This window comes from Sphingobium sp. B11D3A (genome assembly GCF_025961695.1).
Taxonomy (GTDB): domain Bacteria; phylum Pseudomonadota; class Alphaproteobacteria; order Sphingomonadales; family Sphingomonadaceae; genus Sphingobium.
In genome coordinates, this window is the sequence record NZ_JAOQOE010000001.1 from 3,384,878 (window position 1) to 3,441,464 (window position 56,587).

General features: G+C 64.7%; 52 protein-coding genes and 3 tRNA genes (2 of these 55 cut by a window edge). 32 read left to right on the top strand and 23 right to left on the bottom strand.

Going from position 1 to position 56,587, the window contains the following annotated elements:
* On the top strand, positions 1–198 hold the 3' portion of the coding sequence (locus M2332_RS15785; RefSeq protein WP_264574792.1) for a cysteine hydrolase family protein. 462 nt of this gene lie to the left of the window's left edge; the window shows 198 of its 660 coding nt (coding positions 463–660); its start codon lies beyond the left edge, outside the window; it ends in the stop codon at positions 196–198.
* Between the two features lie 20 nt (positions 199–218).
* Positions 219–818, top strand: a complete 600-nt coding sequence (locus M2332_RS15790; protein ID WP_264574793.1) for a nitroreductase family protein — start codon at positions 219–221, stop codon at positions 816–818.
* Between the two features lie 82 nt (positions 819–900).
* Here M2332_RS15790 and M2332_RS15795 read toward each other — a convergent pair whose 3' ends face one another.
* Positions 901–1,986 carry a TauD/TfdA family dioxygenase gene (locus M2332_RS15795; protein ID WP_264574794.1) on the bottom strand — a complete coding sequence of 362 codons (1,086 nt, stop codon included), beginning with the start codon at positions 1,984–1,986 and terminating at the stop codon, positions 901–903.
* Positions 1,987–2,372: 386 nt separating this feature from the next.
* On the opposite strand from M2332_RS15795, the gene M2332_RS15800 reads away from it, so the two are divergent.
* Complete coding sequence (locus M2332_RS15800; RefSeq protein ID WP_264574795.1) at positions 2,373–4,763, top strand: TonB-dependent receptor; 2,391 nt, start codon at positions 2,373–2,375, stop codon at positions 4,761–4,763.
* A gap of 249 nt (positions 4,764–5,012) precedes the next feature.
* Here the strand turns inward: M2332_RS15800 and M2332_RS15805 are convergent, their stop codons facing one another.
* Both M2332_RS15805 and M2332_RS15810 read right to left on the bottom strand, forming a co-directional pair.
* Positions 5,013–5,744 carry an HD domain-containing protein gene (locus tag M2332_RS15805; protein ID WP_264574796.1) on the bottom strand — a complete coding sequence of 244 codons (732 nt, stop codon included), beginning with the start codon at positions 5,742–5,744 and terminating at the stop codon, positions 5,013–5,015.
* A gap of 138 nt (positions 5,745–5,882) precedes the next feature.
* Positions 5,883–6,380 carry an Lrp/AsnC family transcriptional regulator gene (locus M2332_RS15810; protein ID WP_264574797.1) on the bottom strand — a complete coding sequence of 166 codons (498 nt, stop codon included), beginning with the start codon at positions 6,378–6,380 and terminating at the stop codon, positions 5,883–5,885.
* 338 nt (positions 6,381–6,718) lie between these two features.
* On the opposite strand from M2332_RS15810, the gene M2332_RS15815 reads away from it, so the two are divergent.
* Both M2332_RS15815 and M2332_RS15820 read left to right on the top strand, forming a co-directional pair.
* Complete coding sequence (locus tag M2332_RS15815; protein ID WP_181559162.1) at positions 6,719–6,925, top strand: cold-shock protein; 207 nt, start codon at positions 6,719–6,721, stop codon at positions 6,923–6,925.
* 167 nt (positions 6,926–7,092) lie between these two features.
* On the top strand, positions 7,093–7,266 hold the full coding sequence (locus tag M2332_RS15820; protein ID WP_181559163.1) for a hypothetical protein: 174 nt from the start codon (positions 7,093–7,095) through the stop codon (positions 7,264–7,266).
* Between the two features lie 121 nt (positions 7,267–7,387).
* Here M2332_RS15820 and M2332_RS15825 read toward each other — a convergent pair.
* Positions 7,388–7,464, bottom strand: a tRNA-Pro gene (locus M2332_RS15825).
* Positions 7,465–7,658: 194 nt separating this feature from the next.
* Here M2332_RS15825 and thyA point away from each other — a divergent pair.
* From thyA to M2332_RS15840, 3 genes are all read left to right on the top strand, one after another.
* Entirely contained in the window at positions 7,659–8,639 is a 981-nt protein-coding gene (thyA, locus tag M2332_RS15830) for a thymidylate synthase (RefSeq protein WP_264574798.1), read from the top strand.
* Positions 8,640–8,746: 107 nt separating this feature from the next.
* Positions 8,747–9,838 carry an AI-2E family transporter gene (locus M2332_RS15835; RefSeq protein ID WP_264574986.1) on the top strand — a complete coding sequence of 364 codons (1,092 nt, stop codon included), beginning with the start codon at positions 8,747–8,749 and terminating at the stop codon, positions 9,836–9,838.
* Positions 9,839–9,899: 61 nt separating this feature from the next.
* Positions 9,900–9,976 (top strand) — tRNA-Asp (locus M2332_RS15840).
* A gap of 91 nt (positions 9,977–10,067) precedes the next feature.
* Here the strand turns inward: M2332_RS15840 and M2332_RS15845 are convergent.
* The 4 genes from M2332_RS15845 to M2332_RS15860 form a co-directional block, all read right to left on the bottom strand.
* Entirely contained in the window at positions 10,068–10,289 is a 222-nt protein-coding gene (locus M2332_RS15845; RefSeq protein WP_264569843.1) for a DUF2842 domain-containing protein, read from the bottom strand.
* Entirely contained in the window at positions 10,286–10,864 is a 579-nt protein-coding gene (locus M2332_RS15850; RefSeq protein ID WP_264569844.1) for a 5-formyltetrahydrofolate cyclo-ligase, read from the bottom strand. The genes M2332_RS15845 and M2332_RS15850 overlap by 4 nt, the downstream gene beginning before the upstream one ends.
* Before the next feature lie 200 nt (positions 10,865–11,064).
* Positions 11,065–11,400, bottom strand: coding sequence for a cell division protein ZapA (locus tag M2332_RS15855; protein WP_264574799.1), 336 nt, complete (start codon positions 11,398–11,400; stop codon positions 11,065–11,067).
* A gap of 3 nt (positions 11,401–11,403) precedes the next feature.
* Entirely contained in the window at positions 11,404–11,652 is a 249-nt protein-coding gene (locus M2332_RS15860) for a hypothetical protein (RefSeq protein WP_181559167.1), read from the bottom strand.
* Between the two features lie 269 nt (positions 11,653–11,921).
* Here M2332_RS15860 and tkt point away from each other — a divergent pair, with 269 nt between their 5' ends.
* From tkt to M2332_RS15875, 3 genes are all read left to right on the top strand, one after another.
* Positions 11,922–13,889, top strand: a complete 1,968-nt coding sequence (gene tkt, locus M2332_RS15865; RefSeq protein WP_264574800.1) for a transketolase — start codon at positions 11,922–11,924, stop codon at positions 13,887–13,889.
* 23 nt (positions 13,890–13,912) lie between these two features.
* Positions 13,913–14,923 carry a type I glyceraldehyde-3-phosphate dehydrogenase gene (gene gap, locus M2332_RS15870; RefSeq protein ID WP_181559169.1) on the top strand — a complete coding sequence of 337 codons (1,011 nt, stop codon included), beginning with the start codon at positions 13,913–13,915 and terminating at the stop codon, positions 14,921–14,923.
* An 84-nt stretch (positions 14,924–15,007) separates the two neighbouring features.
* Positions 15,008–16,213, top strand: a complete 1,206-nt coding sequence (locus M2332_RS15875) for a phosphoglycerate kinase (RefSeq protein WP_264574801.1) — start codon at positions 15,008–15,010, stop codon at positions 16,211–16,213.
* On the opposite strand, the gene M2332_RS15880 is transcribed toward M2332_RS15875, so the two are convergent.
* Positions 16,214–16,738 carry a TlpA family protein disulfide reductase gene (locus tag M2332_RS15880; protein ID WP_264569848.1) on the bottom strand — a complete coding sequence of 175 codons (525 nt, stop codon included), beginning with the start codon at positions 16,736–16,738 and terminating at the stop codon, positions 16,214–16,216.
* A 149-nt stretch (positions 16,739–16,887) separates the two neighbouring features.
* Between M2332_RS15880 and M2332_RS15885 the strand changes: the two genes are divergently transcribed.
* The 4 genes from M2332_RS15885 (at position 16,888) to M2332_RS15900 (ending at position 19,668) form a co-directional block, all read left to right on the top strand.
* On the top strand, positions 16,888–17,787 hold the full coding sequence (locus M2332_RS15885; RefSeq protein ID WP_181561363.1) for a fructose bisphosphate aldolase: 900 nt from the start codon (positions 16,888–16,890) through the stop codon (positions 17,785–17,787).
* 112 nt (positions 17,788–17,899) lie between these two features.
* A complete protein-coding gene (locus tag M2332_RS15890) occupies positions 17,900–18,469 on the top strand; it encodes a glutathione peroxidase (RefSeq protein WP_181559172.1) in 570 nt (189 codons plus the stop codon).
* A 30-nt stretch (positions 18,470–18,499) separates the two neighbouring features.
* Complete coding sequence (gene thiE / locus M2332_RS15895) at positions 18,500–19,144, top strand: thiamine phosphate synthase (RefSeq protein ID WP_264574802.1); 645 nt, start codon at positions 18,500–18,502, stop codon at positions 19,142–19,144.
* Positions 19,141–19,668: a TPM domain-containing protein gene (locus tag M2332_RS15900; protein WP_264574803.1), complete on the top strand. Its 528-nt coding sequence runs from the start codon at positions 19,141–19,143 to the stop codon at positions 19,666–19,668. Before thiE ends, M2332_RS15900 begins: the two co-directional genes overlap by 4 nt.
* 10 nt (positions 19,669–19,678) lie before the next feature.
* On the opposite strand, the gene epsI is transcribed toward M2332_RS15900, so the two are convergent.
* Entirely contained in the window at positions 19,679–20,410 is a 732-nt protein-coding gene (gene epsI / locus M2332_RS15905; protein WP_264574804.1) for an exosortase-associated protein EpsI, V-type, read from the bottom strand.
* A gap of 338 nt (positions 20,411–20,748) precedes the next feature.
* Between epsI and ffh the strand changes: the two genes are divergently transcribed.
* The 9 genes from ffh (at position 20,749) to M2332_RS15950 (ending at position 28,186) form a co-directional block, all read left to right on the top strand.
* The gene (ffh, locus tag M2332_RS15910) at positions 20,749–22,236 is read left to right on the top strand and encodes a signal recognition particle protein (protein ID WP_264574805.1); all 1,488 of its coding nucleotides are present in this window, start codon (positions 20,749–20,751) and stop codon (positions 22,234–22,236) included.
* Between the two features lie 51 nt (positions 22,237–22,287).
* Entirely contained in the window at positions 22,288–22,752 is a 465-nt protein-coding gene (gene rpsP / locus M2332_RS15915; protein ID WP_264574806.1) for a 30S ribosomal protein S16, read from the top strand.
* A gap of 2 nt (positions 22,753–22,754) precedes the next feature.
* Positions 22,755–23,249, top strand: coding sequence for a ribosome maturation factor RimM (rimM, locus tag M2332_RS15920; RefSeq protein WP_264574807.1), 495 nt, complete (start codon positions 22,755–22,757; stop codon positions 23,247–23,249).
* A gap of 91 nt (positions 23,250–23,340) precedes the next feature.
* A complete protein-coding gene (locus tag M2332_RS15925) occupies positions 23,341–24,345 on the top strand; it encodes a class I SAM-dependent methyltransferase (protein WP_264574808.1) in 1,005 nt (334 codons plus the stop codon).
* Positions 24,346–24,358: 13 nt separating this feature from the next.
* Complete coding sequence (gene trmD / locus M2332_RS15930; RefSeq protein WP_264574809.1) at positions 24,359–25,060, top strand: tRNA (guanosine(37)-N1)-methyltransferase TrmD; 702 nt, start codon at positions 24,359–24,361, stop codon at positions 25,058–25,060.
* A 42-nt stretch (positions 25,061–25,102) separates the two neighbouring features.
* Positions 25,103–25,471 carry a 50S ribosomal protein L19 gene (rplS, locus tag M2332_RS15935; RefSeq protein WP_181559181.1) on the top strand — a complete coding sequence of 123 codons (369 nt, stop codon included), beginning with the start codon at positions 25,103–25,105 and terminating at the stop codon, positions 25,469–25,471.
* A 186-nt stretch (positions 25,472–25,657) separates the two neighbouring features.
* Positions 25,658–26,452 (top strand): ATP-binding cassette domain-containing protein, encoded by a 795-nt coding sequence (locus M2332_RS15940; protein ID WP_264574810.1) that lies wholly within the window; start codon positions 25,658–25,660, stop codon positions 26,450–26,452.
* A 3-nt stretch (positions 26,453–26,455) separates the two neighbouring features.
* Entirely contained in the window at positions 26,456–28,018 is a 1,563-nt protein-coding gene (locus M2332_RS15945) for an ABC transporter permease/substrate-binding protein (RefSeq protein WP_264574811.1), read from the top strand.
* A gap of 91 nt (positions 28,019–28,109) precedes the next feature.
* Positions 28,110–28,186, top strand: a tRNA-Arg gene (locus M2332_RS15950).
* Between the two features lie 5 nt (positions 28,187–28,191).
* Here the strand turns inward: M2332_RS15950 and M2332_RS15955 are convergent.
* Positions 28,192–28,905 (bottom strand): DNA alkylation repair protein, encoded by a 714-nt coding sequence (locus tag M2332_RS15955; protein WP_264574812.1) that lies wholly within the window; start codon positions 28,903–28,905, stop codon positions 28,192–28,194.
* Between the two features lie 208 nt (positions 28,906–29,113).
* Between M2332_RS15955 and M2332_RS15960 the strand changes: the two genes are divergently transcribed.
* Positions 29,114–30,112: an SdiA-regulated domain-containing protein gene (locus M2332_RS15960; protein WP_264574813.1), complete on the top strand. Its 999-nt coding sequence runs from the start codon at positions 29,114–29,116 to the stop codon at positions 30,110–30,112.
* Positions 30,113–30,159: 47 nt separating this feature from the next.
* Here M2332_RS15960 and M2332_RS15965 read toward each other — a convergent pair whose 3' ends face one another.
* The 4 genes from M2332_RS15965 to M2332_RS15980 form a co-directional block, all read right to left on the bottom strand.
* Positions 30,160–30,594 carry a pyridoxamine 5'-phosphate oxidase family protein gene (locus M2332_RS15965; protein WP_264574814.1) on the bottom strand — a complete coding sequence of 145 codons (435 nt, stop codon included), beginning with the start codon at positions 30,592–30,594 and terminating at the stop codon, positions 30,160–30,162.
* Positions 30,595–30,688: 94 nt separating this feature from the next.
* Positions 30,689–32,131, bottom strand: coding sequence for a family 43 glycosylhydrolase (locus M2332_RS15970; protein ID WP_264574815.1), 1,443 nt, complete (start codon positions 32,129–32,131; stop codon positions 30,689–30,691).
* 54 nt (positions 32,132–32,185) lie between these two features.
* Complete coding sequence (locus M2332_RS15975) at positions 32,186–32,890, bottom strand: acetylxylan esterase (protein ID WP_264574816.1); 705 nt, start codon at positions 32,888–32,890, stop codon at positions 32,186–32,188.
* 61 nt (positions 32,891–32,951) lie between these two features.
* Positions 32,952–33,902 (bottom strand): alpha/beta hydrolase, encoded by a 951-nt coding sequence (locus tag M2332_RS15980; protein WP_264574817.1) that lies wholly within the window; start codon positions 33,900–33,902, stop codon positions 32,952–32,954.
* A gap of 325 nt (positions 33,903–34,227) precedes the next feature.
* Here M2332_RS15980 and M2332_RS15985 point away from each other — a divergent pair, with 325 nt between their 5' ends.
* On the top strand, positions 34,228–36,690 hold the full coding sequence (locus M2332_RS15985; RefSeq protein WP_264574818.1) for a glycoside hydrolase family 9 protein: 2,463 nt from the start codon (positions 34,228–34,230) through the stop codon (positions 36,688–36,690).
* A 102-nt stretch (positions 36,691–36,792) separates the two neighbouring features.
* Here the strand turns inward: M2332_RS15985 and M2332_RS15990 are convergent, their stop codons facing one another.
* Together M2332_RS15990 and M2332_RS15995 are read right to left on the bottom strand one after the other, a co-directional pair.
* Complete coding sequence (locus M2332_RS15990) at positions 36,793–37,389, bottom strand: 2-dehydro-3-deoxy-6-phosphogalactonate aldolase (RefSeq protein ID WP_264574987.1); 597 nt, start codon at positions 37,387–37,389, stop codon at positions 36,793–36,795.
* 46 nt (positions 37,390–37,435) lie between these two features.
* On the bottom strand, positions 37,436–38,446 hold the full coding sequence (locus tag M2332_RS15995; RefSeq protein ID WP_264574819.1) for a sugar kinase: 1,011 nt from the start codon (positions 38,444–38,446) through the stop codon (positions 37,436–37,438).
* A gap of 169 nt (positions 38,447–38,615) precedes the next feature.
* On the opposite strand from M2332_RS15995, the gene M2332_RS16000 reads away from it, so the two are divergent.
* From M2332_RS16000 to M2332_RS16015, 4 genes are all read left to right on the top strand, one after another.
* A complete protein-coding gene (locus M2332_RS16000) occupies positions 38,616–39,689 on the top strand; it encodes a fumarylacetoacetate hydrolase family protein (RefSeq protein WP_413715989.1) in 1,074 nt (357 codons plus the stop codon).
* Positions 39,686–40,450 (top strand): SDR family NAD(P)-dependent oxidoreductase, encoded by a 765-nt coding sequence (locus M2332_RS16005; protein WP_264574820.1) that lies wholly within the window; start codon positions 39,686–39,688, stop codon positions 40,448–40,450. Before M2332_RS16000 ends, M2332_RS16005 begins: the two co-directional genes overlap by 4 nt.
* Before the next feature lies 1 nt (position 40,451).
* Positions 40,452–41,312 (top strand): SMP-30/gluconolactonase/LRE family protein, encoded by an 861-nt coding sequence (locus M2332_RS16010; RefSeq protein ID WP_264574821.1) that lies wholly within the window; start codon positions 40,452–40,454, stop codon positions 41,310–41,312.
* 67 nt (positions 41,313–41,379) lie between these two features.
* The gene (locus tag M2332_RS16015; RefSeq protein WP_264574822.1) at positions 41,380–42,798 is read left to right on the top strand and encodes a sugar porter family MFS transporter; all 1,419 of its coding nucleotides are present in this window, start codon (positions 41,380–41,382) and stop codon (positions 42,796–42,798) included.
* 61 nt (positions 42,799–42,859) lie between these two features.
* On the opposite strand, the gene M2332_RS16020 is transcribed toward M2332_RS16015, so the two are convergent.
* The 4 genes from M2332_RS16020 to M2332_RS16035 form a co-directional block, all read right to left on the bottom strand.
* Positions 42,860–43,927 (bottom strand): LacI family DNA-binding transcriptional regulator, encoded by a 1,068-nt coding sequence (locus tag M2332_RS16020; protein WP_264574823.1) that lies wholly within the window; start codon positions 43,925–43,927, stop codon positions 42,860–42,862.
* 263 nt (positions 43,928–44,190) lie between these two features.
* On the bottom strand, positions 44,191–45,501 hold the full coding sequence (gene xylA, locus M2332_RS16025; protein WP_264574824.1) for a xylose isomerase: 1,311 nt from the start codon (positions 45,499–45,501) through the stop codon (positions 44,191–44,193).
* A 28-nt stretch (positions 45,502–45,529) separates the two neighbouring features.
* A complete protein-coding gene (gene xylB / locus M2332_RS16030) occupies positions 45,530–46,978 on the bottom strand; it encodes a xylulokinase (protein WP_264574825.1) in 1,449 nt (482 codons plus the stop codon).
* Positions 46,979–46,983: 5 nt separating this feature from the next.
* Positions 46,984–48,096: a glycoside hydrolase family 43 protein gene (locus M2332_RS16035; RefSeq protein ID WP_264574989.1), complete on the bottom strand. Its 1,113-nt coding sequence runs from the start codon at positions 48,094–48,096 to the stop codon at positions 46,984–46,986.
* 261 nt (positions 48,097–48,357) lie between these two features.
* On the opposite strand from M2332_RS16035, the gene M2332_RS16040 reads away from it, so the two are divergent.
* The gene (locus tag M2332_RS16040; RefSeq protein ID WP_413715968.1) at positions 48,358–50,019 is read left to right on the top strand and encodes a glycoside hydrolase family 43 protein; all 1,662 of its coding nucleotides are present in this window, start codon (positions 48,358–48,360) and stop codon (positions 50,017–50,019) included.
* Positions 50,020–50,038: 19 nt separating this feature from the next.
* The gene (locus M2332_RS16045) at positions 50,039–52,405 is read left to right on the top strand and encodes a glycoside hydrolase family 95 protein (protein ID WP_264574826.1); all 2,367 of its coding nucleotides are present in this window, start codon (positions 50,039–50,041) and stop codon (positions 52,403–52,405) included.
* Here the strand turns inward: M2332_RS16045 and M2332_RS16050 are convergent.
* Positions 52,389–55,058: a glycoside hydrolase family 3 C-terminal domain-containing protein gene (locus M2332_RS16050; RefSeq protein ID WP_264574827.1), complete on the bottom strand. Its 2,670-nt coding sequence runs from the start codon at positions 55,056–55,058 to the stop codon at positions 52,389–52,391. The genes M2332_RS16045 and M2332_RS16050 overlap by 17 nt on opposite strands.
* Positions 55,059–55,104: 46 nt before the next feature.
* A protein-coding gene (locus M2332_RS16055) for a right-handed parallel beta-helix repeat-containing protein (protein WP_264574828.1) crosses the window boundary here: on the bottom strand, positions 55,105–56,587 show its 3' portion. It continues 521 nt past the right edge of the window; only the last 1,483 of its 2,004 coding nucleotides appear in the window; its start codon lies beyond the right edge, outside the window; the stop codon is at positions 55,105–55,107.

The window sequence follows — 56,587 nt, forward strand, 5'->3', positions numbered from 1 at the left end:
CTGGTCATCGCCGGAACGCTGACCAATGTTTGCTGTGAAAGTACCGCGCGCGATGCCTATATGCGCGGCTACAAGGTCATTGCCGCGCTGGACGCGATGGCCGCGGTGACGGATGAGGAGCACAACGCAGCGCTGCTCAACCTGCGCCTCAATTTCGCGGACGTGCGCGAGAGCACGTCCATCATCAACATGCTGTAAAGCAAGGAAGACGCTGACATATGGCTGAAGCAGGCGCGAGGACGACCCACCACGAGATCGATGACATCTTCACCCGCCGCTGGTCTCCGCGCGCCTTTGATGGCAGCGCGGTGGCGGAAAGCGAGTTGCTGCGGTTGTTCGAAGCCGCGCGCTGGGCGCCGTCGGCGTTCAACGCGCAGCCCTGGCGGTTCCTGTACGCCGTGCGCGACGGGGCGGACTGGACGCGGTTCCTCGATCTGCTGATTCCGTTAAACCGAAGCTGGGCGGAAAGCGCCGGCGCGCTGATCATCATCCTCTCCGACACGCAGATGCGAAATCCGGACGGCACGCCGAAATCCACCTCGCACAGCCATTCCTTCGATGCCGGCGCGGCATGGGGCATGCTCGCTGTGCAGGCTACGCTCAGCGGGCTTTACACGCACGGCATGACCGGGGTCGACTTCGACAAGGTTCGCACTGAACTGAGCGTGCCGGAAGACTTCCGCATCGAGGCGGCCATCGCGGTGGGGCGCATTGGCGATGCGTCGACTTTGCCCGAAGGCCTGCGCGAGCGCGAGCAGCCCTCTGACCGCAAGCCCGTGACCGACTTCGCCTTTGCAGGGGGCTTCCCCGCGGCTTGATCGGCTCCGTCTATCGGCAATGAAAAACCCCGGAAAGCAGCGCTTTCCGGGGTTTTTCATGTTTGCGGTAGAAGCAGGCAGGTCAGGACAGCAGCCGGGGAACGGAAATCGCGCCTACCGTGAATCGTGCGTCCGGATGCTCCTCACCGCCGTAGCGCGGCTTCTCGCGATGCTGCACGACGCCGTTCTTGCCGAAATTCTCGACCACAGGCCGTCCGGAATCCCGGTGCAGCCACAGGCGAAGCAGGTGCCGGCGGCGCTGCGGTTCAGGGAAATCGTTGAACGATGTGCGCGCGTGCAGCGCGGCATAGTTGGAGAGCCACTGGATGTCGCCGGGGCGGAAATCCATCTCGATGGCCATGCCCGGCTCATAGGTGATGTCGTCGAACAGCTTGAGCACTTCGATCTGCTCGGGCGTCAGGCGCGGCGCTTCGGGATAGTCCTGCGCGGTGAGGATATAGAGCGACCCGGCGTACATGCTGAACACGCCCTCTTCCATGCTGATAATGGGCGAGGTGTAGGTGTTCGCCGGGGCATTATGGTCCTGCCGCCGCCAGTCCCAATGGAACGGCTCGAGCAGCAGGGGCGCCAAGTCGGGCCGGCGGGCGAGGATCTCATTGTAGATCTGCGCGCCCGAGACGAGACAGGATGCGCCGCCTTCCTTGGCCGGACGCAGGCACATCAGCGCCACAATATCCGAGCTGTCCGAGTGGTAGACGAGCTTGTCCCGCACCTTGGAGGAGAGGGCGGTGGGATCGTCCATGGTCTTATCGGAGGTCGCATAGACATGGTCGATCAGGTCGCCCATTTCGTTCTGGCGGATGGGATCGCCCATGTGCAGGCCCAGAATATAGTAGATCGCCGCCGAGAGCGCGTCCGAGTAGAGATGGGTGCGCAGGCCGCGCACCAGCACGAAGCCTCGGCCGTAATCGACATCGCGACCCCATTCGGCGGCAGCGTCGGCGCAGGCAACCAGCGGATAATCCTGCTTGGAGACGAAGCGCAGGTCAGGATTGGCCTCTACGAACCGGGTGCCCAGCGTTTCCAGTTCGGCAACCTGATCCTCCGAGAGCCGGTAGATCCAATCTTGAGATCGGGACAGCGTATCGCCGCGCCAGGCAGCGTCGGTCCGTACCGGTTCCAGGGCTATGGTCGTCGTCGTGGACATGGTCAGCGCGGCTCCTCTTGCAAGGCCATTATCGTCGTCTGGGTCTGATCCTCCCTGACTAAAGCGTCCCTTTCTTCCCGTCTTGGCAGCACATGCAAAATTAGTGTCCGGTGCGCGAATCAAAATCGTGCGTGGGCGCATCGCGGTCATTCGCGCCGACCAGCCGGTGGTGATGCTTCTTATATAGGGCGCGCAGGCCAAGCACCCGCCTGGACCGTGCTGCAATGCAGCATGGCGCATTTGCATCAACAAGTTCTGCGCCCCGCCTCAAGATTAAGTTCCCCAAAACTGGCTCAATGCAGGCTCAGCGGCACTCAGGGAAAACCGGGGCCGGAACAATCGCCGGGGAGGAGCCGCGAGGTCAGGCCGAGAAGGGGACCGCGACAATGAGCGACAGACTAGGAAAGACATACGGATATTTCATGGCGGGTGCGGCGATGGCCGCGCTGATGACCAGCGCAGGTTTCGCGCAGGAAGCGCCTGCGGATAGCGCGAGCGCACATGATGGCGACGAGATCGTCATCACCGCCTCCAAGGTGGATGTGAGCCTGCAGCGCGCCAACCTCTCGGTGTCCGCCGTGACCGCAGAGACGCTGAGCATGGCCAACGTCACGGACGTGACCGGCCTCAACGGCTCGGTACCCGGGCTCGTGGTCGCCAAGAGCGGCGGCGCCGAGCGCATCATCACCATCCGTGGCATCGGATCGGAAACGCCGGAGAACACCAACACGCAGCCTGGCGTCTCTTACCATGTCGATGGCGTCTACATCTTCAACTCCATCGCCGCCAATGCGGCGTTTATCGACGTCGCCCAGGTCGAGGTGCTGCGCGGCCCGCAGGGCACGACCTTCGGTCAGGGCTCGACGGGCGGCACGATCAACGTCGTGTCCCGCCAGCCTGTGCTGGGCGAATCCAGCGCGAACGGCGAGATCGGCATCGGCAACTACAATATGCTGAAGATGAACGCCGGCGTGAACGTGCCGCTGGGCGATACGCTGGCCCTGCGCGTCGCCGGGCAGCACCAGAAGCATGACGGCTACGCCGTGGCGACCGATGTCGTCGGCTTCGGTCAATATGAACTGGATGACGCCAACGAGACCGGCTGGAAAGCGGCCCTGCTCTGGGAGCCGACCGACAGCATCTCCGTCAGCCTGAACACGATTCAGTACCGCAGCAATACCCATGGCACGGCGCAGAAGAACGTGTTCGATCCCGAGCCCGATCCACGGCGCCTCACGCAGGATTATCCGGCGCGGTCGGTGGTGAACACCGAGCTTTACTATGGCGTGGTCGCCTTTGATGCCGGCTTCGCGACAGTGAAGTCGATCACCAGCTACCAGAAGGTCCACAGTGAGCAGAGCTGGGATTCCGACGGGCTGACGGCCGATCTCTTCGAGCAGCTCACCTACAGCCCGCTCACCTTCGGTGGCACCCGTTACGACCACGTCGCCCTGTGGGAGAGCAACACCAAGAGCTGGACGCAGGAGTTCAACATCTCCTCCACGCACGAGGGACCGTTCCAGTGGATCGCCGGTGCGGTGTATCTGCAGTCGACCAATGACCAGTATATTCTCGAATATCGGGGCAGCGACGACAATCTCGTCCCGCCGGTCCTACCGACCAGCACGCCCTTTAATGATCCGCTGGTGGGCAACCTCACTTATGCGGAACTCTCGTCCATCAAGCGCGAAGCCTGGGCCGCCTATGTGCAGGGGACATACGACTTCTCGTCGCAGCTCAGCCTCACGGCGGGCATCCGTTACAACAGCGACAAATATAGCGGGCAGTCCGCGACCAATAGCGACACGCCGGATTACACCTCTGGTCCGTTCCTCCAGCCAACGCCCCGGGACGGACTGAGCACCAAGGAATGGACGGGCAAGGTCGCGCTGGACTTCAAAATCACGCCGGAAAATCTGCTCTACGCCAGCTTTACCCGCGGCTTCAAACCGGGCGGTATCAATAGCGCTGCGGCCGGTGGCAACAGTTCGTTCTCCGCGCTCGGGTTCCCGACAGGCATCAAGCCAACCTATCAGCCCGAGACGGTGAATTCGTTCGAGATCGGTTCCAAGAACCGCTTCTTCAACAATGCTCTGACCTTCAACGCCTCCGCCTTCTATTATGACTACAGCAACATGCAGTTCCTTGACGAGGATGCGATCCTGTATGGCGAAGGCACGGCCAACGCCCCCGGCGCGCATATCTACGGCCTGGAGCTGGAAGGGGCCTGGGCGGTCACCAGCAAGCTGAAGATCGACGGCTCCGCCTCATTCCTGCGCGGCAAGTTCGACGAGGATTATCTCGCGCTCGACCCGGTGAAGGCCGACGAAGCGCAGACGGCGGCGGGATATCCCGACTGGCTGTTCTGGAGCAACTTCTACCCCGCCGTGCTGGCGCGTGAAGCGGCTCGCGAGAATATCAACGGCAACCGGGTTCCCAAGCTGCCCAAGTTCCAGGGCTCGATTGCGGTCACCTACACCGATCAGCTCGGGGCCGGCGAACTCACGGCGCGGGCGCAATATCTCTATCGCGGCCAGTTCTTCTATCGTGTGTTCAACGACGATTTCTACGACAAGACGCCGTCCTACGACACGGTCAACCTGTTCGTGAAATATGCGCTGGACGATGCGCCGGTGTACTTCAGCGCTTCGGTCACCAATGTGTTCGATACGACCGGCGTGAACTCGCGCTTCTCCGACCCTTATGGCAGCTCGCAAGGGTTCGAGACGTACATCGCGCCCCGGCAAGCGATCTTCTCGGTCGGCTTCAACTTCTGATCACCACTGGCACTGCCTATAAGGGCAGGCTGACACAGCGGCGCTCTTCTTCTCGGGGAAGGGCGCCGCTCCTGTTTGGCGGTGTGTGGTCGTGCCCTCCGTTCGTCCTGAGTAGCTGCTGAGCCTGTCGAAGCAGCGTATCGAAGGCCTGCTCCGTGCGCTGCGATGCTTCGATACGGCTCTTCGATACGCGCCTGCGGCGCACCTCAGACCCTACTCAGCATGAACGGTGGGCGCTCTGCGCACCGATCAAAGGAAGTTATTCGGCCAGATCATCGTGCGCCACATGTGCGCGGTGGGTGAGCGGTCGAAGCCCAGGCCTTCTTCTGGCTCCCGGAAGTGCCGCCCGATGATGTCGGTGAACTCTTCGGGATCGACCGGTGGCGACTGGTCGAAGAAGTAGTAATCGTAGATCGTGACCAGCCGCGAGCTCATGTACCATTTGTGGTTGCGGGCATATTCGGCATCGCGCTGGATATATTCGGGCGGAACATAGTCCGGCCCGAAGAAGCGATCATAGCTCTCCGGATATTCATATCCCACCGACTCATCCGCAAAATAGCGGAGCGGCTGGTGATATTGCACGGCCCAGGCGATCTCTTCGGAGACATAAGGCGCGATCATCTGTGCGCCCCAATAGCCATGGTCGGCGCGCACGAAGCATCCGTTGGAAATATCGTGCAGCAAGCAGGCAAGGACGATCTTCTCTTCCTGCCCATCGTCCAGCGCGCGCTTGGCGCTGGTCAGCAGATGGCGGATGGCAATATCGTTGAACCGATATTTGAAGAAATCCATCAGTTTTGGCTGTTTCGGCATACGCGGCAGCGCCGGGTTGTCGCCCATCATGAAGACGTGATTCTCATCCATCTGGCGGATGAGGTCCGGCTCCGGGTCAGGCATGCCGGTGCCGATCCTGCCCACCGGGGCAGGCACGATCATGCGGGTGCGGCCTTCCTGGGGCCAGGGATGGTCATCGCACATCAGGTCTCTCCATAGTCAATCGCGGTAGCGCTCATAAGGAACGATTATCACCTTCATGCGGGCATGAATGATCTTAATGCACCGAAATTTGCAGATTATTAGGTGAATATGGACGGTACCGGCGCCAAGCGCGGTCGATTACGCCGTATTGAGCGGCAGCTTCGTGCTGTCCTTGACGACGTCTAGCGCAAAGGTGGTGCGCATGTCGCGGACGCCCGGCAGCTTGAGCAGCACGCGCTGGGCCAGTTCGGCATAGGCATCCATATCCGGCGCCAGCACTTTCAACAGGAAATCGAACTGCCCGGCCGTGATGACGCAACCCACGATCGCCGGCTCGTTCAGCACGGCCTCCTTGAACTGTTCGATGATGGAGGAGCCAGAGGAGCCCTTGGTAGCGCCGCTGGGCGTCTGGGGCACTTTCACCTCTACATAGGCAAGGATGCCAAGGCCCACCCGCTTGCGATCGACGATCGCCGTATAGCCGGTGATGATGCCCTCTTCCTCCAGCCGCCGCACATGGCGCAGGCACGGGCTGGGCGACATGCCGACGCGCTCGGCGAGGGCCAGATTGGTGATGCGGCCGTCCTGCTGCAGTTCGTGGAGAAGCTTCAGGTCGGTGCGGGAAAGATCCGTCATGCGCTGGTGCCGTTCGCTCGCGATGATGAGTAGTCGCCCCGACCTATCATCGCTTCGCTGGCGTGAACATGGCTGGCATGAGGTGGCCGCGCTCGATTGGCAATGTCGAATTGGCGCTCCGCGCGGTTTGAACGGAAATATGACGATAAAATAGACAAAGTTATCAAACAAAAATGCCAAAATATTGACATTTCGGGCAATCGGGACCATCTAATATCCGCTAACGTCGCACCTCGACGGATTTTGATGCCATTGCAGCGGATTCTTCCTTTGATACTTCGGCCAGCGCCACCGGGACGCGCGTTTCGGTGGGTTTCTTATGTAAAAGGAATGATCCCATGCCCATTGGCACAGTCAAATTCTTCAACGCCGACAAAGGCTATGGCTTTATCGCACCCGACGATGGCGGTGAAGACAGCTTCGTCCATATCAGCGCGGTCGAGCAGGCCGGTATGCACACGCTCGACAAGAATCAGCGCGTGAAGTTCGAGATCACGACCGACCAGCGCGGTCGGGCCTCGGCAACGCAGCTCGAAGAAGCCTGAGCAGCACGCTCTCCCTGGCTGGCTCGTCCAGTCGGGGGTGTGCCTCGCAAGGATTTCTCGCAAGGATTTCCGGGCGGGGCAGGGGAGACGGTAAAACGCCAATCTTCCCATCAGAGTTCACGCTGGGGCCGCCGCGGCCCCCGCGCACAGCCGGCAAGGAGCGTGCAATGTCAGCGACCAGTGATTTCTATCTCGCCCGCGCGGCGGAAAGTGCCGATGCCGCCAGCAAGGCCGATCTGGCCAATGTCCGCGAGCGCTGCCTGCGGGCAGAGGCCGCCTGGCAGCAGATGGCGGACCGACTTATCGAGATCGAGCGCAAGAAGCGTCAGGCCGCCGCTTAAGCGGATCGGACTTCTCTATCAAAACGGCGTGGTTTTCGGGTCACGCCGCTTTTCGTGTTGATTTTCGCTATGTGATTGTGTCCGCCGCCTGATTAATCTCAGGCGCGATGGCGCAATTAAATGGTCGGGGAGAGAGGATTCGAACCTCCGGCCCCTGCCTCCCGAAGACAGTGCTCTACCAGGCTGAGCTACTCCCCGACCGGGCCGACGCTTGAAGCGCCGGCAAGACAGGCGCTGCCCTATAGTCAGGGGTTTGCGTGCTGGCAAGCGCTGCATCGAGAAATCGTCAAACAGCGCGGTAACCCTTGGCTGCGGGATCGTTTGGTCGCGCTTATCAGGGCGGCAGATGGCATGTGCTGGCGCTCGCGCGGCGGCGCGGTTAAGCTCGATCCATGCTTTCATCTGCCTCCCTCGCCGAGTCTGCGCCGCCAACGAGCGCTTCGCCGCATTATGAGCAGCAATATCTCGATCTGATGCGGCATATCTGGAATGCGGGCGATGAACGGGTGGACCGCACCGGCGTGGGCACGCGGTCGATTTTCGGGGCGACGATGCGATTCTCGCTCGGCCATGACGCGGTGCCTCTGCTGACGACCAAGCGCGTCTACTGGAAGGTCGCCGCGCGGGAGATGCTGTGGTTTCTCTCCGGGGATACCAGCATCCGCCCTCTGGTGGCGCAAGGCGTCCACATCTGGACCGACTGGCCGCTGGATCGCTACCGGCGCGAAACCGGCGACATGATCTCCATGGAGGATTTCGAGGCGCGCATTCTGGCAGATGATGGCTTCGCGCAGGCATGGGGCGATCTTGGCCCCGTCTATGGCCGGCAGTGGGTCAACTGGCCGCATTTCGAGCCGGCGCCGGAGGCCGGGGAGGGGCTCTATCGCCGCGCGGCGACCGGGCATAACCAGATCGCGACGCTGATCGATGCCATCCGCAACAATCCCGGCTCGCGCAGGCTGCTCTTCACTGGCTGGAATGTCGATGAGCTGGAGGGCATGGCGCTGCCGCCCTGCCATATGACCTACCAGTTCCATGTCGCGAACGGGCGCCTCAACGGGCTTTTGTTCCAGCGCAGTTGCGATCTGGGCCTCGGCTTTTCCTTCAACATCTTCGGGCTGGCGCTGCTGACGAGGATGCTGGCGCTGCAGTGCGATCTGGAGGCCGGCGAGATCGTCTGGCAGGGCGGGGACGTCCATCTCTATCTCAATCACGCCGATCTGGTGGAAGAGCAGCTGTCGCGGACGCCGTCCGGCTCGCCCAAGCTGAAAATCCTGCGCAGACCGGACACGATCTTCGCGCATCACATCGAGGACTTCGTGGTCGAGGACTATGCGCCGCAACGCGGCATCGCTGCCCCGGTCGCGGTTTAAGGGGCTTGTCGGTGCCGCTGGACGAGCAAAATCTGGCCACAGAGCACGGCGCGGGCGATCAGCCCTCCGCGGAGCGCTTTGATCGCAGTACCTGGGAGCGCAACCGGCTGGTTGCCTCGATCGCGTTGTTCGCGGGGCTGGGCGTGTTGCTGGCCCTGCCGTTCGTGCTTCGGGCTGGTGGTGCTTTCTTTCTTCCCCTCACGGTCGCGCTGGTGATCGCAATCTGCCTCGTGCCCTTCCTCGAGTGGCTCGAGCGGCGGCGAATCCCGTCGCCGCTGGCCGCGCTGATCGCGCTCGTGTCCTTCCTGTTCGCTGTGAATGCCGCGCTGGTGCTCATCGTGGTGCCGGCGGTCGACTGGATCGCTCAGCTTCCCGAGCGGATCGGCCAGATCAAGACGACGCTGGAGCCGGTCATTCGGCTCTATACAGAGGCGCAAGGTTTCATCGACGGGCTGCTCAAGCTGGTCACGGAAACCCGCAGGGCGCCGACGGTGCCCGGCGAGGTGCCGCGCCCCGGCTCGCTACTGGACATGCTGACCACCGCCGCGCCGAGTGTGGTCATCAATGTCGTGTTCGGGCTGCTGGTGATCTTCTTCTTCCTCTCCGGCTGGACGCGCATGCGCCGGCGGACGATTCAGGGGCGGGGCAGCTTCTCGGGCGCGCTGACCATTGCCCGGGTGATCCAGAACGTCGTCGATGCCACGTCGCGTTATGTGCTCACCATCGCGCTCATCAACGTGCTGCTCGGATTCACCGTCGCCGTCGCGCTCAGCCTGTTCGGGATGCCCACGCCGTTCATGTGGGGCGGATTCGTCGCGTTGCTCAACTTCATTCCCTATTTCGGCCCCTTCGTGGCGGCGATCCTGCTGGCGATGGGCGGGCTGATGACCTTTTCCACGGTTGGTTGGGCGCTGATGCCGGCGATCATCATGACCGGGCTGCATCTCATAGAGGCAAATGTCGTGACGCCGCTGGTGCTCGGCGAGCGCCTGAAGCTCAGTCCGCTGATGATTCTCGTCTCGCTGAGCTTCTGGACCTGGGTATGGGGCACCGCAGGCGCGTTGCTGGCGGTGCCGCTGCTGATCATCATCCAGACGGTGCTGGCGGCAGCCGGTAAGCCGGATATCGCCGGTTTCCTGTTCGAGTCCGGAACGCTCACCAGCGTGCCATCGGACCCGCAGGAAGAATATCGCAATTGATCGCGCGAAGCGTGTTGACAGGGCCGGCGCCCTCTTATACCTGCGCCCTCCTCAGCCAAGCGCGGGTGTAGCTCAGTTGGTTAGAGTGCCGGCCTGTCACGCCGGAGGTCGCGGGTTCGAGCCCCGTCACTCGCGCCATTTTCTTCAATGAAGAGAATGGCATCGCGCTGGCTTCCCTCTCCTGAACGGAGCGGGACAAGCCTCTAGAAAATGGATTTGGAACTGGCGCTCAGGCGCGCCAGCGGCCTGTTTCCATCCACACCAGGATGGGCCGGGTCGGGAAGATCCAGATGATCCCCACGATCACATAGAAGACGAGTTGAAGGGCGCCGGGCCAGCGCGCGATCTGCTCCGAGAAGGAGCCGATGATGGCGGCCCAGACGGCGATGATGCCGAGGATGGCGAACATGCCCGCCGGCTTGCGCCAGCTCGGTTGCGGCGCGTCGTTCACGCGGCCTCTCCCTCGATGACGCTCTGCTCGGTGAACAGCATGTGCAGGGGCACGTCCCACGGCTGGATGGGCAGCGCATCGACCATCTGGCAGCTCCACGCCATCCCGATTCGCAGCGCGTTGGGCAGCTTGGCGAAAGCGCGGTCATAATAGCCCGCCCCATGGCCGATGCGATTGAGCGAGGGATCGAACCCGACGAGCGGCGTCAGCACCACGTCCGGCGTGACCGTGGCGGCCTGCGGGGCTGGCTGGGGAATGCGGAGCTGGCCCGGCACCAATATGTCGTCCGGCGACCAGTCGGCAAACTCCATGTCCTCGGCCGTGGTCTTGCCGAGCCGGGGTAGACACAGCTTAAAACCACGCTCGTGGAGGAAGTCGATCAGCGCTTCGGTCGGCGCTTCCGAGCCCATGGCCCGATAGATGGCGACGCGCGAGCCGGGCGGCATGCGGGCGAGCACGGGGGAAGGGAGAACCCGGAAGGCCAGCGTGCGCACCGAAGGCGGCAGGCCTGCGACAAAGGCGGAGCGCCGGGCGAGCAAAGAGGAGCGCAGCTTGGCGCGATCAGTATCGGTCATTCTTTGGGTCCTGTCCGAGATGCCGGCGGGGTGACGGGACCGCCATGGCCGTTTGCCGGAAAATCCTCTGACGCCTCAACGTCAGGTGGGGACCATGTAGTTCGGACCTGGGTCCGGCCAGGGACAGCCCCCTTGGATGTGATTATCGCCTCAGGGATGTTCGCTAATGCGCGCACCGGGCAGTACCCGTCCCGCCTTACTTAGGCGTTGGACAGCTGGGCTGCAAGGCTGTCGCCCAAGGCTTCGATCCGCTGGGCCAACGCATCGAGCGCGTCCAGCGTTGCGGATTCGTCCTCCGGCTCGGCGGGCGGTGGTGGCGCGGCTGCCGGGGCGGGCGCCTTGTCGGTGAGGGAATCGGCCAGCAGCAGGCCGGCGAACAGCAGTTGCCGCACCTCGGTCAGCCCGGGACTGCCGCTGCTGACCTGCTGGACCCGCTCGGACATCAATGCGGCCAGCTCGTGCAGGCGCGCTTCCTCGCCATCCCGGCAATGCACTGCATATTGCCGACTGCCGACCATGATTCGTACTTCTGCCATAGATCAGGCTTCGCTCCTGGCCTTTTGAAGATCGCCAATGAGCGCATCGAGCGATTTCAGCGCTGCGATCGCCTTGTCGCGTGAGAAGGGGTCGATATCCACCGGCGGGCCATCATCCTCGATGCTGCCGGCCGCGAGCTGCGCCTCGATTTCCTGCGCACGCGCCTCGGTCAATTCCCGCGCCAGTCCCTCGGCGCGCGTCACGGCGCGTTCCAGCCGCTCGATCGCCTGCATCATCGCCTTGCTTGCCATGAGCGAACCCTTATCACGCTCCCGAGCGAATGCAAAAACTCGTTGCGCAGCTGCGGATTGAGCGTGATGCGGCCAGAATCACCGTGCCTTTGCGGCTGTGGGGCGCCCCGCAGGTTGACGCTTGGGCCGCTAGACGACATGGAGACCGCGCGGCGACTCATGGCCCGTTCTCTCGGTGCCGGCGCGGCCGTTCATCGACCATCTTCGGTCCTTGATCGCTCTGGAGCAACACGCCTGCGGGCCAGATAAAGAAGAAGGGGCGCTCGCCCATGTCAGTCACCGAAAAGCGGCTCGCCGACGCCATTCGCGTCCTTTCCATGGACGGCGTGCAGGCCGCCAACAGCGGCCACCCAGGCATGCCGATGGGCATGGCCGATGTCGCGACGGTGCTCTTCAAGGATTATCTGAAGTTCGATCCGAGCGCGCCCGGCTGGCACGACCGCGACCGCTTCGTGCTCTCGGCTGGCCACGGCTCCATGCTGATCTATGCGCTGCTGCACCTGTCCGGCTATGCCAGACCGACGATGGCGGACATCCGCAATTTCCGCCAGATGGGCAGCCCCTGCGCAGGTCACCCCGAGAATTTCGAACTGGCGGGCGTTGAAGCCACCACCGGTCCGCTGGGTCAGGGGCTGGCCATGGCCGTCGGCATGGCAATGGCCGAGCGGCATCTCAATGCGACCTTCGGCGATCCGCTGGTCGATCACCGCACCTGGGTGATCGCGGGCGATGGCTGCCTGATGGAAGGTATCAACCATGAGGCGATCGGCCTGGCAGGTCATCTGGGCCTCGGGCGCCTGAATGTGCTGTGGGACGATAACAAGATCACCATCGACGGCGCTGTCAGCCTCTCCTCCAGCGAGGATGTGCTGGCCCGTTACGCCGCGACCGGCTGGCACGTGACGGCCTGCGACGGCCATGATTTCGGCGACATTCGCCGCGCGATGGATGAGGCCATGGCCGATCCGCGCCCCTCGCTCATCGCCTGCCGCACCCGCATCGGCCAGGGCGCGCCAAACAAGGCAGGCTCGCACAAGGTGCACGGATCGCCGCTGGGTGAGGACGAAATCACGGCGACCCGCGAGGCGCTGGGCTGGGATCTGCCGCCGTTCGAGCTGCCCGATGACGTGAAGGCTGCATGGGCAGAGACCGGCACGCGCGGCAAGAAGGCTCATGCCGATTGGCAGGGCCGCCTTGCAAGCCATTCTGACAAGGATGAATTCGAGCGGCGCATGGCGGGCAAGCTCCCGGCTGGCTTCTCCATCCAGTCCTATCTCGATGGCCTGATCGCCGAGCCCAAGAAGGTCGCAACGCGCAAGGCCAGCGAGATGGCGCTCGATGCGATCAACGTGCAACTGCCCGAGATGTTCGGCGGCTCGGCGGACCTGACCGGCTCCAACCTGACCCAGTCCAAGGACCAGAAGGTTGCTTTCAGCCGCGACGATTATAGCGGTCGCTATGTCTACTACGGCATCCGCGAGTTTGGCATGTCCGCCGCGATGAACGGCATCGCGCTGCATGGCGGCATGATCCCTTATGGCGGCACCTTCCTCGTCTTTTCCGATTATGCGCGCAATGCCATCCGCATGTCCGCTTTGCAGCGGCTGCGCGTGGTCTATGTCATGACGCATGACAGCATTGGCCTGGGCGAAGATGGCCCCACCCACCAGCCTATTGAGCATGTGATGTCGCTGCGGATGATCCCCAATCTGGAGGTCTTCCGTCCCGCCGACACCATCGAGACAGCCGAGTGCTGGGCGCTTGCCTTGCAGCAGGAGTCCACGCCGTCCTTGCTGGCGCTCAGCCGCCAGAATCTGCCGCAATTGCGCACCGACGCTTCTGAAAATCTCTGTGCCAAGGGGGCCTACACCCTCGTGACCAGCGGGACCGCGCCCAAGGTGGTGCTGATCGCCACCGGATCGGAAGTGGAGATCGCCGTGAACGCCGCCAAGCTGCTGGAAGAGAAGGGGGTCGCCACCAACGTCGTCTCCATGCCCAGCATGTCGCGCTTCCTGGCGCAGGAAGAGGCCTACCGGGCTTCCGTGCTGCCGCAGGGCGCGCTGCGTGTCTCGATCGAGGCCGGCACCACCTTCGGCTGGGCGACGATTACGGGAACCGATGGCATCAATATCGGTATCGACAGCTTCGGCCTCTCGGCGCCGGCGCAGGAAATTTACGATCATTTCGGGCTGAATGCCCAGAGTGTCGCGGCACGGGTTTCCGCCGCGCTGGTTTGACTTTGAGCTAAGGAGTGCAGGACATGGCGATCAAGGTAGCAATCAACGGGTTCGGACGGATCGGGCGCCTCGTCGCGCGCGCGCTGCTGGAGCGCACCGATCATGATTTCGAGCTGGTCGCGATCAACGACCTCGGCGATGCCAAGTCGAACGCGCTGCTGTTCAAGCGGGACAGCGTGCATGGCAACTGGAAGGGCGAGGTCTCGGTCGATGGCGACAGCCTCGTCGTGGACGGCAAGCGCATCAAGGTGACGGCGGAGCGTGACCCCGCCAATCTGCCGCACGCCGAGCTCGGCGTGGTGATCGCGCTCGAATGCACCGGCATCTTCGCGGACAAAGCCAAGGCCAGCGCCCACCTGACCGCCGGCGCCAAGCGCGTCGTCATTTCCGCGCCCGCTACGGGCGTCGACAAGACCATCGTGTTCGGCGTGAACCACGATGCGCTGACCGCCGACGACATCGTCATCTCGAACGCGAGCTGCACCACCAACTGCCTCGCGCCGCTCGCCAAGGTGCTGAACGACGCGGTCGGCATCGAGAGCGGCTTCATGACGACGATCCACAGCTACACCAACGACCAGAACACGCTGGATCAGATCCACAAGGACATGCGTCGCGCCCGTGCCGCTGCGCTCTCCATGATCCCGACCACGACGGGCGCAGCCCGCGCCGTGGGCGAGGTGCTGCCGGAGCTGAAGGGCAAGCTGGACGGCTCCTCGGTGCGCGTGCCGACGCCGAACGTGTCGGTCGTCGACCTCAAGTTCATCGCCAAGCGTGACACGACGAAGGAAGAGGTCAACAGCCTGCTCAAGGCTGCTGCCGACAACGGCCCGCTCAAGGGCGTGCTGGGCTATTCGGATGAGCCGTTGGTCTCCATCGACTATAATGGCGATCCGCGCAGCTCCACCGTCGACAGCCTCGAGACGGCGGTCATCGACGGCAAGCTCGTGCGCGTGCTGAGCTGGTACGACAATGAGTGGGGCTTCTCGAACCGCATGATCGACACCAGCAAGGTTGTTGCTGGCCTGATCTGAGGATTGCGGAACACCGCTGACATTTCTTCGGGCCGGGCATGTTCACACACGCTCGGCCCGATTCACGCATGGGAGAGTGACGACGTGGCCAAACCCTTCAAGACGCTGGACGACATGGGCGATATCGCCGGCAAGGCCGTGCTGGTCCGCGAGGATCTGAATGTGCCGATGTCGGAAGGGTCGGTGAGCGACGACACGCGCCTGCGGGCCGCCGTGCCGACGCTGCTGGAACTGGCGGACCGGGGCGCGAAAGTGCTGATCCTCGCGCATTTCGGTCGCCCCAAGGGCCAGAAGTCGCCCGATCTCTCGCTCAGCCTCGTCACGCGCGGGCTGAGCCATGTGCTGGGCCGCGACGTGCAGTTCATTCCTGACTGCCAGGGCGAAGCGGCAGCTGCCGGCATTGCGGTTATGCGCGGTGGCGACATCGCCATATTGGAAAACACCCGCTTCCATGCGGGCGAGGAGAAGAATGATCCGGCGCTGGCCGATGCTATGGCCGCGCTTGGCGACATGTATGTGAACGACGCCTTTTCCGCTGCCCATCGCGCGCACTGCTCGACCGAGGGCCTTGCTCATCGCCTTCCGTCCTTCGCCGGTCGTTCGATGGAAAAGGAACTGGATGCGCTCAAAGCCGCGTTGGGCCAGCCGGAGAAGCCGGTCGCGGCGGTCGTGGGCGGCGCCAAGGTTTCGACCAAGCTGGCCGTGCTCGAAAACCTCATTGCCAAGGTCGATCATCTCATCATCGGCGGCGGCATGGCCAACACCTTCCTCGCGGCACGCGGCGTCGATGTGAAGAAGTCGCTGTGCGAGCATGATCTGGTCGATACGGCCAACGAGATTTTCGAGAAGGCCGAAGCAGCGGGCTGCACCCTGCACCTGCCCTATGACGTCGCCGTCGCGACCGAATTCGCTGCCAATCCCGCCAGCTACCGCGTGTGCAACGTGAACGAGCTGGCCGATGGGGAAATGATCCTCGACGTGGGACCGGCCGCCGTCGAGGCGCTCGCGGACGTTCTCAAGACCTGCAAGACCTTGGTGTGGAACGGCCCGCTCGGCGCGTTCGAGCTGACGCCCTTCGACACGGCCACCGTTGCGCTGGCCCGCACGGCCGCGGCGCTGACGGCGGAAAGTTCGCTGGTGTCAGTTGCCGGCGGCGGCGATACGGTCGCCGCCCTCAATCATGCCGGCGTGGCTGCGGATTTCTCGTTCGTCTCGACCGCAGGCGGCGCCTTCCTGGAGTGGATGGAAGGCAAGGAACTGCCGGGCGTCGCGGCGCTTACGCGCGGTTGATCAACGCGAGCGAGCGGGAGCCGTTGGCGCCCGCTCGTTCATCAGCGGAATGATTACGCGGTTGAGTTGATCGAGGTCGAAGGCGCCGGTGGCGGCATAACGAACGCGTCCGTCGCGCCCGATCACGAAGTTTGTGGGGAGCGCGCCCAGATGGCGATAGGGGCCTTTCACCCGTCGAACCATCGGGATGGTCATCCCGGCCAGCATTTTCTTGAGCTTGGGGAGCGGCACGGAATCTTCTGTCGCCACGGCAAAAACGCGCAGCCCCTTGTCCTTCAGGATGTCGTGAAAGGCGTCCAACGTCGGCAGTTCCTTGATGCATGGTCCGCACCATGTCGCCCAGAAATTGAGGACGACGACTTGCCCTTTGAGATCGGCCAGCGAAACCGAGCTTCCATCAGCCAGCATCAGCGTGAACGCTGGCGCTAGGTCGCCCACCTTGATCTTTTGACCGTGGGCTGGCCGGGCCACGCTCATGCCGATGATCGCAATCAGTGCGGCAACGGCCGCGAATTTTGAGCGCATCGATCGTCCCCCCTTCCAACCATCTTTCGTTCCGGGCAGTGCGCCCGTCAAGATGGTTGACCGGCTTGCAATATGCGGCGCAGGCGCGGCATAGGCGTGCCACACAGCACCGCCGATTTTGGCACCACTTCGAAAAACAGGACAGGATGATGCAGGACTCCGACATGACCGAGAAGATTGCCAAGGGGCAGGGCTTCATTGCCGCGCTCGACCAGAGCGGCGGTTCCACGCCCAAGGCGCTGAAGGGCTATGGCATCGAAGAAAACGCCTATTCGGGTGATGAAGAGATGTTCGGCCTGATCCACCAGATGCGTAGCCGCATCATCACCTCGCCCGCCTTCACCGGCGAGAAGGTGCTGGGCGCCATCCTGTTCGAGAAGACCATGGACGGCACCGTGGACGGCAAGCCGACGCCGGCCGCGCTCATCGAACGCGGCGTCGTGCCGTTCATCAAGATCGACAAGGGCCTGGAAGACGAGGCCAATGGCGTGCAGATGATGAAGCCGATGCCGGAACTGGACGCGCTGCTCAAGCGTGCCAAGAGCCTCGGCGTGTTCGGCACCAAGGAGCGCTCGGTCGTCAATCTCGCCAACCGCGAGGGGATTGCCGCCATCGTCAAGCAGCAGTTCGAGATTGGCCAGCAGGTGCTCGCAGCGGGCCTGATGCCGATCATCGAGCCGGAAGTGAACATCAAGAGCGCCGAGCGGGCGCAGGCCGACCAGATCCTGCTGGAGGAAATCCTCAAGGCGCTGGATGCACTGCCCGAGGGTCAGCAGGTGATGCTCAAGCTCTCGATCCCTGAAAAGGCCGGTCTGTTCGGTCCGCTGGTCGATCATCCCAAGGTGCTGCGCGTCGTCGCCCTTTCGGGCGGTTACAAGCGTCCCGAGGCGTGCGCCGAACTGGCGAAGAATCGCGGCATGATCGCCAGCTTCAGCCGGGCCTTGCTGGAGGATCTGCGTCACCAGATGAGCGATGAGGCGTTCAACGCCTCGCTCGCCAGCGCGATCGACGAGATCTACGAAGCCTCGACGGACAAGGTCGCGGCTTGACGCGCACGACGGGGCGGCGCCCAATTGCGCCGCCTGCGGTCTCCACCCGATGACAGAGGAAGGGCGGCTCCCTATCTTGGGCGAGCTGCCCTTTTTCATCTGGAGGATGACCATGACCGCGACGACGACTGCTTTGGACGAAATTCCGCTCAAGACCATCAAGGGCGATGATGCGTCGCTGGGCGATTATGCCGGCAAGGTGCTGCTGATCGTCAACGTGGCGTCCAAATGCGGCCTCACCCCGCAATATGAGGGGCTGGAAGCACTCTACCGCAAATATAAGGACGATGGCCTGGTGGTGCTGGGCTTTCCCGCCAACGATTTTGCGGGGCAGGAGCCGGGCTCCAATGAGGAGATCGAGAGCTTCTGCACGACCAATTTTGGCGTGGACTTCCCGATGTTCGAGAAGGTGGTCGCCACCGGGCCGGACAAGCACCCGCTGTTCGCGGCCCTGACGCAGGCGCAGCCGGAGGCGCGCAACGATGGCGCGTTCCGTGAGCGTCTCAAGAGCGGCAACCGCACGCCGAACGATCCGCCGGAACTGCTCTGGAACTTCGAGAAATTCCTCGTCGGACGCGATGGCACGGTGCTGGCGCGCTTCTCGCCGGATACCAAGCCGGACGATGGCGACCTCGTCGCTGCGATCGAGGCGGCCTTGTCGGGTTCCGCCGCCGCCGGTTGACCGCGCGGCCACCGGGCTTATGGGGGCGGAATGACCGAGACCACACAGGCGCTCAGCCTTCCGCCCTGCCAGCTCTACCTGATCTCCCCGCCGGTGATCGGAGAGGATTTCGCCGCTCGCCTTGCCGAGGCGCTGGACGGCGGCAGTGTCGCCGCGTTTCAGCTTCGCCTCAAGGGCGTGAGCGAGGATGAAGTCGCGCGGCTGGCCGAACCGCTCCAGCGCCTCTGCGCCGAGCGGGATGTCGCCTTCATCGTCAATGACAGCATCGCGCTGGCCCAGCGCCTCTGCGCCGATGGCGTTCATCTGGGGCAGGGGGACGGGGATCCTCGCGAGGCCCGGCGCGTGCTCGGCCCCTCGGCCCAGATAGGCGTGACCTGTCATGACAGTCGTCATATGGCGATGGAAGCCGGGGAAGCTGGGGCTGATTATGTCGCCTTCGGGGCCTTCTATCCTACCACCACCAAGGAGGTGAGCCACCATGCGGAACCGGACCTGCTGCGCTGGTGGTCGTCCATCTTTGAAATTCCCTGCGTCGCCATCGGCGGCATCACTGCCGACAATGCAGCGCCGCTGGTCGAGGCTGGCGCCGATTTTCTCGCGGTGAGTGGCGCGGTGTGGAACCACCCTGATGGGCCGCGCGCCGGTGTTGCCGCCTTCGCGAAAGTGCTTGGGTGATCCTGACACGCGGGCTTTCCGCCCTTGGCATCGCGGCCCTGTGTGTGGCGGCGGGGCTAATGGGTGCGCCCGCTGCGGCCGGTGAACCGACCGAGACCGCCCAGATCGTCCTCCCATCCAGCCTGCCGATTGCGCGCGATGGCTGGGTGACTGACGCCGCGGCGCTGTTCACGCCCGATCAGCGGCACCAGATCGAGCGCCGGCTGGTAGGGCTGCAGGCCGCGACCGGGCGGGAGGCCATCGTCGTCACGGTGCCGTCCCTCGATGGGCAGGACATTGCCGGCTATGCAAGCGAGCTTGGCGATCGCTGGGCCGTGGGTGCGCCGGGGGCGGAGGGGATCGTGATCCTGCTCGCGCCGAGGGAACAGCTGGTCCGCATCGCGGTCGGGCAGGGCCTTGCCGCCGCCATTCCGGACGATGACTGCCAAGCGATCATCGACACGGCCATGCTGCCACAGTTTCGCAACGGGCTTTTCGAGGCCGGTCTGGTCGCCGGGATCGCCGAACTGGAAGGCCGGCTCTAGCGACGTCGGATCAGGCGTCGCCGACCACCATGTCCCTGGTCGGCTCGCCCGAATGCTTGAGCATGTCTGCGATGAAGATTTGCATGTTGTGCAGGGACTCATCGTAATTCTTGTCGATCACCGACATGCGGACAAGCAACCCGTCGGCGAGATAGCCGGCGATATTGGCCTTGGTCATTGCGATGCGCTGCGCGAGCCAGCTCTGCGGGAAGTCGGGGCCGATCCGCGTCCAGTACAGGATGTTCTCGTTGCGCGAGCCGAGCACCGCCGTCACCGACCGGGCCGGAATGATCATTTGGCGGCCGGCCACATCAACCGGCAAATCCAGTGACTCGCTGCGATCGATTGAGAAACCGCCAGCATAATAGCATATTTCGGGCCGGTGGAGCTGGACGTTGTTCAACTGCTTGCTGTTGTAAGCAGCCAGGAACATCACGCCCACGCCCTTGGAATTGACGTAGGTGCGCGTGAGAATGTGCTGATAGAGCTTGTCGGCCAGGTCGCTCTCTGGCGGCAGCACGAGCTCGCTGACGGGCAGCGTCTTCCAATCGCCGAATGCCTTGGGGAACAGGGCCTCAAACTGCTTGTCGGAGAGGTCGCGGTAACGCTGATGCGGCTCGCGCGCGATGGCAAGGCCGCTCACGGCCAGCATGGCGCCGCCCATGAGGAGATGGCGACGGCTGAGCGAGCGCCGCGTGGGCTCGCTCTCATCCGAAACTGAATTCACGTCGTCCGCTGCCACTGCACCCTCATTCCTTGGCTCTGTCGCGCAGAATAGCAGCTAAGAGCGGATTTCCAAACTGCAAGCGCGATAGCGGCAAATTCCTGCCAAAGCCTTTCTGACTCGGCCTCTCCGTGCGTCCAGCACAGGCCCGGATGCCTGCCTTCTTGTCTTAACCGGCGGATTTCGTTAAGGAGCCGCTGTTCCGGCGCGGTTGTCCAACTGCCCGGGCGCCCTGACAGTCCTGGATTTCACTGTCCAAGGATAGACGCTGGTCGGCGAGGTTTCGCCCACCGGCGCTTTGTGCGTTGCGGCGTTTTGGTTGGTTTTTCAGCGGCTTCGGCTGCAATGAGGTGGTGATGTTCGATAGTCTGAGCGATCGGCTCGGTGGGGTGTTCGAGAAGCTTCGGGGGCGCGGTGCGCTGACCGAGGCGGACGTGCGCGCTGCCATGCGCGAGGTCCGAATCGCCCTGCTGGAAGCCGACGTCGCCTTGCCGGTCGTGCGCGCGTTCGTCGACAAGGCGACCGAGCGCGCGGTGGGATCGGACGTTCTGCGTTCGGTTACGCCGGGGCAGATGGTCGTCAAGATCGTCTCCGACACGCTGACCGAGACATTGGGCGCCGAGACCAGCGAGTTGTTGATCGACGTGACGCCACCGGCGGTGATCATGATGGTCGGCCTGCAGGGCTCGGGCAAAACCACTAGCACGGCCAAGCTCGCCAAGCGCCTCAAGGAAAAAGAGCGCAAGAAGGTGCTGATGGCGTCGCTCGACGTTAATCGCCCGGCGGCACAGGAGCAGCTGGCGGTTCTCGGCATGCAGACCGATGTCGCGACGCTGCCGATCGTGCCCGGCCAGCAGCCGGTGGATATCGCCCGCCGCGCGCTCCAGTCCGCGAAGCTGCAGGGCTTCGACGTGCTGATGCTGGACACGGCTGGCCGCCTGCACGTCGATCAGGCGCTGATGGACGAGATGAAGGCGGTCGCGGATGTCGCGACGCCGGCTGAAATCCTGTTGGTCGTCGACAGCCTGACCGGCCAGGACGCGGTCAACGTCGCCAAGAGCTTTACCGAGCAGGTGCCCCTGACCGGCGTCGTCCTCACCCGCATGGACGGCGATGCGCGCGGTGGTGCCGCGCTCTCCATGCGCGCCGTTACTGGCCAGCCGATCAAGTTCGCCGGCACCGGCGAAAAGCTCGATGCCATCGAGCCCTTCCATCCCGCGCGGGTCGCGCAGCGCATCCTCGGCATGGGCGACGTCGTCAGCCTCGTCGAGCGCGCGGCGGAATCGATCCAGCAGGAAGATGCCGACAAGCTGGCCAAGCGCATGGCTGCCGGCAAGTTCGATCTCAACGATCTGCGCGCGCAGCTCAGCCAGATGCAGCGCATGGGCGGCCTCGGCATGCTCGCGGGCATGATCCCCGGCCTCAAAAAGGCGCAGGCGCAGATGACCAATGCCGGCGTTAACGACAAGACGCTGGTTCACCTCGATGCACTCATCGGCTCGATGACGCTCAAGGAGCGTGAGCGCCCGGAACTGCTCAACGCCAAGCGCAAAATCCGCGTGGCCAAGGGCGCGGGCCTGCAGGTGCAGGACGTCAACCGTCTCCTCAAGATGCACAAGGAGATGGAAACCGCCATGAAGAAGATCAAGAAAATGGGCGGTCTCAAGGGACTGGCCAAGATGTTTGCGGGCGGCGGTAGCGGCGGCGGGCTGGGCGGTTTGCTCGGCGGTGGCGGCGGTGCGCCGGGAGCGGGGCAGGGCGATCTCAGCGCCCTCAAGGGACTTCCGGGGATGCCGGACATGCCCAAGCTTCCGCCGGGTTTTCAGAATTTTCTCAAGAAGTAACGTAACGAATTTCAGGTTCAGAGTTCAGAAGAAAGGTAAGGTAAGTTACAGATGGCAACCAGCATTCGCCTGTCGCGCGGTGGCTCCAAGAAGCGCCCCTATTACAAGATCGTGGTGACGGACAGCCGCTCGCCGCGCGATGGCCGCTTCATCGAGCGCATCGGCAGCTACAACCCGCTGCTCGCCAAGGATGACGAGAAGCGCGTCGTGCTCGACACCGAGCGCGCCAAGCACTGGGTGAGCGTCGGCGCCCAGCCGACCGACCGTGTCGCCCGCTTCCTCGATGCCGCAGGCGTCAAGGAGCGCGCTGCGCGCAACAACCCCAACAAGGCAGAGCCGGGCCAGAAGGCCAAGGACCGCGCCGAGGACAAGGCCACCAAGCTGGCCGAGGCCGAGGAAGCCCGCAAGGCTGCGGAAGAAGCCGCCAATGCTCCGGCTGAAGAGCCGGCTGCTGAAGCCCCCGCCGAGGAAGCACCCGCTGCCGAGGCTGCCGCTGAAGAGCAGGCCGAGGGCTGATCTTGCCAGGGGATCGTCCCGTCACGCTCGCGGCTGTCATCGGCGCGCATGGCGTGACGGGGGAAGTGCGTCTCAAGCTCTTCGGCGATGGGCCGGAGAGCTTGAAGCGCTACAAGAGCTTCGAGGCGGGCGGTCGCACCCTCACGCTCAAGACGGTGCGCGATGGCTCGAATGGCGCCGTCGCGCGCTTTGCGGAAATCGCCGATCGCAATGCCGCCGAAGCCTTGCGCGGCGTGGAACTCACCGTTCCGCGCTCAGCGCTGCCCCCGCTCGAACCCGGCGAATATTATCATGTCGATTTGATCGGCCTGCCATGCGTCGCCGAATCGGCCGAAGCGGTGGGGACGGTCGTGGCTGTCGAGAATTTCGGGGCCGGTGACGTCATCGAAATCGAGAAGCCCGGCGGAAAACGGTTCATGGTCCCCATGCAGCCGGAAGCGGTGCTCGACTGGAACGAGGAAAGACTTGTCCTGAGCAGCCTTTTCCTTGCAGACTGACAGGACATTCCGCTTCGGCGGATGAGGACGGGCCTCTTGCTTGCCCACATGGATCGGTCTCGATCGATCACCTCCAAGAGCGCAGGGCCGCATGAACGCGATTGTTTTGGACAATGAGGGTATTGGCTGCCTGCCCGCGCCGGATTGTCCGTTGTGCGGCGAATCGGGCACTCAGCACTATCGCGATCTGCGCGATCCGATGTTCGGCGCGCCGGGACGCTGGGGGCTGAGGATCTGTCGCAACCCGCACTGCGGCTCGGGGTGGATCGACCCCATGCCCACGCCGCAGAGTCTGGCGACGCTCTATCAATCCTACCACACCCACGACCAGGCGCCGGTGATCGTGGCGCCGGAGGGGGCCGCCTCGCATGCGCCGGCTCTGCGCTATCGACTTCTGGGCCTGCTGCCCTGGTGGAAGCATCACTACCAGTCGGGCCTCAATTACTTCGCGCACCGTAAGCCCGGCGTCATGCTGGATGTCGGCTGCGGGTCCGGCGGGTTCCTGCGGTCGATTGTCGAGGCGGGCTGGAGCGCCGTCGGCATCGACTTCGATGAACAGGCGGTCGCTGTGGCGTCGCAGGTGCGCGGCGCACAGGTCTTTGCGACCGATATTTTCGATCCGCGATTCGATGGGAAAAAGTTCGACGGCATCCTGCTCGACAATGTCATCGAGCATGTGCCCGAGCCGGGTCGCACGATCGCGCGGTGCAGTGAATTGCTCGCACCCGGCGGGCGGCTGGTGATGATCACGCCGAACGTCGACGCGCTAGGGCACCGCCATTTTGGCGAACATTGGCGGGGGCTGGAAACGCCCCGGCATCTGCATCTGTTCACCAGGCGCGCCCTGAGAAAACTCGCGGTCAGCAATGGTCTGCGGTCTGCCAAGGTTTTTGCCAAGCCCAGCTCGCGGCAGTTCAATTTCATGGTGGGCGCGTCGGAAGAGATCATGCGGACGCGCGGGCTGCGCACGAGGCGCTGGCCGGTCGCGAAACGTCTCCTGCGGGTCAAGTCTCTTTTCTCTGCGCTTCTGGGCGGTGGCGAGGCCGAATTTCTGGTGTGTATCGCCGATCGTCCCGCACGTCCCAAATCCCGCTGATCGCTTTTAAATCATGACCTTCACCGCACAGATCCTCACTTTGTATCCGGAGATGTTTCCCGGGCCGCTCGGCATTTCGCTTGCCGGTCGGGCGCTGGGGGAGGGGGCGTGGTCCTGCGCACCCATCCAGATCCGCGACTTCGCGACGGACAAGCACAGGAGCGTGGACGATACGCCGGCAGGCGGCGGGGCAGGCATGGTGCTGCGCGCCGATGTGCTGGCACGCGCTGTCGATCATGCGCTGGATGCGCGCCCGGACCTGCCGGTGCTTGCGATGACGCCGCGCGGCACGCCGATCACGCAGGCGCGGGTTCGCAGGCTGGCCGAGGGGCCGGGCGCCACGATTTTATGCGGGCGCTTCGAGGGTTTTGACGAACGCCTGTTCGAAGGGCGGCCGATCGAACAGGTGTCGATGGGCGACATCATACTCTCGGGCGGAGAAATCGGCGCTTTCATGCTGCTGGATGCTTGCATTCGCCTGCTTCCCGGCGTAATGGGCGCGGCTTCTAGCGGTGTCGAGGAATCGTTTGAGAACGGCCTCCTCGAATATCCGCAATATACCCGACCCCAGGAATGGGAAGGGCGTATGATCCCTGAAGTGTTGCGATCGGGGGATCATGCGAAGATCGCCGCCTGGCGGAAACAATGGGCGGAGGATGACACACGGTTACGCAGGCCGGACCTCTGGGAGCGTTACAGGAACGCTCGGGACTGACCTGCCTCTGGCGCGCGACGCAGACGAAGGAAGACAGGACAGATGAACCTGCTGCAGACCATCGAGGCGGAAAACATTGCCGCCATCTCCAAGGATATTCCGGATTTCCGTCCGGGCGACACGCTGCGCGTGGGCGTGAAGGTCGTCGAAGGCGACCGCACCCGCGTCCAGAACTTCGAGGGCGTGTGCATCGCGCGTTCGAACAAGGGCATGGGCTCCAACTTCACCGTGCGCAAGATCAGCTTCGGTGAGGGCGTTGAGCGCGTGTTCCCGCTCTACTCGCCGAACGTGGACAGCGTCACGGTCGTCCGCAAGGGCGTCGTGCGTCGCGCCAAGCTCTATTATCTGCGTGGCCGCACCGGCAAGCGTGCGCGTATCGCCGAGCGTCGCGACACCCGCGAAGAGGCATAAGCCTTACGGGCGCGGTGACGCGCCCAAAGCCATCAGGCGATGGCGAGCGATCATCCCGCGGGATGATGTGAGCGGAGGCCCCAGGGCCTCCGTTTTCGTCTGTGGGATGCTGGCATCGCGCCGCATTTGCGGCGGGCCGGGGAAAGTTCGCTTTCTATTCTCGCCTGGCGCCGCCATCATGGCCCGATGAGCCAAGCCGATGCGATCGCGCTGGAGAGCGTTGCCAAGAGTTTCGATGGCGGTCGGACCTTCGCCACGCACAATGTCGATCTGCATATTGCAGCGGGCACCTTCGTGGCGCTCGTGGGCGCCTCCGGCTCGGGCAAGACGACGCTGCTCAAGTGCATCAACCGGCTGATCGAGCCGGACCGCGGTATCGTCCGCATCCACGGCGAGCCGGTGAATGACCGGCCCGCTTATGAAGTGCGGCGGGAGATCGGCTATGTTTTTCAGGGTATCGGCCTGTTTCCGCATCTGAGCGTCGCCGAGAATATCGGCCTGACGCCGCGCCTGCTCGGCTGGCCGGCGCAGGATATCGTCCACCGCGTAGGCGAGCTGCTGGCGCTGGTCGACCTGCCCGAGGATTATGGCGTGCGCATGCCCGATGCGCTCTCGGGCGGTCAGCGGCAGCGGGTCGGGATCGCGCGAGCGCTGGCGGCAAGACCCGGCATCTTGCTGATGGACGAGCCATTCGGGGCGCTCGACCCGATCACCCGCGACACGCTCGGCCGCGCCTGCCGCCGCCTGCACGAGACGCTGGGCCTCACCACCGTGCTGGTGACCCATGACGTCTTCGAGGCCGTGCTGCTCGCCGACCGGATCGTCATGCTGGAGGGCGGCCGGATCATTGCCGACGATACCCCGCACCGGCTGCTGACCGATCCGCCCAATGAGGCCGTGCGCGCGCTGATGGCGATGCCGATGCGGCAGGCCGAACAGGTCCGGCGCCTGATCGCGGCCGGGCCGGAGGGGACCGACTGAGCGATGGACAGCTCCCTCTCCAGCGCCCTGCGCGTGCTGCCGGAATATCTGGGCTTTCATGTGCTGCTGAGCGCGGCCGCGCTGGGGCTGGGCATTCTGCTCAGCCTGCCGCTGGCCATCGCCGCAAGCCGCAGCCCGCGACTGCGCTGGCCGGTCCTTTCCTTCGTCAGCCTCGTACAAACCATTCCGGGGCTGGCGCTGATGGCGCTGTTCTACCCCCTATTGCTAGCGCTCTCCCTGCTCTCTCTGCGGCTGACCGGGCAGGGCTTCTCGGCGCTCGGCTTCCTGCCTGCGCTGCTGGCGCTGACCCTTTACTCCATGCTGCCGATCGTACGGAACATCGTCACCGGCATCACCACCCTTGATCCGGCGCTGATCGAGGCGGCGCATGGCGTCGGCATGACCGACCGGCAACGCCTCCGGCAGGTGGAGATGCCGCTGGTCGCGCCGGTCGCCATGGCCGGGGTGCGGACCGCCGCCGTCTGGGTGATCGGCACCGCCACGCTGGCGACGCCGGTCGGGCAGACCAGCCTTGGCAATTATATCTTCTCCGGCCTGCAGACCGAGAATTGGGTGTGGGTGCTGTTCGGCTGCGGCGTCTCTGCGGCGCTGGCGCTGGCCGTGGATCAACTCCTCGGTCTGATCGAGACGGGGATCGCCCGGCGCGCGCGCAGGCGCATCTGGGCGGGGGCGCTGATCCTGTGCCTCGGCATCGCCACGGCGGCGGCCAGCGTGTTCGCCCCGGCAACGAAGGGCGGCTACGTCATCGGCGCCAAGAACTTTACCGAGCAATATATCCTGGCCGATCTTATCGGCCAGCGGCTGGCGGATGAGGGCGGCACGGCCACCGTGCGCAGCGGGCTGGGATCGGCGGTGGTGTTCCGGGCGCTCGCGCAGGGCGATGTGGACGTCTATGTCGATTATTCCGGCACGGTCTGGGCCAATGTGATGGGCCGTACCGATCAGCCGGGGCGCGCCGCGATGCTGGCGCAGATGGCGGAGTGGCTGAAGCGCGAACATGGCGTGACGCTGGTCGGTCCGCTCGGCTTCGAGAATGCCTATGCGCTGGCGATGCGCGCCGACAAGGCGCAGCAACTCGGCATCCGCTCGATTGCCGACCTCGCGCCTTACGCCCCGCGCTTTGTCATGGGCGGCGATTTCGAGTTCTTCACGCGGCCGGACTGGACCGCGCTGACGCAAGGCTACGGCCTGCGCTTCGCGCGGACGCGCGAATATCAATCCACCTTCCTATATCGGGCGGTGAAGGATGGGGATGTCGATGTGATCTCCGCCTTTTCAAGTGACGGGCGCATCGCGGCGGACAATCTGCTGGTGCTCGCTGACCCGCTGGAGCGCATCCCGCCCTATGACGCGATCGTGATGGTGGCGCCCGGCCGCGAGACGGATGCGCGGCTGATGGCGGCGCTCAAACCGCTGATCGGCGCCATTCCGGTCGAGCGGATGCGCGCGGCCAATCTGATGGTCGACCGCCCGGATCGTCCGGTTGCCCCGGCCGTCGCCGCCCGGTGGCTGATGGAGAGGAACGCAGGGCAGGGCGACCAATAATCGCGGCCCAATCATCGCCCGCCAATAATCGGAGGGCGGCCTACCTTTACTCTTGGCCGGCTGCATCAAAACTGATAGCGGACCTTTCCACGCACCCGTAGCTCAGCTGGATAGAGCGTTGCCCTCCGAAGGCAAAGGCCACTGGTTCGAATCCAGTCGGGTGCACCAAAATCTCACAATTTTGATCGCTGCTTGTGGTGCAGCCTTTCGATCACCTTCGCACTTGAGAGTTCGCGGCGCGCGTCGCTGCCGACCCAGCGTGCGGTCTTGTCGTCCGATGTGGCGAGCTGCTCCGCGAGCGCCAGGGCCGGCTGGTGACAGGCGAGGTTGCGTTTGCCGATGTTGCGCAGCGCCCAGTTTACCGCCTTGCGCACATAGTTTCGCGCGTCCTGCGCATGGTGCGCGATCAGGGGCAGCGCGTCCATGAAGGTTGCGTCCGGCTCGGCCTTGCGATGGACCGCCACGCCGGCGATCATGGCAAAGGCAGCGCGGCGGACGAACTCGCGCTCGTCGGCGGCGAACAGGGGAATGAGCGCGTCAAGCCCCGCTTCCACGAACAAGTCAGCGGCGATGTCCACGATCTCCCAGGACTCGAAATCGTCCGCCCATGCGCGGGCTTGCTCTGTCGTCAGCTGGGCCGGCTCGGCGGTGTAGATCGCCAGCACCCGCGCATCGCGAATGCCAGTCTGCCACAAGGCCATCGCGCGTTCATGGTTAGGGCCGATCTGTTTGGCGATGCCCTGCAAAACCGGGTTGCTCAGCCCCAACGCATTATCGGTACGAATGCCGACCCGCTGCATGCCGGCAAGTACTGGCTCGGAGGTCATGCTTTGCATGGCGGCAACGATCTCCGGCACCGATGATGCTTGGGTGAGGGGGGCGGGCATGAGTTGAGATCCTGTATTGGGAACGTTGCGAGGTCGCATCTAGGCCGCCTGCTGCATTCGCTCTTTGATGGGGCGCAGGCGCATGTCCCGATCTGGTGCGGTCCTTCCCGTAGCCGTCATCATGGTTAATCAAATGTAATCATCCTGTCATTCGCGCCTCCGATAGGCGGGCGACCTCCATGGGGGAGGGCATGATTCGGAGGTTGCCATGAAGATGATGTTTCTGCGCGCGGGCATTGCGATGTTCGCCTTTTCTGCTGCGTCTTCCCACGCGGCTGGCCTGCTCGACAACTATGTCGTCGGCTTCAGCAAAGCGATCGACACCAAGGAAGCCAGCGCGGTTGCTTATAACTGGGACACGCGCACGCTGATGGTCACCAATGATGAGGAAGAGGATGACGGCACGAACATCTGGGGCGAATATGATCTGAACGGCAACAAGACCGCCACCATCATCCTCTCCGGCTGCCTTTCGCTCGGCTCCTCCCAATGCGACGCCGAGGGTCTTACTTATGTGGGCAATGGCCAATATGTCGTCGCCGAGGAACGCTATCAGGATATCGCGCTGCTCAGCCAGACCGGCGTGGACGGCACGACCCGCACCTACACCGCCTATCCGGATGCGCCGACGATCAGCGTCGGCCCCGATGCCGGCAATAGCGGCCTGGAGGGCATTGCCTACAACAAGGTGACTGGCGACTATTATGGCGTGAAGGAGCGCAGCCCGGAGACGATCTGGAAGATCTCCGGCGCCAATTTCGGCACGGAGACGGCGACGGTCACCGAGCTGTTCGATATTGCGGCGCTGCCGGGCCTCGACCGGCTGTCTGACATTGCGGTGCTTTCCAATGGCATCTTCTCCGCGACGCCGTTCGGCGATAATCTGCTCATCCTCAGCGGCCGCTCGTTCAACCTGCTCGAGGTGACGCAGGCCGGCCAGGTCGTGAGCAGCTATGATCTCTCCGGCTTCAAGTCGCTGGTCGACCCGGCCAACCAGGGCGGCAAGTTCGAGGGCCTGACCCTCGACGATGCCGGCAACATCTACCTCGTGAGCGACGATGGCGACGGGCCGAACCAGTCTTATCTGGTGAAGCTCAGCTATGCCGGATCGGTGCCGGAGCCTGCGACCTGGGCGATGATGCTGGGTGGCTTCGCGCTGATCGGCAGCACCATGCGGCGGCGCAAGGTCGCACGCGCTTTCAGCTAAACGCAGCGGGAACGGGCGTCGCGGGCAGACCGCGGCGCCCGCTTAGATCAGAGAGGGACTTCCCCCTCGTCGCTGCCGTTCCAGTAATGGATGCGACGGGCGCGGACCTGGATCATCACCAGATCCGGCGTCTCGATGCCCTGCTCGAACCAGCGTTCGAGATCCTTGTTCCAATGCTCGGCAAAGCGCGCCTTGTCGCGGATCAGCTCCGCTCGACCCTCGACGGCGATGAACAGCGGCGGTCCGCCCAGCAGGCCGACCGCGCCCGTGAAGGTAAGGCCCACCTCGGGATCGCGCTCGATATCGGCGATGGTGCGCGCCGCCTCATAGGTGAAGAAGAAGCTGTCGCCGCGCCAGGCGACCTCACCATTGTTGCTCATCGGCCGGCTGGCCAGGGCGCCGCCCTCCGTGCGCGTGGAGAGCATCCCGAAATCGATCTTGCCCATCTTCTCGGACAGGTCATCGAGCGTCATGTCAGCCATTAAGGGCCTCCTGGAGAAGCCGGACGAGAGCGTCCGGTCTCCTCCAACGGATCATGATAGCTTAAGGTTGCGTCGGGTCGCCTGACGCCGATCTTCAGGGCTTCTTGAACGTCCAGCGGCCGGCCGGACTCTCGGGATCAAACTTGACTAGCGCCGGCGTGGTACCGCCGATGGCAACGAGGGCGCGTGCTTCGCCCGTGCCGGGCGTGGCCTTCGACATGATCCGGTAAGTGCCGTCGGTGAGCTGGTCGATCCGCCACAGCTGCTCGGGCGCGCCGGTGAAGGCCGGCACTGCTTCCACCTCACCGGTGGCCGTCGCCGCAAGCGTCCGTTGCGTGCCGGAAATGACGATCTTGTAATAAGGCGCACCCATCACGCCGCCCGCGCCCGGCACGGGGGCGACCGTCCAAAGCTGCTGGGGGCGGACCATATAGTCGCCCAGATCGACCGATACGGCCTTGTTCGGCCATCCAGGCTCCACTTGTGCGAGCGTCTGGTCGGGTACGTTGACAGGCGGTGTGCCGGGCGGGGCGAAGAAGCTGCGGCGGGCGTCGAAATCGACCCGCACGAAATCGGTGGCAAGCTGGAGGGCGTAGCCGCTGCGCTCGGCCTCGATCTCATAGGTGCCCTCGGCGATATTGTCGCCCGCGACGGGCCAGCCATCCTTCCACAGCAGGGGGCGGATGCCGAGCACGCTGCGGCCCCGGTTCATGTCGATCTCATAGTGCATCGAGAACTTCTCGACCCCTTCGCCCAGGTCGATCAGCCCGAAGTGACCGGGGCCGATGTCCCGTCCGCGCGCGTTGACGACCATCTTGCCGCCCCCCTTGAGCAGCGGAATGCCCATATGATCCACATAAGGCCCGAGCGGATCGCGCGAGCGGCCGACGCGGATGTGGTAGGTGGAATTGGGGCCGTCACAGCAGGTCCCGTGCGTGCCAAGAAGATAATACCAGCCATCGCGGTGGAGCAGGGCGGTCGCTTCCATGTCGATGGCGATATCCACCGCCTTATTGCCGGCCTTGCGCGCGCCGGTGGCGGGGTCCAGCTCGATCATCTGGATTGCGCCGAAATAGGTGCCATAGCTCAGCCACAGCCGGCCATCGACATAGAGGAAAGCGGGATCGATGGCGTCGAGATTTTCCTTGCCGTCGCTGGAGGCGACCGTGCCCACCTCATGATAGCCAAAATCGGGGGAGGCGGGATCGAGCGACTTGGTCCACATGATCTTCACGTCGCTGGCATGGCCGCCGGACATGCCGCCGCCACCGACGGCGTAGGAGACATAATAGCGATCGCCGATCTTGATGACATCGGGCGCCACGCCGCCGCCCGGCCGGTTGCCGCCGCTGCGCCACGTCCAGCCATCTTCGGACACCAGGCCGCCCTGACCGGTGCCGAAGGTGTAATATTTGCCGTCCGAATAGGTGATGGTGGACGGATCGTGGATATAGGGCTCGCCTGCAAGCTGCGCGCTGGCGGGACTCTGGAGCAGGAGGGCAAGGGTGAGGCCAGTGGCTGCGACGGTGCGGTTCATGCGATCACCTCGGTTGGGCGAAGGGGAGAGGGGAGGAGCCGGGGTGCGGCTCGTTCAAAGCGTGGTCACCGCAAGATCGGTGACGCCGCGTCCAGCTTCATCGATGAAGCGGACGCAGTAATCGCTCAGGCCCGGCCCGTTGATGACCGCGCCGCGAATGATGTTGCGGCCCTTTTTCAGGGTGATGTGGCGCGAGAGCACATCATCCATCACCATGCGGCGATCGTTGAACAGGACGGCCGTCTCCACCCCATTCACCCACCACATGGAGGCCGAGTTTGAGCCCACGGCCATGCGCACCTCCATGTCGCGCGGGCTGTCCACGACGGTCGCGACATGGAAGATCACGCCATATTTGGTCTTGCCCAGCGACTGGGCGAAATTGAACAGCTTCACGTCGAACGCGCTTGAATCGAGTGCATGCCAGGCGAGCGTTTGCCCTTCCACGGTCACAGTCTCACCTGCGCGTGGCAGGCCGCTGGTCTGGTTGGGAAAGGGATAGGCGGTCAGCGTCTTGCGCACATAGCTGCCGGTAAACACCGTGTTGGTGCGGTTGGGCTTGGCGATCGGCTCCAGGATCAGCCAGCGGCGGATGAACCCGTCCGCATCCGGTCTGGCCGAGGCGCGTCCGGCTGGCGTGAAAAAGGGCGCGAGGGTGCCTGCGTCCTCCGCCGCGCTTGCGACACCCTGCAGGGCACCCAACAGGACCAGCGGGGCGAGGCAGCAACGCACATGAGATAGGGCCTTGGACGCGATCATGGTCATTCCTTCAAGGGTGGGCTGCGGCGTGCGCAGCCCGGGAAGAGACCTGCGGGGCAGGTCAGGACGGTTTCAGCAGCCCGTGCATGTCCAGCCACGCCACAAACGCATCCAGCCAGCCGGTGCTGGTCGTGCCGTCCTTGCCGAGGCCGAAACCGTGGCCGCCGCGCTCGTAGAGGTGGAATTCAACCGGTTTGCCGGCCTCCTGCCAGGCATCGAGCAGGCCGAAGCCCTTTTTAGCGAACAGCGGATCATCCGAGGCGATGACGCCGAACAAGGGCGGCGCGTTGGCGGGGACGGTCACCCGTTCCATCGAGCCGTAGATGGGCGCGATGAACGCCAGGTCGAGATCGGGACGGGCGAGGGTCGTGACCATCGTCGTCATGGCCCCGGCGGAAAAGCCCATCATGCCGACGCGCTTAGGGTCGATTCCCCACTCGGCGGAACGGGCGCGCACCAGCGTGATTGCGGCCACGGCATCGGCGATCTGCTCCGGCAGCCCGGCCACGGCCTCGTCCGGGCTGGAGCGCGTCTCCGCCCGGCCGACATTGGCGAAGGCAGCGCGCAACTGGCGATCGAAATCGGCAAGCGCGGGCGGTGTGGGCCGCAGGCGATATTTGAGCACGAAAGCCGTGATGCCCCGGTCTGCCAGCGCGCGGGCAACCCGCCAGCCTTCATTTTCCATGGAAAGCAGCAGGAAAGCCCCGCCCGGCGCGACGATGACCGCCGTGCCATTGGCCTTGCCCGGTGCCGGCAGCACCGGTGTAAGCGTGGCGGTGGAGACATTGCGGGCCATTGGCACGCCATATTGGCGGAACCAGCTTTCGGGCGCCGTGGCGCCCTTGACCGGGCCGGTGCCGAGCGGAATGGCGCCGGGTTCTGCCGGCGCGGGAATGGCGGTAACGGTCGCATCCTGCGCGGCGGCAGGTGACAGGGCGGCAGGAAACAAGGCGGCGAGAGCCAGCGCGGACAGCACGGTGCGAACGGACGCATGACGTATCGAGATGTTCAAGACTTTCCTCCCCGGTTTAGCGGCGGTCGATAGGCCGACTGCCTGCCTCCTCCTCGATACGCCATTGCGGCGAACCTGCGAGTCCCCCGATGCGATGGCTGCAGAATAATCGTTGATCTATTCAAACGTCAACTTGTCCGACAAAAATAGCCCGCAGTTTCAATCGCTGAGCGGTGCCGCGGAGTCCGTAAGTCAGCGTTATCGCACAATTTTGTTGCAAATCCTAGAATCACGCCGCTATGTTAGCGTTAACAAAATCAGGAGGGATGGGATGCGGCGCGGGGCTTTGCTTGGATCTTTTGTCGTAGTTTTTATGGCTTCGGTGATGCCCGCTGCCCATGGCGAGGAACCGGCCCTGCGGCTTGGTGACTCCGGCTATTTTGAGGCGCCTGCCGCCAATGTGCTGGTGTTCAGCAACTGGTATGACGGGCTTTTCGCCGATTCGAAGATCAGCGGTGTGGAGATCATCCAGCAGGATCGGCGCATCGCCACCAATGGCGATGTCCGCCTCTCCGCCACACCGGGCCAGTGGGATGCCATCGGGCGGATGATCGAACGCAAGGTCGATGCGCGGACCGGCACCATCGAGGCGGTGCTGGAATATCCTGAGCATGATTTTCGCTACATCATCCGCGCCGTTCCGCGCGGCGCGGACCTTCTCCTGACGGTCGAACTGCCGCGCGCCTTGCCGGCGGCGCTGGTGGGCAAGGCGGGGCTGAATTTGGAGTTCCTGCCCTCGGCTTATTACCACAATGCCTTCATGGTGGATGGCAAGGCCGGCGCCTTCCCGCGTTATCCGGCCAGCGCGATGGCGCGGACGCCGGAGCGTAATCCCGCCAGCGGACGCAGCGATGGTCCCGGTGCCGAACCGCTCCCTCTGGCGCAAGGCAGCGACATCGTCCTTGCCCCGTCGGATGCCGCGCGCCGGGTCCGCCTGCGCTCGCAGACGCCCATCGCGCTGTATGACGGGCGCAATCAGGCGCAGAATGGCTGGTTCGTCCTGCGGTCGCTGCTGCCGGCGGGCAAGACGGGCGTGGTGGTGCAGTGGACCCTCTCTCCGACCAGCACGCCCGGCTGGCTGCGGCCGCCGTCCATCGGCCATTCGCAGCTTGGCTACACGCCGGGGCAGGCGAAGGTCGCGACGATCGAGATCGACCGCGCGGACACCCGGCGACCGCAGGTGCAGCTTCTACGCGTGGAGCCTTCGGGGCAGGAGGTGCCCGTGCTCATCGGCACGCCTGCCGAAGCGGGGGATTATCTGCGCTATCGCTATCTGCGTTTCGACTTCAGCACCGTGCGCGCGCCGGGCCTCTATCGGCTGGCCTATGGCGACAGCAAGACCGCGCCGTTCCGCATCGCGCAGGATCTGTTCGCCGATGCCTGGCATCCAACACTGGACGTCTACTTCCCGGTGGCGATGGACCATGTGACCGTCAATGAGGCCTATCGGGTCTGGCACGGCGAATCCCACAAGGACGATGCCCGGCAGGCGCCGCTCAATCATGAGCATATCGACCTCTATGCGCAGGGGCCGACCACTGATACGCGCTTCAAGCCTGGCGAGCATATTCCCGGCCTTAACATCGGCGGATGGTACGATGCCGGCGACTATGACATCCGCACGCAGACCCAATATGCCGTGATCCGCTCCATGGTGCGCAGTTGGGAGAGCTTCGGGCTGGATCGCGACACGATGAGCGTCGACGATGCCACACGGCGCGTGGAAATCCATGTGCCCGATGGTCAGCCTGACCTGCTCCAGCAGATCCGCCACGGCACGCTCCAGCTCGTCGCGCAATTCGATGCGGTGGGCCATGCGATCCACGGCATCGTGGAGCCGGATGTGGGGCAGTACACGCATCTTGGCGACGCCGTGACCAAGACCGACGGCAAGATTTATGACCCGGCGCTCAAGCCTTATGAGGTGAAGGGGGACCGCAGCGGCACGCCCGATGATCGCTGGGCTTTCACCAGTCGGTCCTCGGCGCTCAATTACGGTTCGATCGCGGCGCTGGCTGCGGCCAGTCGCGCCCTCAAGACGCTGGACCCGGCGCTCTCCGCCAAGGCATTGGCCATTGCGACGCGGGTGTGGGTCGAGGAGCAGAGCCATCCGCCTTATGTCTTCCAGCATGGCAATACGACCGGCGGGCCGCTCGAAGCCGAGCAGTTCGCGGCCGCCGTGCAATTGCTCAAGACTACGCGCGACAAGCGCTACGCGGCACAGATCGAGGCGTTGTGGCCGTCCGTCTCAAAATTCTTCGGCTTTCAGGCCGCGCTGGCGACGGAAGCCCTGCCGTTCATGCCGCCTTCCTATCGCACAGCGATGGAGCCGCTCGTGCGGCAATGGGCCGCGCAGAGCGACAAGATCGCCGCCGCCAATCCCTATGGCGTGCCGATCTCGGAAGGCGGCTGGGCGGGGAATGAAGGCGTGATCGACTATGGTCTCGCCGCTTATGCACTGCACAAGGCTTTCCCGGAGATTGTGAAGAGCGATGCGGTGTTTCGCAGCATCGACTATCTGCTCGGCAACCATCCCGGCTCGGATATTTCCTTCGTCTCGGCGGTTGGCGCGCGATCCAAGGAAGTCGCCTATGGCACCAATCGCGCGGACTTCAGCTTCATCGCCGGCGGCGTGGTGCCGGGTGCGCTGATTATCAAGCCCGATTTCCCGGAGAACCATGAGGACTGGCCGTTCTTCTGGGGGCAGAATGAATATGTGATCTCGGCCGGCGCGGGATTCATCGAACTGGCGAACGCTGCGCATGAGCTGGCGAACGCGGAGCGGTAAGCAGGGGTGAGACTAACCACCCCTCTAACCGTCACCCCGGGCTTGACCCGGGGTCACGGCGGGGGTGGGGCAGGGTTTTGCCGAACACGCCTCCACAAGCGCTCAGTGCTCAAGCGCGCGCCACGCCGCTACCATGGCATCTGCCCGCTGGCGGACCTGTGCTGCGTCCAGCCCCGGCTGATAAATCGATGATCCAATGCCGAACCCGGCAGCGCCGGCGCTGCGCCATGCGGCCATATTGTCCGGCCCGATGCCGCCCACCACCAGCACAGGAATGTCGGCGGGCAGCACCGCCTTCATCGCCTTGAGCACCGCCGGGCTGTGCATCTCGGCGGGGAAGAGTTTGAGCGCATCGGCCCCGGCATCGATGGCGGCGAAGGCCTCGCTGGGCGTGGCGATGCCGGGCACAGAAAGCAGGCCGAGCGCCTTGGTGCGGCGGATCACCTGCGGGTTCATGTTGGGCGAGACGATGACGCGCCCGCCCGCCTGCGCGACCTGATCGACCGCATCCGCGCTGAGCACGGTTCCGGCCCCGATCAGCGCACCACCGGGCAGGCGGGCGAGGGCGGCGATGCTCTCCAGCGGGCGCGGCGAATTGAGCGGCACCTCGATGCAGCGCAGGCCCGCCTCGATGAGCGCAGAGCCGACAGTGGGCGCCTCCTCGGGTGTGAGGCCGCGCAGGATCGCCACCAGCGGCATGTCGGCGATCTGATCGAACCAAGGTTTCACAGGGATGCTCGCTTTCTCATCGGCGGACATCGCCGGTTTGGCCGGGGCGGAATGCGGCGAGTTCCTCCGCGCTGATCGGGCTGAAATCGCCATGGACGAAATGATTGAGCGCACAGAGCGCCAGGCCGCGTTCGGCTGCGGTGGCGATGCCGGCATCGAGATGCGCGATCACGCCGGCGGCGAACGCATCGCCGGTGCCGATCCGGTCAACGATTCCGCCGACTTCAATCGCTTGCGTCTCGAAGCTGTCATCCGGTGTATCGAGGCGGGCGCAAAGGTGATGGAGCCCGGCATGTGTGACCACGCGATGGGTGGAGGCGATGTGGCGCAGATTGGGGAAGCGCGCGAAGGCTGCCTGGGCTGCGGCGCGGCGTCCGTCCGCGTCCTGCGCATCGAAGGACTGGCCGAGCAGCATCGCAATGTCCCGCGCGCTGCCGAAGAACAGATCGGCCATCTCGACATGGCGGGCGAGGATCGGCGCGGGATCGTCGCACCAGCGTTCCCAGAGCGTCGCGCGGAAATTCCCGTCGAAGGAGATCGGGATGCCGGCGGCTTTCGCCGCTTCCATCGCCGCGAGGGACAATTTGTGGGCCTCAGGCGCAAGGGCGGGGATGATGCCGGAAAGATGCAGCATGGCCACGCCCTCCAGCGCCGCGGCCCAGTCATAACGTTCGGCCGGGGTGATCGCGAAGCTGCTGCCGGCGCGATCATAGCTGATCGCAGGCGCGCGCAGGCCGCTGCCGGGCATGAGATAGAACAGCCCTATCCGCCCGGGCTGGCGCTGCACATGGCGCACGTCCACGCCGGGCCGGCGCAGGGCGTCCAGCGCCGCATCCCCGACCGCGCCCGGCGGGAGCGCGGTGAGCAACGCGCTCGGCACGCCCAGCCGCGTCAGCGCCACCGCGACATTGGCTTCCGCGCCGACGAATCGCGCATCCAGCCGCTCGCTCTGGAACAGGCTCTCGCCCGGTACGGCGGAGAGGCGGAGCAGCAGTTCGCCGAAACAGAGGATCGGGCCGGGTGTCATCGTCTCTCTTGTCAACGCGTTAGAGGCGCAGGAGTAGCCCCTCTTGACAAACAAGCGCAATAGCTCTTGATAGCGCTAACACACAGGGGCGCCCTCGGGGGGCGAGGGAGAGGAAGTGATACATCCAGAAGAGTCCGGCCCGATGCTGCCCGTCGATTGGGAAGAGGGTATGTTTCTGGGGCGAGCCGATTTTGGCGATGGCCCGAGCCCCGTGCTCGTCCGGCAGGGTGAACTGCTCGATATGGCGCACGTCTGGCCGACCGTCTCGGCCCTTGTGGAAAGCGGCGATTTTTCAGGCGCTGGCGGCACGTCGCTGGGCCATTTTGATCCGGCATCCACGCGCTTGCTCAGCCCCGTCGATCTACAGTGCGTCAAGGCTTGCGGCGTCACCTTCGCTCTCTCCGCCATCGAGCGGGTGATCGAGGAGCGGGCGCGGGGCGACTGGAGCCGGGCTGCCTCGATCCGCGAGCGGCTGGAGTCGCGCATTGGCGGGCAAATCCGCTCCGTCCAGCCCGGTACGGCAGAGGCCGCCTCTCTCAAGGAGGCGCTGATCGAGGATGGGCTGTGGTCGCAATATCTGGAGGTCGCCATCGGCCCGGATGCGGAGGTGTTCACCAAGTCGCCGGTGCTCTCCACCGTGGGGCCCGGCGCCGCGATCGGCATCCGTTCGGATTCTGCGTGGAACAACCCCGAGCCGGAGATCGTGCTGCTGGCGGACAGCCTCGGCGCCGTCGTCGGCGCGACGCTCGGCAATGACGTCAATCTGCGCGATTTCGAGGGCCGCTCGGCGCTGCTGCTCGGTAAGGCCAAGGACAATAACGCCTCCTGTTCCATCGGCCCGCTGGTGCGGCTGTTCGATGACAGCTTCAGCATCGATGATGTGCGCCGTGCCGAAGTGCGGCTGACCATCGCCGGAGAGGATGGGTTCGTGCTGAAGGGCGTGAGCAACATGGCGGAGATCAGCCGCGATCCGCTCGATCTGGTGCGCCAGACTCTGAGCGAGCACCAATATCCCGATGGTTTTGCGCTGTTCCTCGGCACGCTCTTCGCGCCCGTGCAGGACCGCGACGAGCCGGGACGTGGCTTCACTCACAAGGTGGGTGATGTCGTCACCATCGCATCCGACAAGCTGGGTCGTCTGGTCAACCGGGTCGTCACCTCGCGCGATGCACCGCCCTGGCAGATGGGCATCGGCGCCTTTTACGCAAATCTGCAGCGGCGCGGTCTTCTGGAATCGGCATGAACAAGTCTGAGCAAACACAATACGCCGTCTATCCCAGCCTGGCGGGCAAGAACGTGCTGGTCACCGGCGGGGCGACCGGGATCGGGGCGGCCATCGTCGCGGCCTTCGCGGGGCAGGGCGCGCACGTCGCCTTCCTCGATTTCAACGACATTGCCGGCGCCGATCTGGCGCGGGATCTCGCCGGCGCGCGCTTTCGCCATTGCGACCTGCGCAACGTCGCCGAACTGGAGCGGACCGTCCGCGCGCTGGAGAGCGAGATGGGCGGGTTCGACGTGCTGGTCAACAATGCCGCCAATGACGACCGCCACCGCTATGACGAGGTGACCGCCGATTATTGGGACGAGCGCATGGCCACCAACCTGCGCCATCAATTCTTCGCCGCGCAAGCTGTGGTTCCGGCGATGCGGGCGCGGGGCGGCGGTGCCGTCATCAATCTGGGCTCGGTGAGCTGGCATCTCGGCATGTCCGAGTTGGTGCTCTACCAGACCGCGAAGGCCGGCGTGGAGGGCATGACCCGCGCGCTGGCGCGTGATCTGGGCGGCGACAATATCCGCGTGACCGCCATCGTGCCGGGCAATGTCGATACCCCCCGCCAGAAGCAGTGGTACACGCCGGAAGGTGAGGCGGAGATCCTGCAGGCCCAGTGCCTCCCGCGCCGCATCCAGCCGCGCGATGTCGCCGCGCTGGCGCTGTTCCTCGCCTCCGATGACGGAGCGCTGTGCAGCGGGCACGAATATTTCGTCGACGCAGGCTGGCGCTGAGATGCAGCCCGAGCCGATCCTTCCCCTGGGCATGACGCTCGGCGAAGGGCCGGTCTGGTGGGACCATGCTCTGTGGTTCGTCGACATCAAGGCGCACAGGCTCTACCGCCATGTGCCGACCACCGGCGCGCTGGCGGTATGGGATGCGCCGGACCAGATCGGCTGGGCGCTGCCTACGCGCAGCGGCGACATGATGACCGGCGTGCGCACCGGCCTGCATCGGTTCGATCCGCAAAGCGGGACATTTTCGCTGTTCCACGATCCGGAGCCGCATCTGCCCGGCAATCGGCTGAACGACGCCGCCACCGATACTCAAGGGCGGCTGTGGTTCGGCAGCATGGACGACAGCGAAGCCGCCCATACCGGGCGTCTCTATTGCCTCGCCGGCGGGCAGTGCGCCGCCACGGCCGTGCCTGCTGTCGAGATCACCAATGGCCCTGCCATCAGCGCAGATGGGCGCACGCTTTATCACACCGACACGCTTGGCCGGAAAATCTGGAAAGTCCCGGTCGATGAGAACGGCACGGTCGGCGCGGGCGAGCTGTTCATCACCATCGAGGATGGCGCCGGCTGGCCGGACGGCTCCGTGCTGGATAGTGAGGGCTGCCTGTGGGTCGCTTTGTTCGGCGGCTGGGGCGTGCGGCGCTATGATCCGCAGGGCTCGCTGATGCAGACCATCTCCTTCCCCGTCGCCAATGTCACCAAGATCGCCTTTGGAGGGCCGGATCTGCGCACGGCCTATGCCACCACCGCGCACAAGGGGCTGGATGCTGCCGCGCGTGAGGCACAGCCGTTGGCCGGCCACGTCTTCGCATTCGATCCCAAGGTTGCAGGATTGCCGGTTACCCCGGCAGATATTTGACAGAAGAAACGCCGTCACGGCCTCGGCTGGAGTCGGCAGAATTTTTGAGAGAGAGGAGGGGCTCGGCATGAGCGCTGAAACGCACGCCATCGGGCGAACCAACATCGGGTTCATATTCGCCATCGTGGCCATCGCCACCATTGGTGGCTTCATGTTCGGCTATGATTCCGGCGTGATCAACGGCACCCAGAAAGGGCTGGAATCCGCGTTTGACCTGGGCGCGCTGGGCATCGGCATCAATGTCGGCGCCATTCTGGTCGGCTCCGCGCTGGGCGCGTTTCTCGCCGGGCGCATGTCCGACCTCATTGGCCGTCGCGGCGTGATGATGCTGGCCGGCCTGCTCTTCCTCATCAGCGCGCTTCTGGCCGGTGCGGCCGGGTCTTCGGCGATGTTCATCGTGGCGCGGATCATCGGCGGCCTCGGCGTCGGCGCGGCCAGCGTGATTTCGCCGGTCTATATCTCCGAGGTGACGCCAGCCTCGATCCGGGGGCGCCTCTCCAGCATTCAGCAGGTGATGATCATCACCGGCCTTACCGGAGCATTCGTCGCCAACTTCGTGCTGGCGCGCTATGCCGGCGGCTCGACGGCGACCTTGTGGTTCGATCTGCCGGCGTGGCGCTGGATGTTTCTGCTGCAGGCGATCCCGGCGGCCATCTACATCCTGGCGCTGCTGATCATTCCCGAAAGCCCACGCTATCTGGTGGTCAAGGGCAAGGAAGAGCGCGCCCATGCGGTTCTCTCGCGGCTGTTCGGCCCCGAGGAAGCGACGCGCAAGGTGAGTGAGATCCGCGACAGCCTCGCTGCCGATCACCATCGCCCGCGTCTCTCCGATCTCATCGACAAGACGACGGGGCGCATCCGGCCGATCGTGTGGACCGGCATCGGCCTTGCGATCTTCCAGCAGTTCGTCGGCATCAACGTGGTCTTCTATTATGGCGCCACCTTGTGGGAGGCTGTCGGCTTCTCGGAGGATTATGCGCTGCAGACCAACATCCTCTCGGGCGTGCTCTCCATCGCCGCCTGCATCGCCACCATGTTCCTGGTGGACAAGATCGGCCGCAAGCCGCTGCTGCTTTTCGGATCGGCGGGCATGGCCGTCACGCTGGCGATCGTGGCCTATGCCTTTTCCACGGCGGTCACGGGCGCCGATGGCGGCGTGGTGCTGCCCGGCAGCAATGGCATCATCGCGCTGATTTCGGCCAATCTCTACGTGATCTTCTTCAACCTGAGCTGGGGGCCGATCATGTGGGTGATGCTGGGCGAGATGTTCCCTAACCAGATCCGTGGCTCGGGCCTGGCGGTGGCGGGGCTGGCGCAGTGGCTGGCGAACGCCCTCGTTTCGGTGAGCTTCCCCTCGCTGGTGGTCAGCCCTGGCCTTGCGGTGGCCTATTTCGGCTATGCCTTCTTTGCCGCCGTCTCCTTCTTCTTCGTCCGCGCCATGGTGCGCGAGACCAAGGGACGGGAACTGGAGCAGATGGAAGGCTGATCGCTCACCCGACAACACGCTCGGCCCGGTCACGCTTAGGCGTTGCCGGGCCGTTCGCTTTTCAGGGCTGGGGCGGGGGTCCGTCACTCTCACGCGCGATCAGCGTGTAGGGCGTCACGACATGCGGGTGGTCCACGCCCTTCGATGAGGCGTTGCGCATGCGGATTTCCCGGGTCAGCAGCGCCACCGCCTGCTGCGCCATATCGGTGATCGGCTGGCGGATCGTGGTCAGCTCCGGCCAACTGGTGAGCGCCAGAGCGGTATCGTCGAACCCGCAGATGGTCAGCATTTGCGGCACATCGATGCCGCGCCGGTGCGCGACGGTCAGCGCAGCTGCGGCCATATCGTCGTTGGAAGCGAAGATCGCCGTCGGCGGCTCGGGCAGGTCGAGCAGGCGCGTGGCTGCCTCCAGCCCGGAGCGGAAGGTGAAGAAGCCCTGCTCGATCAGCTCGGGCCGGGGCTCGATGCCGTGCTTCTCCAGCGCGGAGCGGTAGCCCTCCAGTCGCTCGGCGCTGGCCGTCTGGTTGGGGTGGCCGGTGATGAAGCCGATGCGCTGATGCCCGAGCAGGATGAGGTGATCGGTCATGGCGTGGGCGGCCGCCTTGTCATCGATGCTCACCGAAAGCGCCCAGTCCGGCGCGCGCCCAGTGGCGACCGCGACGACCGGCACGCCGGCGCCTTCCAGCACGGCGAGCACGGAGGGGGAGTCGCTCAGCGGAGGGGGCAGGACGATCCCGTCTACACGGCCCTTGAGCAGCGCCTCGATGGCCTTGTCCTCTGCGCCTTCCTCATTGCACTCCTTGACGATCAACTGCGCGCCGGTGCGGCTGGTCTCCGCCAATATGCCCACCAGAAACTCGCTGAGATAGGCAAAGCTCGGGTTGGAGTGAAGCAGCCCGATGCGCGTGTCCTCCCCGCCGGCGAGCGTGCGAGCGGCGATGTTGGGCGCGTAGTTCAGTTCGGCAATCGCAGCCTCGACCGCCAGGCGCTTGTCCTCACGGACATTGGTGCCCTTGTTGATCACGCGGCTCACGGTCATCGGCGAAACGCCGGCCAGGCGGGCGACATCCTCGATCTTGGGACCAGAGCTCTGCCGACGGGACGAGCGGGAACTGCGGTTGGTGACCATCGCCTGACTTGTTCGCCTTCCTATCCGGAACCGGGCGAGACCTCTCCCAACATCGTGCGTTCATCGCAACAGATAAGATGAGGGGGCGATCTTGCTTTGGCTCCGCGTCGTTATCGTCTCTTGTGCCGATCTATGGGGGCACGGCAATTTCGGTTTCGTTAGCGCCTGGGCGAGAAGATAGCAAAAAAAGAGGTGGCCGCCGTAGCGACCACCTCATCAGTGACCTGACCCGGCGAAGAGGAAGCGCCCGGGTCCGGCATGGCTCAAATGAAGCGATTGACGAGATTTTCGATCCGCTCCTGCCGGCCGGAGGCAGGCTTGGGGTCGAGCGCGCGGGTTACGGCGAGGTCGGCGATCCCGGCGAGGTCGAGCGCGGCGATCTCCTTGCCCAGCGGACCATCCCAGCCCGCATAACGCTGGTTGCGCAGGGCATCGATGCGGCCATCCTCGATGATCGCGGCGGCATTCAGCAGGCCACGCGCCACCGTGTCGATGCCGCCGATATGGCCGTAGAACAGGTCCACCGGGTCCATCGACTGGCGCCGGACCTTGGAATCGAAGTTGAACCCGCCGGTGGTGAAGCCGCCGGCGCGGATCACCTCGATCATCGCGACGGTGAGTTCTTCCACGGAATTGGGAAACTGGTCGGTATCCCAGCCATTCTGATGGTCGCCGCGATTGGCGTCGATCGATCCGAAGATGCCGAGCGCCGCCGCCGTGGCCAGCTCATGCTCGAAGGTATGGCCGGCGAGCGTGGCGTGGTTCGCCTCGATGTTCACCTTCACCTCATTCTCGAGGCCATAGCGCTTGAGGAAACCGTAAACGGTGGCCGTATCGAAATCATATTGATGCTTGGTGGGCTCGTGGGGCTTGGGCTCGATGAGGATCGTGCCGGAAAAGCCGATCTCGTGCTTGTGCTCGACCACCAGCGTCAGGAAGCGCCCGAAATTATCGAGCTCGCGCTTCAAGTTGGTGTTGTGCAGCGTCTCATAGCCCTCACGGCCGCCCCACAGCACATAGTTGACGCCGCCCAGGCGATGCGTGGCCTCCAGCGCATCGCGCACCTGCATGGCGGCGAAGGCATAGACTTCCGGGTCCGGATTTGTCGCGGCGCCGGCAGCAAAGCGGGGATGGCCGAACAGATTGGCGGTGCCCCACAGCAGCTTGCGGCCGCTCGAAGCCTGCAGCTCTTCCAGATGATCGATGGCCTCGGCGAGGTAGCGGCGATGCTCGGCCACGCTTTCGGCCTGCGCCATCACGTCGACATCGTGGAAGCAGTAGAAGGGGACATCGAGTTTCTTGAAGAAATCGAAGGCGACCGCGCGCTTCTGATGGGCGGCGGCGCTGTCATTCGCGCCAGCATGCCAGGGGCGGTTGAAGGTGCCGGCGCCGAACACGTCCGAGCCCGGCCAGCAGAATGTGTGCCAGAAGCACACGGCAAAGCGCAGATGATCCTCCATCCGCTTGCCGAGCACGACGCGATCCTTGTCATACCAGCGATAGGCCAGCTCGTCGTCGGTATCCGGGCCCTTATAGGCAATGGGGGCAATGTCTGCGAAATAGTCGGTGGCCATCAGGCGCTCCCTGTCGGTTTCAAGAATGTCAGCTCTGCGCGGCGCGAATGGCGGGGTAGGCGCGGCGGAAGGCCTCGCGCTTGGGGGCCAGTCGTTCGGCGGTCAGCGGGTCTGGCTCGATCACATGAGCGATCGGCGGCGTCGTGCAGATGTCGGCAGGTGCGCCGCCGGTTACACCGATCTGCGCCAGGCGGGCCGCGCCCATCGCCGGACCGACTTCACCGCCCTTGAGGTAATTCAGGCGCGTGCCGAGTGCAGCGGCGATGATCTGGCCCCAATAGCGCGACCGCGCGCCGCCGCCGATCACGGCCAGTTCCTGCACATCGCTGCCGGCGTCGCGCAGCGCATCCAGCCCATCGGCAAAGGCAAAGGCAACGCCCTCCAGCACCGCCTGCGCCAGCCGCTCCGGCCCGCTATCATGATCGAGATTGAGGAAGGCGCCGCGCACCTGCGGGTCGTTATGCGGTGTGCGTTCGCCTGAGAGATAGGGGAGGAAGAGTTCCGGTCCGCACGCGGGGCCAACGGACTCCGCGCGGGAAAAGAGGTCGGCGGCGCCGGCTGCACCGGAGAGGCGTGCAGCAAAGTCTATGCACGACGCCGCCGACAGGTGCACGGCCATCTGATGCCAGTGTGCAGGCAGGCAGTGACAGAAGGCGTGCACGGTTCGGTCTGGATTGGGTTTGAACTGGTCGTTGGCGATGAAGATTACGCCCGATGTGCCGAGGGAAAGCAGCCCGTCGCCATCGCTGACGATGCCGATGCCCGCAGCGCCGGCGGCATTATCGCTGCCCCCCGCGGCAACCGGAACGGGGGACATGCCCCAGAGCTGAGCGACCTCCGCCCGCAACGTGCCGGTCAGCTCTGTGCCCTCGTACAGCGCCGGCATGTGCGCAAGGCTGAGTCCGGTCGCGTCCAGCAGTGCTTCCGCCCAGCGCCGCCCGGCAACATCCAGCCACAAGGTGCCGGCGGCGTCGGACATGTCCGTGGCTTTGTCGCCGGTCATTTGCAGGCGGATATAGTCCTTGGGCAGCAGCACGGTGCGTGTGGCGGCGAAGATCTCCGGCTCGTGCCGGGCGACCCAGGCGAGCTTTGGTGCGGTGAAGCCGGGCATGACGATGTTGCCGCCGATTGTGCGGAAGGCGTCGGTCTTGTCTTCCAGCGCGATGCATTCGGCGTGGCTGCGCCCGTCATTCCACAGCATCGCAGGACGCAGCGGCTGATCGTCCGCGCCGAGCAGCGTGGCGCCGTGCATCTGGCCGGCGAGCCCGACGCCCAGCACGGCGCGCCGCACGGCGGGGTCGATGGCCTGCACCGCTGCGGTGGTGGCAGCCCACCACGCGGCCGGGTCCTGCTCGGACCAGAGCGGATGCGGCCGCTGCACGGTGAGCGCTGCCGTTCCCTGGCCGACAACGGCGCCATGCTGGTCGATGACGACCGCTTTCACGCCGGAGGTGCCGATGTCGATGCCGAGGAACATGCCGGTCAGTCGTGGAACGGATTGATCGTCTGGATCGTGCCGTCGGCGTTGAAGGTCAGCTCGGTGACCTTCACATTGCGCAGGTGGTTTTTGCCGCTCAGCTGCGTGTCATGATAGAAGAGCCAGGTCTTGCCGCCCCAGTCCACAATCGAGTGGTGGGTGGTCCAGCCCTGCACCGGCTCCATGATCTTGCCGCGATAGGTGAACGGACCATAAGGCGACTTGCCGGTGGCGTAGACGAGGAAGTGGGTGTCGCCCGTCGAGTAGGTGAAGTAATACGTGTCGCCACGCTTATACATCCAGCCACCCTCGAAAAAGCGGCGGTTGTGGTCGCCGCCCAGCAGCGGCTTGCCTTTCTCGTCGAGGATCACCGCATCACGCGGCGCTTCGGCGTAGCTCTTCATGTCCGGGGCCATTTTGGCGACCTTGGGCATGAGCGCCGCCTGGTCGTCCGCCTTGAGATCGGTCACGCCGATCGCGGCATCATATTTGCCCTTGGCCCAGTTCTGGAGCTGGCCGCCCCAGATGCCGCCGAAATACATGTAGCTGGTCCCGTCCGTGTCCGTGAACACATTGGGGTCCATGGAGAAGCTGCCGGCAATCGGCTTGGGCTCGGCCTTGAACGGACCCATGGGCGTGCTGCTGGTCGCCACGCCGATGTGGAAGATGCCGTCCTTGTCCTTGGCCGGGAAGTAAAGATAGTAGGTGCCGTCCTTGAACGCGGCGTCGGGTGCCCACATCTGCTTGGCGGCCCAGGGCACGTCCTTCACGTCCAGCGCGACCGGGCCGATCTTCACCGGGCCGCCGATCTTCTCCATCTCCAGCACGCGATAGTCGTGCATGGCATATTGGGTGCCAAGGTCATCATCGGGGATGCCTGCGTCGACATCATGGCTGGGATAGACGTAGATCTTGCCGTTGAAGACATGGGCCGAGGGATCGGCGGTGAAAATCTCCGTCACGAGCGGCTGGGAGAGGAAGCGCTTGCCGTCAGCCGAGATGCCATCCGATTCATGCGCCGCGCCAGTCGCGCCATTGTTTGCAGCGGCCGGTTCATCCGAGGAGCAGGCGGAAAGGGCGGTGGCGAGACCAAGCACGACAAGGCTGGTCCGGAGCATCGGGACTTTCGACAAGGGGGCTCTCCTTCGTTTATCTTGCGCGCCGCTTATGGTTGTGCGGCGTTGTTAAGGTAGCGCTACCATTACGGATGTGGCGCGGTCAAATGGATTCCGCTCGCGCATGAATTTGTCCTGTTTGGAGGAGGATACGCGCTCGTGCGCATAAAACAGGCTGGGCAAGGAGAAATGGGAGCGCTACCAATATGACTCAGGGCAGCGAATCCGCACAGGATCAGCGTGCCGCCAAACAGGAGAGGGACAATGAAGATCGCGGCGGGACTGTGGGCGCGTGGATGGATGGCCGCAGCGCTGGCCTTGATGCCCGCGGCGGCATGGGCAGGGCCGGAGGCCCGCTTTGCAAGCTTCGATTATGATGGCCAGTCCATCGAGCAGGTAACGGTCAAGCCCGGCGCCTACCGCAACCCAATCCTCTCAGGCTATTATCCCGATCCCTCGATTACGCGGGTGGGGGAGGATTATTATCTCGTCACCTCATCCTTCGCGCATTTTCCGGGGCTTCCGGTCTGGCATTCCAGGGATCTGGTGAACTGGACGCAGATCGGCAATGCGATCGACCGGCCCGATCAGCTCAACCTTGCCGGCCGGGGCGTGTCCGAGGCCGTGTTCGCGCCGGACATCAGCTTTCATGATGGCACCTTCTACATCGTCAACACATGCGTGGGGTGCCGGGACAATTTCGTCATCACCGCCAAGAAACCCGCCGGCCCCTGGTCCGACCCCATATGGCTACCGTTCGAGGGGATCGACCCGTCGATCTATTGGGAAGGCGACAAGGCCTACATCGTTAACAATCGTGGGCCGGACGAGACGCCGCGCTATGAGGGGCATCGCGCCATCTGGATTCAGGAATATGACTGGCGGGCCGGCAAGATGGTCGGGCCGAGCACCCAGCTCGTCAATGGCGGGGTGGACCTGAACAAGAAGCCGATCTGGATCGAGGGGCCGCACATTCTGCGCAAGGATGGCTGGTATTATCTGACCGCGGCGGAAGGTGGCACCAGCGTCGATCACTCCCAGGTGGTGTTCCGCTCGCGCAAGCTGCGCGGACCTTATGTGCCGTATAAGGATAACCCGATCCTCACCCAGCGCGACCTCGATCCCGCCCGGCCCGATCCGATCACCTCGGCCGGCCACGCCAAGCTCGTCCAGACCCCGGCGGGCGACTGGTGGGCAACATTTCTGGCGGTGCGGCCTTATGCCGACAACTATTACAATATCGGTCGCGAGACCTTCCTGCTGCCGGTCCAGTGGAAAGACGGCTGGCCGGTCATCCTGCCGCATGGCGAGACGATTCCGTTCGCGCCCAAGGCGCCCGCGCTGCCTCCACAGGTCCGGCCGCCGCTGCCGACCAGCGGCGATTTCGCATATGCCGACAGCTTCGAGGGCGACCAGCTCGCCATGCAATGGGTCGGCGTCCGCACGCCGGATCACCCGTTCTATCGGCTGGAGCGTGGCGATCTGGTGCTGGCCAGTGCCGCGCCGCTCGGTGACAAGGCCGTAACGCCCGCCTTCCTCGGGCGGCGCCAGCAGCATCATGTCGCGACTATGCGCACCGTCGTCACCTTCTCGCCGGAGCAGGAAGGCGACCGCGCCGGCCTTGCCGCGATGCAAAGCGACGATGCCTGGCTGTTCTTCGGCCTCACGCGGCTGAACGGGCAGGATGCAATCGCGCTGTATACTCGCGCCAAAGGGAAGGAGCAGCTGGTCGCCTCCGCGCCTATCGCCAACCGAGGCCCGATGACGCTGACGATCCGTGCCAATGGCGGGACCATGTCCTTCGACTATGCCGGGGCAGGGGGCATGGGCCGGCTCGCGGCGGATGTGGATGCCCGCTTCCTCAGCACACAAGATGCAGGCGGATTCACCGGCACCATCGTGGGGCCTTATGTCTGGGCCCGCTAACCGAAAGGGCTGCTGAGCGATGGTCACGCGCCGCGATGTGCTGGAAGGCTCGCTGCTGCTCGCCGCCAATGCCTGTTTGCCGGGCGCCGCCGTGGCCGCGTCCGAGAGCGACAGACCCTTGCGCGACCGGCTCTGGTATCGGCGCCCGGCGACAGAATGGACGCAGGCCCTACCGGTCGGCAATGGCCGGATCGGCGCGATAGTGTTCGGCGGCGTCGGCACCGAGCGGCTGCAACTCAATGAGGATACATTATGGTCCGGCGGGCCTTATGATCCGGTCAATCCCGCTGCCCGTGCCGCCTTGCCGGAGGTGCGCAGGCTGATTGCGCAGGGGGATTACGCGCAGGCGCATGACCTCGCGAACCGCACCTTGATCGGCCAGCCGGTCCAGCAGATGGCCTATCAGAGCTTCGGCGATCTGTTGCTCAGCTTGCCGGGCGCCGCGTCCGCTGCTGTCCCGGCGGATTATGCGCGCATGCTGGACCTCGACCGCGCCACGGCGACGACGACGTTCACGCTGGCGAACACCCGGCATGAGCGCACGGTCTTTGCGTCGCCCGTGCGACAGGTGATCGTGCTGCGCCACGAGGTGGATGGCCCGGCGTCGCTCGATCTCGATATCGGCTTCACGCCGGCGCAGGAGGCGCAGGTGGAGGCTCGCGACGCGCTGCTGCTCATCCGGGGGCGCAATCGTGGCGCGCATGGCGTCGACGGTGCGCTGAAGCTGGCAGGGCTGGTGCGCGTGATCCCGGAAGGCGGCTCGCTCACCGCGCAGGGCGATCATCTGGCGTTGCGTGGCGCGCGGGCGGTGACGGTTCTGGTCGCGATGGCGACGAGCTTCCGCCGTTTCGACGATGTCTCCGGCGATCCAGATGCGCTTGTGCGCGGCTGGATCGTCGACGCGATGGCGCGCAGCACCGAGCAACTGCATGGTGAAGCGGTCGCTGCCCATCGCGCCCTGTACCGCCGCGTCGAGATCGACCTTGGCGATGACAGCGCCGCCGCGCTGCCCACCGATGAGCGCGTGATCGCCGCGCAGAGCCGCGATGACCCCGGCCTTGCTGCGCTCTATTTCAATTATGGGCGCTATCTGCTGATTGCCTCGTCGCGCCCCGGCTCCCAGGCCGCCAACCTGCAGGGCATCTGGAATGAGAGCATCGATCCGCCTTGGGGATCGAAATACACGATCAACATCAACACGCAGATGAATTACTGGCCGGCTGAGATCACGGCCTTGCCCGAATGCACCGAGCCGCTGGTGCGGATGGTGCAGGAGCTGGCGGAAAGCGGCGCCCGCACCGCGCGGGAGATGTATGGCGCGCGCGGCTGGGTGGCGCATCATAACAGCGATATCTGGCGCGCCACCGCGCCGGTGGATGGCGCGCGCTGGGGGATGTGGCCGACCGGCGGGGCGTGGCTGTGCGCCCATTTGTGGGAGCGCTGGGATTATGGGCGAGACAAGACCTTCCTGCGCGATGTCTATCCGCTCATGCGCGGGGCGGCGCTGTTCTTTGTCGATACGCTGCAGGTCGATCCCGAGACCGGCGCCCTCGTTACCAGCCCGTCGCTCTCTCCGGAGAACGCCCATCATGGTGACATCGCGATCTGCGCCGGGCCGGCCATGGACCAGCAGATTTTGCGCGACCTGTTCGATCAGACGGCGCAGGCCGCCGATCTGCTCGGCATCGACGGCGCCTTCGCGGCGGAGCTTCGCGCCTTGCGTGGGCGTCTCGCGCCAGATCATGTCGGCGCGCAAGGGCAGTTGCAGGAGTGGCAGCAGGATTGGGATGCGCAGGCGCCCGAGCCGGACCATCGCCACGTCTCGCATCTCTACGGGCTATTCCCCAGCCAACAGATCGACCCTGACGACACGCCAGCGCTCGCGGCGGCGGCGCGCCGCTCGCTGGAATTGCGCGGCGATATCGGCACCGGTTGGGCGACGGCCTGGCGGATCAACCTGTGGGCGCGGCTTGGCGAGGGCGACCGGGCCCACCGCATCCTGTGCTTTTTGCTCGGGCCGGAGAGGACTTATCCCAATCTGTTCGATGCCCACCCGCCTTTCCAGATCGATGGCAATTTCGGCGGCATCGCCGGCATCGCGCATATGCTGATGCGCAGCCGGGGCGATGAGATTCACCTCCTGCCGGCGCTGCCCTCGGCCTGGCCGACCGGCGCGGTGCGGGGGCTGCGGGCGCGGGGGGCCTGCATGGTCGATCTCGGTTGGGCGCAGTCCCGGCCGCGCACGCTGACCCTCACCAGCGCCGTCGATGCGGAGCGGACGGTCCGCTTCGCCAGCCAGCGCCTGACCGTGCGGCTGAAGGCTGGCCGCTCACAGCAGATCGACGTGAGCGGCTGGCTGGGCATCGCGCCTATTTCGGCAGGGTGACGCCGGTGGCGATGGCGAAGTCCGCGCTCTGCACCGGCAGGCCGCTATCGGGCTGAGCCGAGCCTACCGAGACGCGATATGCACCGGGGAAGACCTGCCGCACGCCCTCCAGCGACACCGCGCTCAGATCGCGCGGCGAGAGATCGAAGCTGATCGCGCGGGATTCGCCGGGCTTCAGGTCCACCCGCTGGAAGCCGCGCAAGGCGATACGCGGGGTGCCGGGCACATCCGGGAAATCGAGATAGAGCTGCGCCACCTCTTCGCCCGCTCGCTGCCCGCTATTGCGCAGGGTGGTCGAGACCCGCACGCCTTGCGCAGCATCGCCCGAGGCCTGCACCTGCAGCGGCTCATAGGCGAATTGCGTGTAGCTCAGGCCGTAGCCGAAGCCGTAAACCGGCGTGCCGGTGAAGTAGCGGTAGGTGCGCCCGGCCATGCTGTAGTCGCCGAAGGGCGGCAGCTCATCCACGCTGCGATAGAAGGTGAGGGGCAGGCGCCCGGAGGGATTGGTCTTGCCGGAGAGGACATTGGCGACCGCGAGACCGCCATTTTGGCCCGGATACCAGGCCTCCACGATGCCCGCTGCATGGTCCTTCGCCCAGGCGAGATTGATCGGGCTGCCGTTCATCGCCACGATGACCAGCGGTTTACCCAGCGCGCGGGCCTTTTCCAGCATGGCAAGCTGCTCGGCCGGCAGATCGAGCGTGGTCTTGTCGCCACCCTCAAAGCCCGGCACCTTCACCGGCGTTTCCTCGGCTTCGAGATCCGAGGTGAGGCCGACGACCGCGACGATCACGTCCGATTGCGCCGCCGCAGCGGCAATCGCCGCATCGGCATCGGGGGAGACGCGCTTCCACATCAGGTCGATGCCCGTGTTGATGTGCGAGGTCATCATGATCTCGATCGGGTAGCGCTTGCCCTTCTCCAGCGTCAGCGTCTTCATCGTGGGCAGGCTGTTCCAGCGCGAGTTTTTGAGGTCCACGAACGGCTTGCCGTCGAGCAGCATTTCGCCGTTGGAGCCGGACAGGCCGAGCCGGTAGGTGCCGCTCTCCGGCGGCACGAGGAAGCCGGTCCAGACCACGCGGTGATGGTCGGAGACGTTCGCCAGATCGAGGCTGCGTCCCGACACATCGGCTTCCCTGCGGGTCACAACCGGCCTGGTCTGGAAGGTCATCGCCTTTGTGGCGCTGTCGAACGTGCCTGGGGCGAAGCGGGCGGGCGGCGTCTGCGTGGGGTTGTAATAGCGCGCCAGCAGGCCCGGCTTGCCGTCTGGCGCGATGAGGGCTGCCGTCGGCACGCGGTCGCCATCGGTGAAGGTCTCCGTGAAGGGCGCATGATGGATCGTCGCGCCGGGCATGGCCTGACGAAGCCCCTCCAGCACGGATATCGGCGGGCCGGAGAGCGTAGAAGAATAATTGCCGCGCAGCACGCGGGTGGCATCCGCCAGCGGGCCGATGACGGCGATGCGGGCATGGGGCTTGAGCGGCAGCGCGCCATCATTTTTGAGCAACACCAGGCTCTTTTCGGCGGCCTTCAACGCGAGCGCTCCGTGGTCCGGCGCGCCGATGACGGATGGTGCGATGGCCGCGCGCGGCCCAAGACCGGGCAGGTCGCCATTGCGCAGGCGCGCGGAGAACAGCCGCACGAGCGCGGTATCGACATCGCTCTGGGTGATGAGATTGCGGTTCAGCGCATCGAGATAGGGCTGGCCCAGGCCCGCGGTGTCGCTCAGTGTCGCGCCATTGCACTCGCTATCGACCCCGGCCCGCATGGCGGCGGCGACCGCCGTGGCGGCATCCGGCGCATAATGATGGTTGCGCTTGATATCGGTCACCGCATCGCAATCGGAGACGACATAGCCCTTGAAGCCCCAGGCATCGCGCAAATGCGTCTTGAGCAGATCATCACTGGCGCACGCCGGCTGCCCGTTCACGCGGTTATAGGCGCACATGATCGATCCCGCCTTGGCGTCCACAATGGCAGCGCGGAAGGCCGGCAGATAGGTGTCCTCCATATCATGGCGAGAGACATAGACATTGGCATGATGGCGCGTCGATTCCGGGCCGCTGTGCACGGCATAATGTTTGGGCGTCGCGATGATGTTCGGCCGTGCCGGGTCAGGCCCCTGCATGCCGGTGATGAACGCCTTGCCGATCTCGCCCGTGAGGAAGGGGTCCTCGCCATAGGTTTCCTGCCCGCGCCCCCAGCGCGGATCGCGGAAGATGTTGATGTTGGGCGACCATGTGTCCAGCCCCGTGCCGATGCGCCCCAGGCGTCCGGTCTGCCGCGCCAGCGTATGCAGGCCCCGCATCTCGACGCTGATGATGTTGGCGACATCATGGACCAGCGGCGCATCGAAGGTGGCGGCGAGGCCGATCGGTTCGGGGAAGTTGGTGGTCGGCAGCGTGCCCATCGCGCCGTGCAGCGATTCCGTCCACCAATTGTAGCCGGGAATACCAAGGCGCGGGATGGCAGGCGCGACATTGAGAAGCTGGTCCGCCTTTTCCTGCGGCGTGAGCTTCGCCACGATGCCTGCCGCCTGCCGCTCGGACTGTGCCATGACCGTGCCGGCATCGTCTGCCTGAGCGGCCAGCGGCACGGCGAACACCGCAGCACCGGCGAGAATGAGGGCGCGTAGGGAGGGAGCGGCGGTCATGATCTGTCTCCAGCGTCTGAATCGGCGAAAGGATGGGGAAGGGCGGTCATGGCGCGGTGCCGCCCATCTGGACCCCGGCACGGGCGATGACGGCGCGCGCCTCGGGCGGCCAGGCCTGCCCGTTGACGGCAATATTATCGACGAGGTGGTTGTTCAGATAGGCTGACCAATTGCCATTGGCCTTGCCGCTGTTGAACCAGTTACCGGAGGCAAGATTGTCCAGATTGGTTCGGCGCGGCCGGGCGTCGTCCTGCGCATTGAGGTTCACCCATAGGCCGACGCCGTCGATGACATTATGGCGGACGGTGACGTAGCGCGAGCCTTCGTCCAGATAGACGCCGATGCCGCCGGGGACATCATAGATGTGGTTTTCGGCAATCAGCGCGCCCGGATCGGCGGAGAGGTGGTAGATGGCGCCGCCGTCCGGAAACCAGCGTTTCACGCCGTGAACGCGGTTGCCGAAGATCACCGTGTCGCGCAGGATCGTCGGCGTCTCGTAGATGCGGTTGCCGGGCTGGTCGTAATAGCCGCGCGCCCGCGTCATATAGGCGGTGTTGCCGCCGGGATCATTGGTTCCCCAGCCCCAACCGACATCAATGCCATCATAAGGCGCATCGGAAACGTCATTGTGCAGGATGAGTGTGGCTGAGGCGTAAGTAACCAGAATGGCGGCCTGCTCGCGATAATCCTGCGATACCGTCTCGATGTGATTGTTGCGGATCAGTATGTCGCGGACGGCCATGTCCGGCGTTGAGGGATGGTGGGCATCGACGGTCGTTCCCCCGACCATGATCGCACCGCCGGCCAGCGGGCCGAAGCGCGAGTCGCTGACCTCGATCGACTGCGCGGCAAGCCCCGGACCGCGCGCATTCGCCTCGCGATTATTGCCGATGCCGAGCGCGATCTGTCCCAGTTGCGCGAAGGTGGCGTTGCGGAACGTGATCCGCCGCGCGGCGGAAATTTGCACGGAGGCGGGCTGCTGGCGCCAGTGGTTGCGTTGCGCCTCGAACGCGGCACAGCCCCAGCTGCAATCGCGAATTGGATCGGCGGGATAATTGGCGATGTCGCCTGCGAGATAGCTCCCGCTCTGCTGGCTGGCATAGCCCTCGGCGCTGCTCGGCCCGCGCCAGCTTGTGTGGCGGAAGGCCAGCCCCTCGAAGAGAATGTCCGACACCGGCGCCTCCGCGCTCCCGGCGATCGTGATGAGCGCCTCCCGTCGCGGCACGACGATCTCATGGGCCTCGGGCGACTGGCCATCCTGCGGCTTGTAGTAGAGCACGCCTTTCGCCGGATCGGCATACCAGTCGCCGGCGGCGCGCATGAAGGCGAGGGCATTGGCGACGAAGAAGCGGGCCTTGGTCCCGGAGACCGGCTTGGCAAAGGTATCGTAGCCGATCAGATTGTTCCGCCAGCCGGGCTGCTTGAGAAGAATGCGGTCGCCCTTGATCCGGTCGATGACGGCCCGTCTGTCGGTGAAGAAGCCGGTGTTCTCCACCTCCATGCGGCTCTGGTCCGGCAAGCTGGCGAGA

What these genes read in the sequence shown, in the direction of transcription:
- M2332_RS16000 (WP_413715989.1), top strand. Translation starts at nt 38,616, where the DNA reads ATGTTTCTGGGGCGAGCCGATTTTGGCGATGGCCCGAGCCCCGTGCTC.
- M2332_RS15850 (WP_264569844.1), bottom strand. Translation starts at nt 10,864, where the DNA reads ATGACCGATACTGATCGCGCCAAGCTGCGCTCCTCTTTGCTCGCCCGG.
- M2332_RS15965 (WP_264574814.1), bottom strand. Translation starts at nt 30,594, where the DNA reads ATGGCTGACATGACGCTCGATGACCTGTCCGAGAAGATGGGCAAGATC.
- rplS (WP_181559181.1), top strand. Translation starts at nt 25,103, where the DNA reads ATGAACCTGCTGCAGACCATCGAGGCGGAAAACATTGCCGCCATCTCC.
- M2332_RS15970 (WP_264574815.1), bottom strand. Translation starts at nt 32,131, where the DNA reads ATGAACCGCACCGTCGCAGCCACTGGCCTCACCCTTGCCCTCCTGCTC.
- tkt (WP_264574800.1), top strand. Translation starts at nt 11,922, where the DNA reads ATGTCAGTCACCGAAAAGCGGCTCGCCGACGCCATTCGCGTCCTTTCC.
- M2332_RS15925 (WP_264574808.1), top strand. Translation starts at nt 23,341, where the DNA reads ATGAACGCGATTGTTTTGGACAATGAGGGTATTGGCTGCCTGCCCGCG.
- M2332_RS15945 (WP_264574811.1), top strand. Translation starts at nt 26,456, where the DNA reads ATGGACAGCTCCCTCTCCAGCGCCCTGCGCGTGCTGCCGGAATATCTG.
- M2332_RS16010 (WP_264574821.1), top strand. Translation starts at nt 40,452, where the DNA reads ATGCAGCCCGAGCCGATCCTTCCCCTGGGCATGACGCTCGGCGAAGGG.
- gap (WP_181559169.1), top strand. Translation starts at nt 13,913, where the DNA reads ATGGCGATCAAGGTAGCAATCAACGGGTTCGGACGGATCGGGCGCCTC.
- M2332_RS15955 (WP_264574812.1), bottom strand. Translation starts at nt 28,905, where the DNA reads ATGCCCGCCCCCCTCACCCAAGCATCATCGGTGCCGGAGATCGTTGCC.
- M2332_RS15975 (WP_264574816.1), bottom strand. Translation starts at nt 32,890, where the DNA reads ATGATCGCGTCCAAGGCCCTATCTCATGTGCGTTGCTGCCTCGCCCCG.
- M2332_RS15810 (WP_264574797.1), bottom strand. Translation starts at nt 6,380, where the DNA reads ATGACGGATCTTTCCCGCACCGACCTGAAGCTTCTCCACGAACTGCAG.
- M2332_RS16020 (WP_264574823.1), bottom strand. Translation starts at nt 43,927, where the DNA reads ATGGTCACCAACCGCAGTTCCCGCTCGTCCCGTCGGCAGAGCTCTGGT.
- thyA (WP_264574798.1), top strand. Translation starts at nt 7,659, where the DNA reads ATGCTTTCATCTGCCTCCCTCGCCGAGTCTGCGCCGCCAACGAGCGCT.
- M2332_RS15800 (WP_264574795.1), top strand. Translation starts at nt 2,373, where the DNA reads ATGAGCGACAGACTAGGAAAGACATACGGATATTTCATGGCGGGTGCG.
- M2332_RS15860 (WP_181559167.1), bottom strand. Translation starts at nt 11,652, where the DNA reads ATGGCAAGCAAGGCGATGATGCAGGCGATCGAGCGGCTGGAACGCGCC.
- M2332_RS15985 (WP_264574818.1), top strand. Translation starts at nt 34,228, where the DNA reads ATGCCCGCTGCCCATGGCGAGGAACCGGCCCTGCGGCTTGGTGACTCC.
- rpsP (WP_264574806.1), top strand. Translation starts at nt 22,288, where the DNA reads ATGGCAACCAGCATTCGCCTGTCGCGCGGTGGCTCCAAGAAGCGCCCC.
- M2332_RS15890 (WP_181559172.1), top strand. Translation starts at nt 17,900, where the DNA reads ATGACCGCGACGACGACTGCTTTGGACGAAATTCCGCTCAAGACCATC.
- M2332_RS16015 (WP_264574822.1), top strand. Translation starts at nt 41,380, where the DNA reads ATGAGCGCTGAAACGCACGCCATCGGGCGAACCAACATCGGGTTCATA.
- xylB (WP_264574825.1), bottom strand. Translation starts at nt 46,978, where the DNA reads ATGTTCCTCGGCATCGACATCGGCACCTCCGGCGTGAAAGCGGTCGTC.
- M2332_RS15815 (WP_181559162.1), top strand. Translation starts at nt 6,719, where the DNA reads ATGCCCATTGGCACAGTCAAATTCTTCAACGCCGACAAAGGCTATGGC.
- M2332_RS15805 (WP_264574796.1), bottom strand. Translation starts at nt 5,744, where the DNA reads ATGTGCGATGACCATCCCTGGCCCCAGGAAGGCCGCACCCGCATGATC.
- M2332_RS15940 (WP_264574810.1), top strand. Translation starts at nt 25,658, where the DNA reads ATGAGCCAAGCCGATGCGATCGCGCTGGAGAGCGTTGCCAAGAGTTTC.
- M2332_RS15795 (WP_264574794.1), bottom strand. Translation starts at nt 1,986, where the DNA reads ATGTCCACGACGACGACCATAGCCCTGGAACCGGTACGGACCGACGCT.
- M2332_RS15885 (WP_181561363.1), top strand. Translation starts at nt 16,888, where the DNA reads ATGCAGGACTCCGACATGACCGAGAAGATTGCCAAGGGGCAGGGCTTC.
- M2332_RS16040 (WP_413715968.1), top strand. Translation starts at nt 48,358, where the DNA reads ATGAAGATCGCGGCGGGACTGTGGGCGCGTGGATGGATGGCCGCAGCG.
- M2332_RS15960 (WP_264574813.1), top strand. Translation starts at nt 29,114, where the DNA reads ATGAAGATGATGTTTCTGCGCGCGGGCATTGCGATGTTCGCCTTTTCT.
- ffh (WP_264574805.1), top strand. Translation starts at nt 20,749, where the DNA reads ATGTTCGATAGTCTGAGCGATCGGCTCGGTGGGGTGTTCGAGAAGCTT.
- M2332_RS15855 (WP_264574799.1), bottom strand. Translation starts at nt 11,400, where the DNA reads ATGGCAGAAGTACGAATCATGGTCGGCAGTCGGCAATATGCAGTGCAT.
- M2332_RS16050 (WP_264574827.1), bottom strand. Translation starts at nt 55,058, where the DNA reads ATGACCGCCGCTCCCTCCCTACGCGCCCTCATTCTCGCCGGTGCTGCG.
- M2332_RS16035 (WP_264574989.1), bottom strand. Translation starts at nt 48,096, where the DNA reads ATGCTCCGGACCAGCCTTGTCGTGCTTGGTCTCGCCACCGCCCTTTCC.
- M2332_RS15820 (WP_181559163.1), top strand. Translation starts at nt 7,093, where the DNA reads ATGTCAGCGACCAGTGATTTCTATCTCGCCCGCGCGGCGGAAAGTGCC.
- M2332_RS15990 (WP_264574987.1), bottom strand. Translation starts at nt 37,389, where the DNA reads ATGCCGCTGGTGGCGATCCTGCGCGGCCTCACACCCGAGGAGGCGCCC.
- M2332_RS15790 (WP_264574793.1), top strand. Translation starts at nt 219, where the DNA reads ATGGCTGAAGCAGGCGCGAGGACGACCCACCACGAGATCGATGACATC.
- M2332_RS15995 (WP_264574819.1), bottom strand. Translation starts at nt 38,446, where the DNA reads ATGACACCCGGCCCGATCCTCTGTTTCGGCGAACTGCTGCTCCGCCTC.
- thiE (WP_264574802.1), top strand. Translation starts at nt 18,500, where the DNA reads ATGACCGAGACCACACAGGCGCTCAGCCTTCCGCCCTGCCAGCTCTAC.
- xylA (WP_264574824.1), bottom strand. Translation starts at nt 45,501, where the DNA reads ATGGCCACCGACTATTTCGCAGACATTGCCCCCATTGCCTATAAGGGC.
- trmD (WP_264574809.1), top strand. Translation starts at nt 24,359, where the DNA reads ATGACCTTCACCGCACAGATCCTCACTTTGTATCCGGAGATGTTTCCC.
- M2332_RS16045 (WP_264574826.1), top strand. Translation starts at nt 50,039, where the DNA reads ATGGTCACGCGCCGCGATGTGCTGGAAGGCTCGCTGCTGCTCGCCGCC.
- M2332_RS16005 (WP_264574820.1), top strand. Translation starts at nt 39,686, where the DNA reads ATGAACAAGTCTGAGCAAACACAATACGCCGTCTATCCCAGCCTGGCG.
- M2332_RS15880 (WP_264569848.1), bottom strand. Translation starts at nt 16,738, where the DNA reads ATGCGCTCAAAATTCGCGGCCGTTGCCGCACTGATTGCGATCATCGGC.